Annotated in this window: 37 protein-coding genes (2 of these 37 only partly in view); 16 read left to right on the plus strand and 21 right to left on the minus strand. The window is 31.7% G+C overall.

What is annotated here, in order from left to right; translation table 11 throughout:
• The 16 genes from ACJJVK_RS03860 to ACJJVK_RS03935 form a co-directional block, all read left to right on the plus strand.
• On the plus strand, nt 1-1,453 hold the 3' portion of the coding sequence (locus tag ACJJVK_RS03860) for an arylsulfatase (RefSeq protein ID WP_405563362.1). 116 nt of this gene lie to the left of the window's left edge; only the last 1,453 of its 1,569 coding nucleotides appear in the window; the start codon falls outside the window, past its left edge; the stop codon is at nt 1,451-1,453.
• Between the two features lie 67 nt (nt 1,454-1,520).
• Nucleotides 1,521-3,110, plus strand: coding sequence for an alpha-L-fucosidase (locus ACJJVK_RS03865; RefSeq protein ID WP_405563365.1), 1,590 nt, complete (start codon nt 1,521-1,523; stop codon nt 3,108-3,110).
• 35 nt (nt 3,111-3,145) lie between these two features.
• Entirely contained in the window at nt 3,146-4,774 is a 1,629-nt protein-coding gene (locus ACJJVK_RS03870; protein ID WP_405563368.1) for a glycoside hydrolase family 172 protein, read from the plus strand.
• A 38-nt stretch (nt 4,775-4,812) separates the two neighbouring features.
• Nucleotides 4,813-6,297 carry an arylsulfatase gene (locus ACJJVK_RS03875; RefSeq protein WP_405563370.1) on the plus strand — a complete coding sequence of 495 codons (1,485 nt, stop codon included), beginning with the start codon at nt 4,813-4,815 and terminating at the stop codon, nt 6,295-6,297.
• A 10-nt stretch (nt 6,298-6,307) separates the two neighbouring features.
• Nucleotides 6,308-7,816, plus strand: coding sequence for a sulfatase-like hydrolase/transferase (locus ACJJVK_RS03880; RefSeq protein ID WP_215994376.1), 1,509 nt, complete (start codon nt 6,308-6,310; stop codon nt 7,814-7,816).
• Between the two features lie 2 nt (nt 7,817-7,818).
• On the plus strand, nt 7,819-10,188 hold the full coding sequence (locus ACJJVK_RS03885; RefSeq protein WP_405563373.1) for a right-handed parallel beta-helix repeat-containing protein: 2,370 nt from the start codon (nt 7,819-7,821) through the stop codon (nt 10,186-10,188).
• A gap of 27 nt (nt 10,189-10,215) precedes the next feature.
• Complete coding sequence (locus ACJJVK_RS03890; protein WP_405563375.1) at nt 10,216-11,841, plus strand: family 43 glycosylhydrolase; 1,626 nt, start codon at nt 10,216-10,218, stop codon at nt 11,839-11,841.
• A gap of 8 nt (nt 11,842-11,849) precedes the next feature.
• Nucleotides 11,850-13,481 (plus strand): family 43 glycosylhydrolase, encoded by a 1,632-nt coding sequence (locus ACJJVK_RS03895; protein WP_405563378.1) that lies wholly within the window; start codon nt 11,850-11,852, stop codon nt 13,479-13,481.
• A 1-nt stretch (nt 13,482) separates the two neighbouring features.
• A complete protein-coding gene (locus ACJJVK_RS03900; RefSeq protein ID WP_405563381.1) occupies nt 13,483-13,809 on the plus strand; it encodes a sulfatase-like hydrolase/transferase in 327 nt (108 codons plus the stop codon).
• Nucleotides 13,810-13,844: 35 nt separating this feature from the next.
• Nucleotides 13,845-15,764 carry a glycoside hydrolase family 97 catalytic domain-containing protein gene (locus ACJJVK_RS03905; RefSeq protein WP_405563384.1) on the plus strand — a complete coding sequence of 640 codons (1,920 nt, stop codon included), beginning with the start codon at nt 13,845-13,847 and terminating at the stop codon, nt 15,762-15,764.
• Between the two features lie 99 nt (nt 15,765-15,863).
• On the plus strand, nt 15,864-18,182 hold the full coding sequence (locus ACJJVK_RS03910; RefSeq protein ID WP_405563386.1) for a sialate O-acetylesterase: 2,319 nt from the start codon (nt 15,864-15,866) through the stop codon (nt 18,180-18,182).
• Nucleotides 18,183-18,308: 126 nt separating this feature from the next.
• Nucleotides 18,309-18,563 carry a DUF6786 family protein gene (locus ACJJVK_RS03915; RefSeq protein ID WP_405563389.1) on the plus strand — a complete coding sequence of 85 codons (255 nt, stop codon included), beginning with the start codon at nt 18,309-18,311 and terminating at the stop codon, nt 18,561-18,563.
• Nucleotides 18,564-18,569: 6 nt separating this feature from the next.
• The gene (locus ACJJVK_RS03920; RefSeq protein ID WP_405563392.1) at nt 18,570-20,075 is read left to right on the plus strand and encodes a sulfatase; all 1,506 of its coding nucleotides are present in this window, start codon (nt 18,570-18,572) and stop codon (nt 20,073-20,075) included.
• Between the two features lie 27 nt (nt 20,076-20,102).
• Complete coding sequence (locus ACJJVK_RS03925) at nt 20,103-21,665, plus strand: arylsulfatase (protein WP_405563394.1); 1,563 nt, start codon at nt 20,103-20,105, stop codon at nt 21,663-21,665.
• 176 nt (nt 21,666-21,841) lie between these two features.
• Nucleotides 21,842-24,001, plus strand: a complete 2,160-nt coding sequence (locus tag ACJJVK_RS03930) for a right-handed parallel beta-helix repeat-containing protein (protein WP_405563396.1) — start codon at nt 21,842-21,844, stop codon at nt 23,999-24,001.
• Between the two features lie 36 nt (nt 24,002-24,037).
• Nucleotides 24,038-26,248, plus strand: coding sequence for a right-handed parallel beta-helix repeat-containing protein (locus ACJJVK_RS03935; RefSeq protein WP_405563398.1), 2,211 nt, complete (start codon nt 24,038-24,040; stop codon nt 26,246-26,248).
• A 342-nt stretch (nt 26,249-26,590) separates the two neighbouring features.
• Here ACJJVK_RS03935 and ACJJVK_RS03940 read toward each other — a convergent pair whose 3' ends face one another.
• The 21 genes from ACJJVK_RS03940 to ACJJVK_RS04040 all read right to left on the minus strand — a co-directional run.
• Entirely contained in the window at nt 26,591-28,141 is a 1,551-nt protein-coding gene (locus ACJJVK_RS03940) for an arylsulfatase (RefSeq protein WP_405563400.1), read from the minus strand.
• A 171-nt stretch (nt 28,142-28,312) separates the two neighbouring features.
• A complete protein-coding gene (locus tag ACJJVK_RS03945) occupies nt 28,313-29,833 on the minus strand; it encodes a glycoside hydrolase (protein WP_405563402.1) in 1,521 nt (506 codons plus the stop codon).
• Nucleotides 29,834-29,836: 3 nt separating this feature from the next.
• Nucleotides 29,837-31,228: a sulfatase gene (locus ACJJVK_RS03950; protein WP_405563404.1), complete on the minus strand. Its 1,392-nt coding sequence runs from the start codon at nt 31,226-31,228 to the stop codon at nt 29,837-29,839.
• 56 nt (nt 31,229-31,284) lie between these two features.
• Entirely contained in the window at nt 31,285-32,733 is a 1,449-nt protein-coding gene (locus ACJJVK_RS03955; protein WP_215994358.1) for a sulfatase, read from the minus strand.
• A 105-nt stretch (nt 32,734-32,838) separates the two neighbouring features.
• Nucleotides 32,839-35,349 (minus strand): T9SS type A sorting domain-containing protein, encoded by a 2,511-nt coding sequence (locus ACJJVK_RS03960; protein ID WP_405563407.1) that lies wholly within the window; start codon nt 35,347-35,349, stop codon nt 32,839-32,841.
• Between the two features lie 237 nt (nt 35,350-35,586).
• Complete coding sequence (locus ACJJVK_RS03965) at nt 35,587-36,714, minus strand: T9SS type A sorting domain-containing protein (RefSeq protein WP_405563410.1); 1,128 nt, start codon at nt 36,712-36,714, stop codon at nt 35,587-35,589.
• Nucleotides 36,715-37,031: 317 nt separating this feature from the next.
• On the minus strand, nt 37,032-38,498 hold the full coding sequence (locus ACJJVK_RS03970) for an SGNH/GDSL hydrolase family protein (protein WP_405563413.1): 1,467 nt from the start codon (nt 38,496-38,498) through the stop codon (nt 37,032-37,034).
• A gap of 8 nt (nt 38,499-38,506) precedes the next feature.
• Nucleotides 38,507-40,141: a sulfatase gene (locus ACJJVK_RS03975; protein ID WP_405563415.1), complete on the minus strand. Its 1,635-nt coding sequence runs from the start codon at nt 40,139-40,141 to the stop codon at nt 38,507-38,509.
• Between the two features lie 158 nt (nt 40,142-40,299).
• On the minus strand, nt 40,300-41,799 hold the full coding sequence (locus ACJJVK_RS03980; protein ID WP_405563418.1) for a sulfatase: 1,500 nt from the start codon (nt 41,797-41,799) through the stop codon (nt 40,300-40,302).
• A gap of 12 nt (nt 41,800-41,811) precedes the next feature.
• Complete coding sequence (locus tag ACJJVK_RS03985; protein ID WP_405563420.1) at nt 41,812-43,101, minus strand: DUF6786 family protein; 1,290 nt, start codon at nt 43,099-43,101, stop codon at nt 41,812-41,814.
• A 24-nt stretch (nt 43,102-43,125) separates the two neighbouring features.
• Nucleotides 43,126-44,688 (minus strand): arylsulfatase, encoded by a 1,563-nt coding sequence (locus ACJJVK_RS03990; protein WP_405563422.1) that lies wholly within the window; start codon nt 44,686-44,688, stop codon nt 43,126-43,128.
• 70 nt (nt 44,689-44,758) lie between these two features.
• Entirely contained in the window at nt 44,759-46,171 is a 1,413-nt protein-coding gene (locus ACJJVK_RS03995) for a sialate O-acetylesterase (RefSeq protein WP_405563424.1), read from the minus strand.
• 8 nt (nt 46,172-46,179) lie between these two features.
• On the minus strand, nt 46,180-47,544 hold the full coding sequence (locus ACJJVK_RS04000) for a sulfatase (protein WP_405563427.1): 1,365 nt from the start codon (nt 47,542-47,544) through the stop codon (nt 46,180-46,182).
• A gap of 106 nt (nt 47,545-47,650) precedes the next feature.
• Nucleotides 47,651-49,183 (minus strand): sialate O-acetylesterase, encoded by a 1,533-nt coding sequence (locus ACJJVK_RS04005; protein WP_405563429.1) that lies wholly within the window; start codon nt 49,181-49,183, stop codon nt 47,651-47,653.
• A 7-nt stretch (nt 49,184-49,190) separates the two neighbouring features.
• Complete coding sequence (locus ACJJVK_RS04010) at nt 49,191-50,606, minus strand: sulfatase (protein WP_405563432.1); 1,416 nt, start codon at nt 50,604-50,606, stop codon at nt 49,191-49,193.
• 12 nt (nt 50,607-50,618) lie between these two features.
• Complete coding sequence (locus tag ACJJVK_RS04015) at nt 50,619-52,013, minus strand: sulfatase (RefSeq protein WP_405563435.1); 1,395 nt, start codon at nt 52,011-52,013, stop codon at nt 50,619-50,621.
• Nucleotides 52,000-52,326: a hypothetical protein gene (locus ACJJVK_RS04020; RefSeq protein ID WP_405563438.1), complete on the minus strand. Its 327-nt coding sequence runs from the start codon at nt 52,324-52,326 to the stop codon at nt 52,000-52,002. The genes ACJJVK_RS04015 and ACJJVK_RS04020 overlap by 14 nt, the downstream gene beginning before the upstream one ends.
• Complete coding sequence (locus ACJJVK_RS04025) at nt 52,302-52,664, minus strand: hypothetical protein (protein ID WP_405563441.1); 363 nt, start codon at nt 52,662-52,664, stop codon at nt 52,302-52,304. The genes ACJJVK_RS04020 and ACJJVK_RS04025 overlap by 25 nt, the downstream gene beginning before the upstream one ends.
• 5 nt (nt 52,665-52,669) lie before the next feature.
• Nucleotides 52,670-55,210 (minus strand): GH116 family glycosyl-hydrolase, encoded by a 2,541-nt coding sequence (locus tag ACJJVK_RS04030; RefSeq protein WP_405563444.1) that lies wholly within the window; start codon nt 55,208-55,210, stop codon nt 52,670-52,672.
• A complete protein-coding gene (locus tag ACJJVK_RS04035; protein ID WP_405563447.1) occupies nt 55,207-56,775 on the minus strand; it encodes a ThuA domain-containing protein in 1,569 nt (522 codons plus the stop codon). Before ACJJVK_RS04035 ends, ACJJVK_RS04030 begins: the two co-directional genes overlap by 4 nt.
• 30 nt (nt 56,776-56,805) lie before the next feature.
• Nucleotides 56,806-57,671: the 3' portion of a lactonase family protein gene (locus ACJJVK_RS04040; protein ID WP_405563450.1), read on the minus strand. Its footprint extends 274 nt past the window's final position; 866 of the gene's 1,140 nt are visible here — the last part of the coding sequence; its start codon lies beyond the right edge, outside the window; it ends in the stop codon at nt 56,806-56,808.

A 57,671-nucleotide genomic window follows, 5' to 3' on the forward strand; every position in this document is an offset into this window, starting at 1 on the left:
AATAGGAGATTTAAGTGTTTATAATGAAAACAGTAAAATACATACCCCACATTTAGACCAGTTAGCTGATGATGGAATGCGATTTACAGATGCCCATACTTCATCTTCAGTTTGTACACCAACCAGATATGGTATCATAACAGGAAGGTACAATTGGAGAACACCATTAAAACAATTTGTAACTTGGGGTACTTCACCAATGTTGATAAAAGATGATCGTTTCACTGTAGCCGATTTGTTACAACAAAATGGTTATAAAACTGCAAATATTGGTAAATGGCACTTGGGGTTAAATTGGGATCTAAAAGACACTAGCAAAGAATTAGAACATTACTCTAGTGTTAAAGATAAGTATCCAATGGAACAATTAGATTATACAAAACCCTTAAAAAAAGGAGCTTTAGATTTAGGTTTCGATTATTCCTATTTATTAGCAGCATCACTAAACATGCCTCCTTTTGTGTATGTAGAGAATGATAAAGTGGTGATGCAGCCAACAGGTATTTCCGAACAAAAAAGAAAATCAAATAAATATGCGTATTGGATAAAGGGACCAATTTCTAATGATTTTAAACATGAAGAAGTGTTACCTGTTTTTGTTGATAAAACAGTTTCTTATATCAAAGAAAACGCAAAAGACGATAAACCTTACTTTATCTACTTACCATTACCAGCACCACACAATCCAATTTTACCAACGGCACCTTGGAAAGGAAAAAGTAAAATAAATCCTTATGCAGATTTTGTTTTAATGATTGATGATTTAATGGGGCAAATATTTAAAGCAGTTAAAGAAAGTGGAGAAGAAGACAATACAATTGTAATTTTTACAAGTGATAATGGATGTGCAGCAAATGCCAATTATGGAGTATTAAAATCTAAAGGACACAATCCAAGTTATATTTATAGTGGAAATAAAGGGAGTTATTTAGAAGGTGGTCATCGAGTTCCTTTTATCGTAAAATGGCCAGAAAAAATTAAGCCTAATACTATTTCTGATGCAACCATTTGTACCACAGATTTTATGGCAACCACTGCCGATATTGTAAATTATAATTTAAAAGATAATGAAGCAGAAGACAGTTATAGTATGTTGCCTTTGTTGTTACAACAAAAAGGATATGAAAGAGAAGCAACTATTCACCATAGCAAAGAAGGTGTTTTTGCTATAAGAAAAGGAGATTGGAAATTAATTGTATCTGCAAACAAAGGGTTAAATGCTATGGGAAGACCTTTAAAAAAGTTAAAAGACTTGCCAGAAATTATATTGTATAACTTAAAAATTGATGTTGGAGAGCATGTGAATTTAGCAGAAAAACATCCTGAAAAAGTAAAGGAACTGAAGCAATTATTAATCAAACAAATTAATGATGGAAGAAGTACATCAGGAAAACCACAAAAGAATGATGAGATAGATTTTCCTTGGGTACAGGCAGCTTTTGCTATAAAATAAATTAGGAGTTTTTTACGGAAATAGGTTTTCAAGAAAATAAACAAAATTTAAACAACAATATATGTTTATGAAAAAGGTATTTATTGCATTGCTCGTTCATCTTTCAGTAATTCAAGGTAGTTTTTCACAAGAAAAAGTATGGAGTGAAACTGAGTTGGAAAAACAAGAAAGAATGGCTTGGTGGTCCAATGCCAAGTTTGGTATGTTTTTACATTGGGGTGTTTATTCTGCTTTTGGAGGAGAATGGAATGGCATTGATTATGGAAAAGAAATGGGAGCTGGAAGTGCAGAATGGATCTATCTTTTAGCTGATATCCCTAAGGAAGCTTATGAAAAAAAAGCACAACAATTTAATCCTGTAAATTACAAACCAGCAGAATGGGTAAAAATGGCCAAGGATGCAGGCATGAAATATATGGTGTTAACCACAAAGCATCATGATGGATTTGCCATGTTTGATACAAAAGCATCTGACTGGAATGTTGTAAAGTCGTCAGCTTATAAAAAAGATTTGTTGAAAGAATATATAGATGAATGCCATAAACAAGGTATGCGTGTTGGAATTTATTATTCACATGAAAAAGATTGGTATCATTATAAAAAAGTAAGAAGAAATGCTGCTGTAGTTCCAGAAGATTATAAAAAAATAGTAAAAACTCATTTAGAAGAATTATTAACTAATTATGGTCAAATCGATTTAATTTGGTTTGATATGGGCGTAAAAAGACATGCAGATTTAAATCAAATGTGTTATGATTTGGTTCGTAAATATCAACCTAATTGTGTTGTAAGTAGTCGAATTGGAAATAATCTTGGAGATTATGAAAACTTAGGAGATCGTGAGTTAGCTTCTCCTGGTGCTGAAGGATACCTAGAATCTATAATGACTTTAAGACATAATTGGGGCTATGACAAAAATGATTCAAACTGGAAACCTTCAGAAGAGGTAATTTCAATGTTGTCAAAGTGTGCTTGTAGAAACTCAAATTTTCTATTAAATATTGGCCCAGGACCTGATGGTTGTTTTACTCCTGAAGAAACAGCGCGTTTAAAAGATATCGCAAAATGGACAAAAGTAAATGGAAAATCTATTTATGAAACAAAAGGTTCTCCTTTTAAGGGAGAGTATAAATGGGGTTCTATAACAACAAAGGAGAAAAAAGTTTATTTACATCTTTTTGGTGATGAAAATAAAACCATCAATATAAACGGGATTAAAAGCAAAGTAAATAAGGCCTATGTTTTAGGCAATAATACACCTGTTCTTTTTACTCAAAATACAGACAAGGCAACAATAACAGCAACTATTCCAAAAGATACATTTAATCAAACATTACCTGTGGTTGTTTTAGAGTTGAATGGTGACTTAGAAATAGATTTAGCTAAAGGACCAACATGGATTCCTCCAAGTATACATCATACAAAACGCAAAGAAACTTCAGGAATATTAGTTGAATCTGATGGAGTAAATTTTATGCTAAATGATAATAAAAAACAGCATTCATTCAGTTTAAATGAACAAATACAATATCGTATTAATGATCATGGTAATATCCAAATAATTCCAGCTTTTATGCTTATAAAAGATAACAGATATAAGGTTGTTAGTACTAGAGGAAACATTTCTGTAGTAGAAATTATCACATTAATGAAATAGTTTTAATAGGGAGCTTCACTTCAAAAATAGAAACAATGCAAAAAAGCGTAATTAAACTAATTTTATTTTCATATTTAATTTTGATGACAGTTGTGCTGTTATCATCATTTAATGCCAAAAAAACAGAAATTAATATCACATCACTCTTAAATGAAATGATTGATAGAGATAGAGTTGCAAGTTTTCCAGAAAAAGATTTTCGTTTAAAACAAGAGAGCAGTTATAATCGTGCTTCTATAAGCCCAAAAGATTCAGTGGGTTGGTTTACAAACAAAGATTTAAATAATAATGATAAAGATCGCAACTTTATTAGAATTGAAGAAAATAATGGGCAAAAAGAATGGGTTTTAATGGATCATAAAAATCCTGGGGCAATTGTACGTACTTGGATGCCTTTTAGATCTACAAAAAGAGTAAACACAAATAGTATTATTAAGATTTATTTGGATGGAGCTACAGAACCAACACTACAAGGAAATATGCTCAATCTTTTAAACGGAACAGGTTTAATTCCTTTTCCTTTGGCACATAAATCTTTACGATCTGCAGTGTCTTTTTTTCCAATTCCTTATGCAAAAAGTTGCAAAATCACGGTTACAGAACGTCCTTTTTTCTATCAATTTACCTATAGAGAGTACTCAAAAAAAACAAAGATAAAAACGTTTACATTGGAGGATTTCAATAAAGCAGAAGATCAAATAAAACAGGTTTGTAAAACTTTAATGGCTCCAGAGAATACAGCAGAAGGAAAAACGGTAAGATTAAAAGAAACATTGAAGCCTAATGAAGAAAAATCTATTGCTTTGCAAAAAGGTAATGCAGCACTTCGTGTTCTTTCATTGAAGCTTGGAAGTTATAAAGATTCTTTAATAACACGTTCTGTTATTCTAAAAATGGAGTTTGATGGGCAACAAACGGTTTGGTGTCCAATAGGCGATTTTTTTGGTTCAGGAATTGGTTTAAACCCTTTTCAAGGTTGGTATAGAACTGTTTCAGAAGATGGAACAATGTCCAGTCGTTGGGTAATGCCTTATCAGAAATCAGCTAAAATCTCTGTACTTAATTTAAGTAGTCAACCAATTGATATCGAATTGAATACAATAATTGGAGATTGGAAATGGGATAAAAACAGTATGTATTTTAATGCTGCTTGGAGAGGGCAAAACCCTGTTCCTACACGTCCTTTTTCAGATTGGAATTATGTAACTCTTAAAGGACGAGGAGTTTATGTAGGTGATGCTTTAACTATAAAAAATCCAGTTGAAAAATGGTGGGGAGAAGGAGATGAAAAAATTTGGGTAGATGGAGAGGATTTCCCATCTATTTTCGGCACTGGTACAGAAGATTATTATGGATATTCTTGGGGAGGTATGAGCACCGATTTTTACGAACATCCATTTCACGCACAACCTTTTAGTTACAAGTATAATAAATTAAATAGAAAAACGAATATAGGAGAACGAAACACAAAAGGGTATAGTACAGAAACGCGTACACGTTCATTAGATGTGATGCCTTTTGGAAGTTCACTTCAACTAGATATGGAAGTTTGGAGTTGGACAGATTGTGATATGGCTTATGGTGTAGGTGTGTATTGGTATGGAGATGCTGCAACAACGTCAAATAGAGTTCCAGATCCAAAAGCAGTATTGTCTGCCAATTAAAATTACTATAAAAAATAATAAAACTAAAAAAATATAAAATGAAATCACTTAAATTTATTCAAATAGGATTATTGATCTTGATGGCGAATTGCACAGTAATCAGTCAAAATAAATCGCTTAAAAATACCAGACCTAATATTATTTTGGTGATGACAGACGACCAAGGAATGGGAGATTTGGCGTGTATGGGAAATCAAGTTTTAAAAACCCCAAATATTGATGCTTTTTATGCCAAATCAACGCGCTTTACAGATTTTCAAGTAAGTCCAACTTGTGCCCCAACAAGAGCTGCAATTATGAGTGGAAATCGTCCTTTTGAAGTTGGAGTAACCCATACAATTTTACAACGAGAAAGAATGTCTCAAGAAGTATTTACAATGCCACAAGCCTTGCAATCAGCAGGATATAAAACAGGTCTTTTTGGAAAATGGCATTTAGGAGATGAAGAAAAATATTTACCTACAAATAGAGGTTTTGACGAAGTTTTAATGCACGGAGGTGGAGGAATTGGACAAACTAGATATGGTGATTTTCCTGCAAATGAAGAAAATTTGTATTTCGATAATGTTTTGCTTCACAATGATACTATTGTTAAAACCAAAGGGTTCTGTACAGATGTGTTTTTTGATGCAGCTATGGCTTGGGTTAAAAAACAAAATGAAACAAACGAACCTTACTTTGCATACGTTTCTTTAAATGCACCACATGCACCATTGGTGGCACCAGAAAAATATAAAAAACGCTTTTTAGATTTAGGGTATGATAAAGGAACTGCTGGGCGTTATGGAATGATTGAAAACATTGATGATAATTTTGGAGCAATGATGCAAAAATTAGAATCTTGGAATGCCTTAGAAAATACACTAGTTATTTTTATGACAGATAATGGAGCTACACATTTAAGTGGTAAATTAAATGGAAAAAAATTAAGGCATTTTAATGCCAACCTAAGAGGAGGAAAGAATTCACCTTTTGAAGGTGGTACACACGTACCTGCGTTTTGGTATTGGAAAGGTAAATTAGGCAAAGGAGTAGATATCGATAAACTGGTTTCTCATATCGATTTATATAAAACGTTTACTGAAATTGCAGGAGTAGAACTGCCAAAAAAAATGCAAAAATTAAGCGGTCGTTCTTTATTACCACTTATTAAAAATCCAAATTCAGAATGGTCAGATAGAGAACTATTTATACACTGTGGTCGTTGGAAAGACGGTCAAAGAGAAGAATTTAAATTTAAAAAATCTGCGGTTAGAACACAACAATGGCGTTTTAGCAACAACAAAGAGCTTTTTGATATTTCTGTAGATCCTTTCGAAAAGAATAATGTAGCAGCAGAAAATCCTGAGGTAATTGCTGGGTTGCAAAAATCTTTCGATCAATGGTGGGAGAATGTAAAACCATTAATGGTTAATGAAGGTTTGCCAAAAGTAGCGCCCGAAGATCAACCTTTTGCAAAACGTTACATGAAACAACTAAAGGAATCTGGTATACCAGATTGGGCGCCAGAAAAAGTTGAATAAAACTTATAAAATGAAACAGTTTGTATTCGTATTTTGTTTAATGCTAGCTAAGATCGGTTTTGCTCAACAGCCAAATATTGTTTTTTTGATGACAGATGACCAACGTTGGGATAATTTTGGATGTTATGGAAGACCAGAGTTTAAAACGTTAAACATAGATAAATTAGCAGAAGAAGGAGTTGTTTTTGACAAAGCCTATTACCCTGTCGCAATTTGTATGCCTAGTAGAGCTACTATGATGTCTGGGCGTTATTTGTCTAATCATAGAGTAGGCTTTTCCTATCCAAATAACCTTACTTTTTCAAAGACAGATTTTAAGGATACATACCCAGCTAGATTGAAAAAATCTGGATACAGAACAGGATTTGTAGGTAAGTTTGGTTTTCCTGTCACAGATAAAGCTTATCATGCAAAAGGTGGTGTTTCTGGTTATGATTTACAAGAACATTTAGGAGAGTATTTTGATTTTTTTACAGGAAGAGGAGTACATTTTAGAGGAACTTTTAAAATGTGGCCAGAAGATGCAACTTTAAAGAAAATTTATGCTGAAGATAGACCTGTCAATGAAAGGACTTTAAAAACTGGAGATGCAATGATTCATTTTTTAGATACGCAACCAAAAGATGAACCTTTTTGTTTGTCAGTTAGTTTTTATGCAGTAAAAAACGACAAAGATAGAGACATGTACCCTCCTCATGTAAAGTTGTTTGAGAACCAGAATTTTAGTGTACCAGAAAATTGGGTTGAAGGCAAAAACACAAAACTACCGAAGTTACTTGACAATTGGAGAGGTGTTCCTCTTCATAAAAAAAGAACATCAACTCCTGAATTATATCAAAAATTAGTAAGAAGATTTGCAACACAAGGATATACCGTAGATCAGCAAGTAGGAAGGTTAGTTAAAAAATTAAAAGAAATGGGTATTCTTAATAATACCATAATTATTTATACCAGTGATAATGGACGTTTTCATGGTTCTCAAGGTTTATATGATAAGGCAATTCTTTATGAAGAATCTATAAAAGCACCATTAATAGTTTTTGATGGTCGTAAAACCAAAGAAAAAAGAGGTTATAGAGAAGCTGCATTTGTGTCTTCTGTAGACATAGCACCTACTATATTGTCTTTTGCAGGTATAGAAACACCAGATAAAATGCAAGGAAAAAGTTTTACGGGCATCTTAGATAAAACTCAAAATATGGAGAATTGGCAGAAATCGGTCTATTCAGAAAGTCTTTTTATTTCGAGCTTACATTCTAAAAGAAAATACCCAGATTTTGAAATAGCAAATCAAGAGATCATTAAAGCCAATAAATCATATAGATCAAGAGGTGTTAGGAATGATAAATATAAATACATCATTTATTACGAGCATACTCCTGTAATTGAAGAACTATATGATTTAGAAAATGATCCTTATGAGATGAATAATTTAGCAAATGATAAAAAGTTCGCTAAAGTAATAATCAAGCTCAGAAAAGAAACAAAAAACACACATCAAAGAATTCAACAAAATTAATTATGAGAAAATATATATTGAACTTTGTTTACATTTTAATAGTTTTTTTTATAACATCAACCTATGCTTTAGATATTTATGTGAGTCCAAATGGTTCAGATAAAAACAATGGTGACGCAAATAATCCTTTAGCAACATTCGGAGCAGCACAACAAAAAGCAAGAGCGTTTGCAGGTAAAGAAAGTGTTACTATTTATTTTGCTGATGGTGTTTATTATTTGCCAGAAACTATCGTTTTTAATCCAAAAGATTCAGGTTCAAAACAATTCCCAATTCTATATCGTGCTCAAAATGAAGGAAAAACAGTATTAAGTGGAGGGATAAAATTAGAACTGAATTGGAAACCCTTTCAAAACGGAATTTATCAAGCAAAAACACCAAAAGGAATAAAAATTGATCAGGTTTTTATTGATGGATTAAATCAACGTATGGCACGTTATCCTAATTATGATGCTAGTAAGAAAACAGCTCCTTATCAAGGTTTTGCTGCTGATGCTTTTTCAAAGGAAAGAGCTGCAGGATGGAAAAATCCTAAAGGAGGTTATATTCACGCAATGCATGCTAAAGAATGGGGAGGCTATCATTATATCATCACTGGTAAAAATAAAGAAGGAGAAGTTACCTATGAAGGAGGTTGGCAAAATAACCGACAAATGGGGATGCATCCAGAATATAGAATGGTTGAAAATATTTTCGAAGAACTAGATGCTGCTGGAGAATGGTTTCATAATGAAACAACACAAACTTTGTATTACAAACCAGAAGCCACTGCAGATTTAAAAAAGGCTAAAGTTGAGGTGGTGCAATTAGAGCAATTGATCAATTTTCAAGGGTCTATAAAAAATCCTATAAAACATATTAGCTTACAAGGTTTTGTCATAAAACACGCTGCCAGAACTTTTATGCAAACCAAAGAACCTATGGTGCGTTCAGATTGGACCATTTTTAGAGGAGGTGCATTTATGTTAACAGGTACAGAAAATATTCAGATTTTAGATTGTGAATTTGATCAAGTTGGCGGAAATGCCATTTTTGTAAATAACTACAATAGAAAGACTTTAATAAAAGGAAATTACATTCATCATACAGGAGCAAGTGGAGTTTGTTTTGTTGGTGATCCAAAAGCTTTACGTGATCCGTTGTTTGAATATGGACAGAAAAATGATATGAATACTGTTGATAAAACTCCTGGTCCTAAAACAGAAAATTATCCATCATTAGGTACTGTTGAAGATTGTCTAATTAATAATATTGGCACTGTAGAACGTCAACCTGCAGGAGTGCAGATTGAAATGGCGATGGAAATAACCGTCAGAGATTGTTCAATTTACGATTGTGCTCGTTCAGGAATTAATGTTGGAGATGGCGCTTTTGGTGGTCATTTAATTGAACGTTGTGATGTCTTCAACACTGTATTAGAAACCCACGATCATGGTTCGTTTAATTCTTGGGGAAGAGACCGTTTTTGGCGTCTTAAAAATGCAGATATGAGTAAATATCCAGAATTACCATTTGCAGATGCCATAAAAACTACTGTAATTCGTAATAGTCGCTGGAGATGTGATCATGGTTGGGATATTGATTTAGATGATGGTTCTACCAATTACGATATTTATAATAATTTGATGTTGTCTGGTGGTTTAAAACTTAGAGAAGGATACAGAAGACGTGCTTGGAATAATATTACTGTAAATAATACTTTTCATCCACATGTGTGGTTTGAAAATAGTGGAGATGAGGTGTTTTCTAATATTTTTATGTTTGTATATCAAGGTGTAAAAGTACCAACAGCAAAGAATCCAGGCAAGCGAGTTGATAGTAACCTTATTTTTAACTCAGAACTTACACAAAAGTTTGGATGGGATCAAAACTCAATCGTAGCTGATCCTCAATTTATAGACCCAGCAAATGGAGATTTTAGAGTAAAAGAAGGTTCTCCAGCCTTTAAAATTGGGTTTAAAAATTTCCCTATGGATCAATTTGGTGTTAAAAAGCCAAGTTTAAAAGCAATTGCAAGAACTCCAATAATACCTGTCTTAGGAGTCTCAGAAGAACTTAAGAATAAAAGAGCAGCAAAAAAAGGAAGAAAACCTACTTGGTTAGGAGCTGCTGTTAGTGGGTTATCAGGTATGGAGTTTTCTGCTTATGGAGTTACTAAAGAAGATGGAGGTATTGCCTTAATTAAAGTGCCCAAAAAATCTAAAGCAGCAAAATCTGGATTATTAGAAGGTGATTTAATTTTAACTATAAAAGGAAAAAAAGTGGCTAATTTGAAACAATTTTTTCGATTGATAAAAAAAGTTAGAACTTCAGAAATTGCTTTAAAAGTTGTTAGAGAACAGAAAGAAATTGAAATCAATATTTCTTTATAAAAAACGCTTCAACTTAAAAAATATATAATGATGAAAATAAAAATAGTAATCTTCTTTTTATTACTTGGGTTACAAATGAATGCTCAAAAACGTCGTTCAAACCCAATTGTAAGCCATATGTTTACTGCAGATGCATCTGCTCATGTTTGGAATGATGGTCGTTTGTATGTGTATCCATCAACAGATGTTGCGCCTTCCAAAGGATATAAAACTATGGATGGTTATCACGTATTTTCTACAGATGATATGATTACTTGGAAAGATCATGGAGAGATACTTCATTCTAGAGATGTAGATTGGGGAATTGAAAAAGGAGGATTTATGTGGGCGCCAGATTGTGTTTTTAAAAATGGTACGTATTATTTTTATTTTCCACATAAAAACAAAAAAGGTGCTTGGGAAATAGGTGTAGCAACTAGCAAAAAACCAGCATCAGATTTTAAACTGCAGGGATATGTAAAAGGCCTGAATAAATTTTGTGATCCAGGTGTTTTTCTAGATGATGATGGGCAAGTTTATATTTATGCGGTAGTAGATACAAAACCTTATGCTGCAAAATTAAAGGAAAATATGATGGAGATTGAAGGAGAAATGACCGAACAAATCGGTGCTACAGGTCATAGAGAAGGTCCTTTTGTTATCAAACGAAAAGGCATGTATTACTTAATATATCCAGATCATTTTCCAAAAACGAATAAAATGGGCTATGCAATGAGCAAAAACCCATTAGGACCTTGGGAGTTTAAGGGAGTATTTTTAGACAATACAGATGTAATTACAATGCATGGTTCTTTGGTTGAGTTTAAAGACCAATGGTATGTGTTTTATCATAATGGAAATTTATCAGGAAGTATAGGTACTAATAGGTCTATATGTTTTGATCCTGTTTATTTTAATGAAGATGGAACTATCCAAATGGTAAAGCAAAGTTTAGGTGTTACATTACCAACTTTTCATCAAGACATCAACTTTAATGAAATGTTTGGAACATTAGATTTTGGTGAATACACAAAATCAGATTTAGAGAAAAATGGAATCCAAATCAACGTAATTTCATCTATTCAAATTCCTAAAGGATATGAAGTTACCTGTTTTGAAAAAGACCATTTTAAAGGAAAATCATGGACGTTTCAAGAAGATAGAATCGATTTAAACGCAATTGGCGCGAACAATCAAATTTCTTCTATAAAAATATCAAAAATAAAAATTGAAAATTTGGTACAGAATCCTTCTTTTGAATTGGCTACTCAAGGTTTGGTAAAACATTGGTTCAATAAAAGACCTAAACCTTATGTTCGATATAGAGATGAAACAGCAAAAGGATATTATTCATTAAAATACGAAGGTAAAGGAACTCCAAAACCTTTAATTCAAAAATTAGAGATTGAACCTAATATTAAATATGAATTAAGTGTTCAGTTAAAAGTAAAATCGGGTACAAAAGGGAAGGTCATTTTTGATACTAATGGAGCTTTTGATAAAACTTGCAAGTTTGAGTTAGATGCTAAAAACAAATCCGAAGAATGGATAACTTTCAAAGCTGAATTCAATAGTGGAAAAACAACCAAATTACAATTACGTTCTATCATTTCTAAAGATTTTGATGGTGTTGGTTATTGGGATAATGTATCACTTATAAAAATTAAAGAATAATTTCTAATATGAAAACAAAAATAATTTTCGTCGCTTTATTGTTGGTTTCTTTCGTAAAGATTGAAGCTCAAGATCGTCGTTCAAATCCTATCGTGAGTCATATGTTTACTGCAGACCCATCTGCACACGTTTGGCAAGATGGTCGTTTGTATGTATATCCATCTTCAGATCCAGCTCCTTCAAAAGGATATAAAACTATGGACGGTTATCACGTATTTTCTACAGATGATATGATTACTTGGAAAGACCATGGTGAAATATTACATTCTAGTCAAGTACCATGGGGAAGAAAAGAAGGCGGATTTATGTGGGCACCTGACGCTGCCTATAAAAACGGAACGTATTACTATTATTTTCCTCATAGATCAGGGCAAGGTAGAGATACTTGGAAAATAGGGGTTGCAACCAGTAAAAGCCCTACTTCTGGTTTTAAAGAACAAGGTTATATTAAAGGTTTAAAGTCGTTAATAGATCCATGTGTTTTTACCGATGATGATGGTCAGTCTTATTTGTTTATTGGTGGTGAAGGAGATCCTACAGGATATAAACTGAAAGATAATATGATGGAGATTGAAGGGAAACCTCATTCAATTAAAGGTTTAGATGGTTTTAGAGAAGGTTTGTGGATGTTTAAACGTAAGGGGAAATATTACATTATTTACCCTGATGATTTTCCAAAACGAAATAAAATGCGATATGCCATCAGTGATAATATTTATGGTCCTTATGAATGTAAAGGTGTATTTGTAGATAGCACAGATATTATTACCATGCATGGTTCTGTTGTCGAGTATAAAGACCAATGGTATGTATTTTATCATAATGGAAACTTGTCTGGAGGTATAGCAACCAACCGTTCAGTTTGTTTTGATCTTATTTATTTTAATGAAGATGGCACCATAAATATGGTAAAACAAACATTAGGTGTAGCATTGCCAACTTTTCATAAAGACATCAATTTTAATGAAATGATGGGTGCATTATCAGAAGGAAATTACAATCAGGAAAAATTGAAAAAACAAGGTATTCTACCAAATGAAATATTGTCAATAGAAATTCCAAAAGGATATATAGTTGAAGGTTTTGAAGAAGATAATTTCAAAGGAAAATCTTGGGTTTTGGAAGAAAATAGAATCGATTTAAATGTTATTAAAGCAAATAACAAAATTACATCTATTAAAGTATCAAAATCAAATATTGAAAATTTGGTAGAAAACCCTTCCTTTGAATTGATTACTCAAGGTCAAGTAAAAAACTGGTATAACAGAAATTCTAAAGGATTTTCTCCTTTTAAAGACAACACAGCAAAAGGATATTTTGCACTTCAATACCAAGGAAATGGAAAAATGAAACCTTTAATTCAAAAAGTAGTATTAAAACCAAATACGAATTACGAATTAAGTATTCAGCTAAAAGTAAAATCGGGTACAAAAGGGAAACTTATTTTTGATACCAATGGAAGTTTTGATGAAACGTGTAAGTTTGAATTAGAAGCAACAAACAAAACAGATGAATGGGTTCAGTTTAAAGGCACTTTTAATAGTGGTGATATGACTAATTTACAATTAAGATGTATCACTTCTAACGATTTTAATGGTGTTGGCTATTGGGATGATGTAGTTTTAACAAAACGCAAATAAAATGAAAAAACTACCTAAATTATTGACAGTGTTTTTTTTACTATTTACGTTAATAATCACTGCTCAAAAAAAAGAAACCAAACCGAATATACTTTTCATTTTAGCAGATGATTTAGGATATGCAGATTTGAGTGCAACAGGAAGTACATTTTACGAAACGCCCAATATTGATAAAATTGTAAACGAAGGAACAGTATTTACAAATGGATATGCCAATAGCCGAGTTTGTAGCCAATCCAGAGCAAGACACTATATTACTATACATGTTGGTCTCCTACTTGTGAAGCTTGGCTCAAAAAAAATAAATTTACAAAAATGCCTTCTTTAGAGAAGCAAAGATTAATAATATTATAGCAAACATCAATGAAAATCAAGTTTCTTATAGTTTTTTTAGCCCTTTTTATTTCATCATTTGCCATGCAAGGAGCGCAAGATAATTTTCAAGTAAAATCACCAGATGGAAAAGTAACACTAACAATTTCTTTAAAAAATAATAAGCTCAATTACTCAATAGTTTGGTTTGGCACAAAAATGATGGAAACATCTACTCTAGAGTATTTTAATGGTGATAAAGTAACTATAGAAGATCACAAAATTTCTAATGAAGATAAACATTGGGAAGCAGTTTGGGGGCAACAAAAACAAATGAGAGATTATTACCAAGAATTAGAGCTTTCTATTTCTGCTGATAATTCAAAATCAAAGTTTTTAGCAAGAGTTTATAATGATGGACTTGCATTTCGTTTTATTTTGGATAAGGCAACTAATCCTAAAGATATTTTATGGCAATGTACTTATTCGCCTCAAAAGAAAAGTAAATTTTATTTACCTAATGGAGAAAAAGAACCTTTAGGACCTTTAACCATAGAAGAATTATACGCAGAACAATTAAAACCTGGAAAAAGAGGTAAGAAAAAACATTTACATATTCCTTTAGTTGTTGAGACTCCAGATAAAATGTTTATGGCGATTTTTGAATCTGATTTGTACGCAGCAAAAGGGTTTAATACAATGAAGATAGAAGCTGATGTTAAAGCAAATGCAATTGTATCAAAAAATAGTGCTGTTTCAATATCAACAAGACTTTCCTCTCCTTGGCGAGTTGTTTTATTAGGAAAAACTATGGGTGATCTTGTGGTAAATAATGTTGCAATTAATTTAGCAACACCTAATAAATTAGAAAATTCAGACTGGGTAAAACCTGGTAAATCACTTTGGGATTGGAGAGTGCATGGTTACACTGCAAAAGACGGTTTTACCTATGGAATTAATAACGAAAGTTATTACAGATTTATAGATTTTGCAGCAGCAAATAATATTGAATATTTTTTGATTGATGATGCTTGGTACACAGATGTAGAACCAGGAAATATTGAAATGTCTAAAGAATTAGATTTAGCAAAAGTAATTGCATATGCTAAAAAGAAAGACGTTGAAATATTTTTGTATTATGATAGAAGAAAAGGAGATTATGGTGATGAAAAACTATTTGAGTATTATAAATCAATAGGCGTTAAAGGAATTAAATATGGTTTTATGGGCAATAAAACTGATTTTACTAGAGATGCAATTCAATTAAGTGCAGAAAGTAATTTACTCATCAATTTTCACGATGGCCCAGTTCCTTTAGCAGGAATTACAAGAACATACCCTAATGCAATTACAAGAGAATATTGCCATGCACAACAAGATTCTAAAAAAGCTTTTACGCCTAAAGCATTTGTAAGAATGGCATTAATTAATGCTATACAAGGTCCTTTAGATATGAATAATGGAATTTTTGATATTTCTGGTGTCAATGCAAAAGAAAGATTAAAAGGACCTAGAAAACCAAACTCATTACATACCACAGTTACTGCAGAAGCTGCAAGAACTTTAATAATTTTTAGTGGATTAGTTGTGCTTCCAGATGCTCCTGAAGCCTATGAAACAAAACAAGACTTGTTTGAATTTATCAAAAAAATGCCAGTTGATAAATGGGATGAGAGCAAAGTATTACACGCAAAAATAGATGGCTATTTATCAACTGCAAGAAGATCTGGAAAAGAATGGTTTATAGGTTCAGTACATGTAAATGGTGGCGTTTTAGAAATTCCTTTAGACTTTTTAGAAGAAGATAAAAATTATACAATTACCTATTACGAAGATAAAGAACAAACAAATAGCAAAACCAATCCAGAAGCATATCAAATAAGAACCGAAACTGTAAAAAAAGATGCTATTATAAAAGCAAAAATGGTAGCTGGTGGAGGTCATTGTATGTGGATCAAACCAATTGATTAGTGAAAATGAAGTATTCTTAACTTATAAACCAAAAACATTATTTTAGAATCGAGCAATTTATTTTAATTCTAGTTTTTTTTAAATATTAATATTCAACTTATGAAAATATATATAACAACATTATTTCTGTTAATTTTAAATATGGCAACTAGTGCAAAATCTGTTACTGTTAAAGGTTCAATTGAACCAGATTCAACAGTTGTTTACAAAACCATAAATAACACCAAGTTGTCTCTCCATATTTTTAATCCTAAAGGACATAAAATAACGGATAAAGTTCCTGTCATTGTGTTTTTCTTTGGTGGTGGTTGGACTAGTGGTAACCCTAAACAGTTTTATGAACAATCAAGCTATTTTGCAAAAAAAGGGATTGTTGCCATTTCAGCAGAATATAGAGTTAAGAATAAGCATAATACAACACCATTCGATGCTGTAAGTGATGCAAAATCGGCAATTAGATGGGTGCGTAAAAACGCAAAAAAGCTGGGAATTAATCCTGATAAAATAGTGGCTTCAGGAGGTTCTGCTGGTGGTCATGTAGCAGCATGTACAGGTGCTATTGAAGGGTATGAAGATGACAACGAGGATTTGTCTTTCAGTTCTAAACCTAATCTTATGATACTGTACAATCCTGTATTAGATACTACCGAAAAAGGGTATGGAATGGCGAAAGTAGGTGAAGAACGAAAAACAGATATTTCACCAAATCATCAAATAAAAAAAGGAATTGTACCCACTTTAGTGTTTCATGGAAAAGCAGACAAAACAGTACCTTTTGAAAATGCAGAACGTTTCAATGTGTTAATGAATGAAGCTGGAAATGTTTGTCAATTAGAATCTTATGTAGGAAAAGACCATGGTTTTTTTAACAGTCCTTTTTTTCGCAAAAAAAAGGCTGATAAAGTAATTTATGATGAATTAATGGAAAAAAGCTATGCCTTTGTAAAAGCTCGATTTAATAATTCTGAATTAAAACTATCTAATATTTTTAACAACCATATGATATTACAACGTGGTATGAAAGTTCCTGTTTGGGGAACTGCAACACCAGGTCAAAAAGTTTTAGTTGAGTTTGCAGGGCAACAAAAAAGTACAACTGCAGATGAATCTGGAAAATGGAAAATTGAATTAGATACCTTAAAAACTTCTAAAAAAGGAAAAAATTTAATAGTAAAAGGAAAAAACGAAATTGTTATTTCCGATGTTTTGGTAGGTGAAGTTTGGATTTGTTCTGGTCAATCGAATATGCAAATGAAAGTAAGGGCAGTCCCCGAAGTTCAAGCATTGGTATCCAAAGCAAAAAATATTCGAAGCTTTGAAGTTAATAGAACAGTTTCATTACAGGAAGAAGATGAGGTTGTAGGTATATGGTCAACACAAACGCCAACAAGTGCGGTTTCACTTGCTTTTGCTTATTATTTAGAGAAAGCTGCAGATGTACCTATTGGCATAATTCATACTTCTTGGGGAAGTTCTTCATTAGAAGCTTGGATGCCTAGAGATATGGCACAAGATTTTGATTATTTTAAAACCATAATGCAAGATTTTGATGCGGATACAGAAACTCAAAATAACATTAAAAGCATCATTGCAAAAAAAGAAAATCGAACTAAAAAAGAAGATGTTTTTCTACGCAGGCAACCAAATGTTTTATACAATGCAATGATGAAACCTTTAGCACCTTTTGCTGTAAGAGGTCTAGTTTGGTATCAAGGTGAGCGAAATGCAAGATATCTTTCTGGTGTTCCAGAAGTTACTGAAGCCAATTGGTTCCATAAGGTTTCTGGTATGAAAGAATATGGAGATATCTTGAATGCTTGGATAAAACGTTATAGAAAAGAATGGGATAAAGAAAATATGCATTTTATGGTGGTTATGTTGCCAGGTTATGGCAAAGGAACAGAAAAAAAACAAATCATAGATCCTCAAGATCCAACTGAAGAATCTTGGGCTTGGATTCGAGAATCACAACTTAAAGTTTTAAAAATTCCACATACAAATGTTATCAATACTATTGATTTGGGAGCTTTAAAAAATATTCATCCAAAAGATAAACTCCCAATTGGGAAACGTTTAGCGTTAGCAGCAACTAAAGAAAATTTTAAGAAAAATATAATTTCGGAAGGACCAAAAATGAAATCTGTAGCGATTAAAAAAAGACAATTGATGGTGTCTTTTGATAATGCTGAAGGTTTAAAAACATTAAATGGAAAACCACCAACTGCATTTTGGATCGCCGACAAAACTATGAATTGGCAAATGGCAAATGCAAAAATTGAAGGAAATACAGTCATTTTAACCTCTAAAGCAATTAAAAACCCACAATATATTAGATATGCTTTTTCTGGAAAGCCAGATGTAAATTTGGTAAACGAGGCTAATTTACCTGCATATCCATTCAGAACAGATTCAGAATAATTAAAAGAATGGTCTATTACAGCAAATAATTTGAATATATGAGACAAAACAAATCATCTACCTTTATTATCATTGCATACACTTTTTTTGTTATTGCTTTCGTGTAATTCAAAAAAAAACTCAAAAATGGAGAATCAAAATAAAGTAAAGAACGCAACAACTGACACTCATAAAAATGATAGCATAAATACCTATGCAGATGATGTAAGTTTTATGGAGGATTATATCAAAATAATTCAACTTACAGACGCATCAAACAACTCTAAAGTAGCAATTTCAGCAGCGTTACAAGGTAGAATTATGACAAGTAGTGCTTATGGTGATAAAGGAAGAAGTTACGGGTGGATAAACAAAGAATTATTGAAATTAAATCTGCTTTAAAATAATATGATAAAACTTTCTAAAACAGTTTGTATTGCAATGGTTCTTTTGATAGTTTTGGCTTGTAGTAGTCAAGAAAAAGAACAAACCAAACCCAATATTATTTTTATTCTGGCAGACGATTTAGGTTGGCAAGATGTTGGTTTTATGGGAAGTCAATGGTTTGAAACGCCAAATTTAGATGCGTTTGCAAAGGAAAGTTTGGTGTTTAGTGATGCTTATATGTATCCAACGTGTTCACCATCAAGAGCAGCTTTGTTAACAGGTAAACAGTCTTTTAGAACAGGCGTTTATAATGTACCTGTGTTAGAAAGAGGAAATAATCAAGACAATATATTTTCACGTTGGACAGTCGGTTTAGAACATAAAATGTATGCAGAACCGTTAAAAAAGGCAGGTTACACATCCATTCATTTAGGAAAATGGCATGTTGTTGGACCAAATCCTCAAGAAGAAAAAAATTATCCTTTTCAAAAGCATTTAAAACAACCAGCAAACGGAACGTTAGATTGGCTGGCAAATCATCAATCAGCAGAAATTCAACAATATTATCCCATAGGAAAAGGATTTGATAAAAATATTGGAGGCACTTGGTGGGGAGATCCTGCAAGAGGTTATACAAAAGGATATAAATCTGAAAGTGGAGGTTATAAAGCACCTTTTAAAAATCCGTTTATTGAAGATAAAAAAGATGATGAATGGCTAACGGATAGATTAACTACTGATGCAATTGATTTTATCAAACAAAATAAAAAACAACCATTTTTTGTAAATCTTCATTATTATGCGCCTCATCGTCCAATTGTAGCAAGGACTGATGAAGCATATCAAAAATTTATGAACAAACAAGCTGATACCATTACAGGTCAAGGTATTAAAAATAAAAGCGAAGCTGCAGGTTACGCAAGTATGATAGCTTCTATTGATGAGAATGTAAAACGAATTTTTGATTATCTAGATAAAGAAGGTTTGCGCGAAAATACCATTGTAATATTTACATCAGACAATGGTTTTAATGGATTAACAAGTAAGTCAAATGCTTTAAGGGGTGCAAAAGGAATGGTATATGAAGGCGGAATTAGAGTACCTGCTTTTGTAAATTGGAAAGGGCAAATTAATGCTGGAATTTCCAAAACACCTATTTCTGGTATGGATTATTTTCCAACTTTTTTAGACTTGGCTAAAGTTAAAAACTACAATGGTGTTTTAGATGGCAAAAGTATAGTTCCTCTATTAAAAAACAAACTTTTTAAAGAACGACCACTTTTTTGGCATTTGGCTAGTAGATATAAAAATCCGCCTTGTTCTGTCATCAGAAAAGGGAAATGGAAATTGATTCAGTTTATAAATGATGGAAAAGTTGAATTATACAATTTAGAAGAGGATTTAAAGGAAAGTCAAAATTTAATTGATAAAAATCCTGAAAAAGGTTCAGAATTATTGGCAGAACTTGTTAGTTGGAGGAAAAATAATAAAGTACCACTTCCACTGGCATCTGTATTACCATTTTAAAAAATAATTTAAATTTTAAAAAATAAAATGAAATTAAAAATTAGCATACTAGTATTAGTAGTCATTGCAGTTGCTTGCAAAACTACCTCAAATCAAACATCGTCCATAAAACAACAACCAAATATTATTTATATTTTGGCAGATGATTTAGGTTATGGTGATGTCCAAAATTACAATCCAAATGGAAAAATTGCAACGCCCAATTTAGATCAAATGGCTATAAATGGAGTGAAATTTACAGATGCGCATACTTCATCAGCAGTTTGTACACCAACTCGTTATGGAATTTTAACAGGCAGATATAATTGGAGATCAAAGTTAAAAAGTAGTGTAATAGGGGGCTATTCTAAATCATTAATAAAACAAGAACGTGTTACGGTTGCAGAAATGCTAAAAACACAAGGTTATAATACAGCATACATTGGAAAATGGCATTTAGGATGGGATTGGGCACTTCAAGATGGTCAAACATCTATTAATCTAAAAAAAATAAAGGTAGAACCTAAGATAGATTTTAAGAAACCAGTTACAAATGGACCTACTACTCACGGTTTTGAATATACTTTTGGTTTTTGCGGTTCCTTAGATATGGCACCTTATGTATACATAGAAAATGATATGCCTACTATGGTACCCACAACATATACAGCTTCAAAAGGGCAAAAATTTTGGAGAAAAGGACTTACTTCTGAAGACTTTGTACATCAAACAGTATTACAAGATTTAACAGATAAAGCAGTTCAATATATAGACTCAAAAGCTAAAGATAACAAGCCTTTCTTTTTGTATTTCCCTTTACCTGCCCCTCATACTCCCATTTTACCTTCGGAAGCGTTTTTAGGAAAAAGCAATACAAATATGTATGGAGATTTTGTAATGCAAGTAGATGATGTTGTTGGTCAAATAAGAAAAGAGTTGAAACGTCAAGGAATTTCAGAGAATACACTTTTGGTCTTTACAAGTGATAATGGGTGTTCTCCCAAAGCAGATTTTGAAACATTGGCGAAATTTAACCATAACCCAAGTGGGGTATACAGAGGTCATAAAGCTGACATTTTTGAGGGTGGACATAGAGTGCCTTTTATTATAGAATGGCCAGCTAAAGCACAAAAAAACAAGAGTACAGATAAAACAATTTGCACAACTGATTTTTTTGCAACTTGTGCTGAATTGACGGGTCATAGAATAAAAGATGATGAAGGTGTAGATAGCAATAGTATGTTACCACTAATTACAAAAGCAAAAGATATTGATATTAGAGAGTATATTGTTAGTCATTCAATTAGTGGAGATTTTGCAATCAGAAAAGGAGACTGGAAATTAATTACTTGTCCAGGTTCTGGTGGTTGGAGCTACCCTAGTCCTAAAGATATAAGAAAGCAAAAATTGGATTTACCTAAGATGCAATTGTACAATTTGAAAGATGATATTGGAGAAACAAAAAACTTAATTGCAGTATATCCTAAAAAAGCAGAGGAGTTAAAAGCAGCACTAAAAAAGATAATTTTAGACGGCAGAAGTACACTAGGAACTACACAAACGAATGAAGGAATGGATAATTGGCCTCAAATTGAAGCCATTATAAACTAAACCTTTGTAATGATCTTGCTGTTTTTTACGCGTTATTAAAACCAGTATGGGTGAATTGGGTAATAAAAAGCACGAAAAGAGCAACCCCTTTTTTTAATTTGGATAGATATTTGTAATAATCAATTGTATAGATTTAGATAACAGTTTTATTTGAGTAGAAGAAACAATAGAAAATTATGAAAAAAATAATATTTTTAGCTATCACTTTAATTATGGGATGTTTTAGTGGTATATCTCAAACAAATACAGAAAATACAACAGCAGATTTTTTTGTTTCTACACAAGGTTCAGATAATTGGTCTGGTACCTTAGCTACACCTAATGCAACTAAAACAGATGGTCCTTTTGCAACTTTAGAACAGGCTAAAAACACGGTTCGAAAACTCAAAAAAAAGAAATCAACAGACATTACTGTTCTAATCAGAGAAGGAAATTATCAACTTAAAAAAACAGTAGTTTTCGATTTAAAAGATTCTGGAAATGATAATCAGAATATCATTTATCAAGCATATCCAAATGAAAAACCAGTGTTTAGTTCTGGAAAAGGAATTTCGGATTGGAAAAAAGTAACTAATACACTGCCAAACTTACCAAAAGAAGCAGTTGGTAATATTTGGGTTGCCAATGTTTCTGATAAATTTCTAACGCTTTATGATGAGGAAGGGATGTTGCCACGTGCACAATCAGAACGTTATATGCCTTTAAAAGGAAGTAAAAAGAACAAACTCCTTTTTCCTAAAGGAACTTTAAAAAATTGGTCGAATGTAGAAGATGTAGAGATTTTGGTGCGCCCAACAAGAGATTGGATTGTAAATATGTTACCACTAAAATCTGTTGATGAAAAAAAGGGAGTTGCACTTACCTCTGTTGATGCTACTTATGCTATTACAAAAAAAGGTTTTTGGGTAGAAAATGTGTTAGAAGAATTAGACAAACAAGGAGAATGGGTGTTAAATACAAAAGAGAAAAAAGTATATCTCTGGCCCAGAAATAACAATTTTTCTATTGTTGCTCCTACTTTATTAGAATTGATTAAAGTAGAAGGTAAAATAGATTTTAAAGGTGCAACAGATATTCCTGTGAAAAACCTTCATTTTCGTGGACTTACTTTTAAACATGGAGAGCGTTATACGTTAACCAAAGATGATGCTGGTTTACAACACGATTGGGATATGTTAGACAAGGATAATGCAATGGTTCGTTTTAGAGGTACAGAAAATTGTTCTATAGAAAATTCTCATTTTTTACATAGTGGAAGTGGTGCAATAAGAGTTGATTTATATGGTAAGAATAATAACATTTCTAACAACCATATAGAACAAATGGGTGGAGGTGGAATTCTACTTTGTGGTTATGGTCCAGGTACTAAAGATGTAAATAAAAACAATACAGTTTACAATAATAATATTCATCATATAGGTGAAATTTATTGGCAATCTCCAGGTATTTTTCTTTGGAATAGTGGAGATAATAGAGTAGCCAACAATTTAATTCATAATACAAATTATTGTGGTTTAATAGTTTCAGGTTGTGTTATTCGATTTTTTAAACCCTCTAACAGAAGAGAACAACATAGAGCCATTCGTTGGCATGAAATAGGGAAATTACCTAAAAAATTAACACCAAATGATGTTCGTCCATATTGGCATAGTAAAAATAATATCATAGAAAATAATGAAATTCACCATGTAATGAAAAAGTTAGGTGATGGAAATGGTATTTACATACGTGCAGCTGGAGCTGGAAATATAATTCGTAGAAATTATATACATCATTTAGTCGCAAAAACGGGTAAACAAAGTGCTATTAGAACAGATGGAGGACAAATGGACGTGCTAATTTCAGAAAACCTGATTTACAAATGTAATTCACAAGGCATGACCTTAAAACTCAATAATCGTTTTGAAAATAACATTATTGCAGATGTTGGTCCACCTAGAGGTGGTCTTTATTTAAAATTGGTAGAAGGTCCATCAACAGGAGCAACTTTGAAACGAAATATTTTTTACTCAACTACAGATATGTGTATTTTTCTTTCTGAACCAAAAGCAGGAAAAGGTTTGGTAGGTGAAGATAGCAGAGGTAGAGTGCCAGCAAGAATTAGAGATGTTGACTCTGATTATAATATTTTTTATAGTAAAGCAGATAATACTATTGCAGAAAAGAGGTTAGCTAAATCACAAAAAGATGGAGTTGATAAAAATAGTAAAGCAATAGATCCAATGTTTATGGATCCTGAAAATGGGGACTTTAGATTTAAACCAGATTCACCTGCTTTAAAAATGGGTATTTTACCTATTGATGTTACAAAAATTGGTTTACAAATTAATAAATAATACCATTAGATTCTATTAAAATATATATTGATAAAGATGAAAATTACACATAAGATTAAAAATAAATGGATTCTAATACTAACCTTAATTATTGGTTTTGGATGTAGTTCTGCACAAGTAAATACAACTCTTAAAGCAGACTTTTTTGTATCCACACAAGGTTCAGATAATTGGTCAGGAACATTGGCAGAACCAAATGCAACTAAAACAGATGGTCCTTTTGCTACTTTAGAGCACGCTAAAAACGCCGTTAGAGATTTTAAAAAAGGAAAATCAAAAGATATTTTAGTGTACATAAAAGGTGGTGTATATCAATTAAATAAAACTGTAGTTTTCGATTTAAAAGATTCTGCTGAAGATAATTACACAATTACTTATGCTGCATATCCAGGAGAAAAACCTGTTTTTAGTTCAGGAAAAGAAATTAAAGGATGGGAAAAAGTAACCACAAAACTTCCAGGACTTCCAAAAGAAGCAGAAGGAAAAGTTTGGGTGGCAAATGTGTCTGATAAATTCTTAACGCTTTATGATGATGAAGGAATGCTACCTAGAGCACAATCAAAAGGAATTATCACTGGCGAAAAACAAAATGGAAGAAATCGTCTTAAATTTCCTAACGGATTTTTAAAAAATTGGGACAATGTAAAGGATGTCGAAATTAAAGTAAGACCTCATCATGCTTGGATAACAAATATGCTACCTGTAGTTTCTGTAAATGAAAAAACAAATACAGCTAATACTTCTATTGATGCAACTTATGCTATGAATGTACTTCATTTTCTAAAAAAAACAGAGAACTGTTGGATAGAAAATGTAATAGATGTTTTAGATAAAGAAGGAGAATGGGCATTAAACACAAAAGAAGGTAAAGTGTATCTATGGCCAAGAAACGATTCTCCAGTATTTGCGCCAACATTAATGGAATTAATTCGTGTAGAAGGAAAGATTAGAGAATCTAAACAAGAAGACATTCCTGTTCGTAATTTACATTTTAATGGTTTAACATTTAAACATGGAGAAAGATATACTTTAACTTCAGATGATAAAGGTTTACAACACGATTGGGATATGATGGATAAAGACAATGCTTTGGTTCGTTTTAGAGGAACAGAAAATTGTAGTATCGAAAATTCTCATTTTTTACATAGTGGAAGTGGCGCAATTAGAGTAGACTTACATGGTATTGGTAATAAAATTTCTAACAACCATATAGAACATATGGGGGGAGGTGGAATTCTCCTTGCAGGATATGGACCAGGAACTAAAGATGTAAATAAAAAGAATACAGTTTACAATAACAATATTCATCATGTAGGAGAAATTTATTGGCACTCACCAGGAATTTTTGTGTGGCAAAGTGGAGAAAATTACGTGGCAAACAACTTAATTCATCATTTAGATTATACAGCAATTATTTTATCTGGTTGTATGACTCAATTTCTTGCTAAAAAAGGAAATGGAAGAGAGCTTTTAAGAACATTTAGAAAGGACGAAATGCCAGCGTTTACAAAAGATGTAACTTTAGATGAAGTATTGCCTTATTTACATACACATGATAATATTGTAGAAAACAATGAAATTCACCATGGAATGCAAAGACTTGGAGATGGTAATGCAATTTACATTCGTGGTTCTGGTAAAGGAAATATCATTCGTAGAAATTATATTCATGATATGGTAGCAGATATGATTATGCAAGCTGCAATTAGAACAGATGGTGGGCAAACAGGAACGTTAATTACCGAGAATATTATTTTCAATGCTACATCTCAAGGTATCCTTACCAAGTTAGATAATAAAGTAGAAAACAATATTGTTGTAAATATTATTGCTCCACCAAGAGGATACTATTTGTCTGTAAGAGAAGGTCCTTTAACTGGGGCAACTATTAAAAATAATATCTTTTATGCATTTACAAACGAATCTAGATTTATTGATGAATTACCTCCAGGAAAAGCAGGAAGTTCGGAAGACAGAAGAGGTAGAGCATTGGCTAGAGCCATGGATGCAGATACAGATAACAACATTTATTTCTGTAAAACAAATCCTGAAAAAGGGAAAGAATTGATTGCAAAGAATCAAAAAAACGGAATAGACAAAAACAGTAAAGCAGTAGATCCACTATTTGTAGATGCCGAAAATGGCGATTTTAGATTTAAACCAGATTCACCAGCATTAAAAATGGGAATTAAACCTATTGATTTTTCTAAAATAGGTTTACGTAAAACAAATAATATAAAGGAATAAGGATGTACAAACAAAATGTAAAATAGTTTTATCAACAATTGTTTGCTTTAAGTTTTTACTTGATTTAAATACTTAGTAAAATAAAGCTAGTCTTAGCTATCTATTAAAATTTCTTTGACAATTATAAATGCTCTGACAAACATTAAAATTATTTATCTATTCTGATATAGAAACTGTCATAGAAATTTTTATAAAATCAGATAATGAAACTATTTTACATTTAATTATAAAAAACGTTTAATACAACTTCTTCTTTTTTGGTAATTAATTTTACTTTTTCTTTAATATTGCATGCATCTATATTTTAAAAAAAATCTGATACGTTAAAAAAATATTTTAACTTTAATTCTGTTCTACTTCATTTATTTTTTGACCTCTCAACATTTCAAAAACTTCAATCATTTCTAATAACTTCTCAGATTTTTTTTCTGCTAAATTTTGTTTTTGACTAACATCATCCTTTAAATTATACAATTGAAATTCAGGTAAAACACCTACATCAATATTTACTTTTTTATTAAACCTCCAACCTTTGTATGGTGGAATCATTAGCCAATCTCCACTTCTTAAAGCTGTTCTAGAATTTGCTTCAATTATTAAATGACCTCTTCCCTTATCTGTTTTTCCTAAAAATGTATTTATTAATTCTTTACTATCTGTAGAATTTTCTGTAGTTCCTGTTAAGTTTGCTAAAGAAGCTAGTAAATCCATCTGGCAAACAATAGCATTTGAAATTGAAGGTTTAATTGTTCCTTTCCAATATGTTATAAAAGGGACTCTTGTACCCCCTTCTAACAAACTGTATTTACCACCTCTTAAACCTCCTTTAGGGTCGTGTTTTCCCAATTTTTCTACAGCATCATCATAATATCCATCATTTAAAACGGGTCCATTATCACTAGAAAAAACAATTAAAGTATTTTCTAAAACACCTTCTTTGTCTAAAGTTTTTATAAACTCTCCAATCACCCAATCTGCTTCTAAAATAACATCTCCTCTTGGTCCCATTCCAGATTTACCCACAAATCTTGGATGAGGAGTTCTTGGCACATGTGGTTGTTGCATAGCATAATATAAAAAGAACGGATTTTCTTTATGAGTTTTTACATAGTTTTGTGCTTTATCTAAAAAATGATCTGCCATATCAATATCAGACCATTTTGCAGCATCTCCACCTTTCATATAACCAATTCTAGGAATTCCGTTTACAATACTATTATTATGTCCATGATGCCATTTCATTGTTGTCATTTCTGGATTAGATTTAGCTGTTGGTTCTCCTTCAAAATTCTTTTTATAATTTACTTCAATAGGATCGTTTTTATCTAAACCAACTACATAACCATTATCTATATAAACTGTTGGAACCCTATCTTGTGTAGCTGCTAAAATATACGATTCATCAAAACCTACTTCGTTAGGACCTGGAGTAATTTTCTCATTCCAATTTACATTACCACTTCCTAAACCTAAATGCCACTTACCAACAATTGCTGTTTGATAGCCTTGTGTTTTAAGTATTTTTGGTAAAGTTTGTTGCTCTTCATTAATAATTAAAGGAGCAGAACCCGATAAAATTCTTGCCTTTTTATTTCGCCAAGGATACACACCTGTTAATAACGCATATCTACTTGGTGTACAAGTTGCAGAAGATGCATAACCGTTTGTAAATTTAATTCCTCCATTGGCTAAAGCATCAATATTTGGCGTTTGTAATTCTGTTGCACCATAGGCACTTAAATCACCATAACCTAAATCATCTAAATAAATAACAACTATATTTGGTTTTCTATTTTTCGTAATTGTTTTTGTTTCTTTTTTTTCTGATTTGCAACTTAACATTGCAAAAAAAGACAAAAGAGAAATTTTAAAAATGATTTTATTTAAATACATCAGAATAAATTAAGTATTGATTGATTTTATAATCAAAAATAAGAATACGGCTTTGATACATTGGGGTAATAATCATACTAAAAAGGTAAACAAATGTCTCTTATTTCTATTTTATGAATTTTTAAACACTTAGTTTTCAAATATTAACTGATTTACAAATTTTTAATCGTTCTACTCTAAAATTAAAGTATTAATTGATTTACCCGATATTTTGACACTTTTTTGATTAATATTTTCTTTTAAAGGTTTTAAATCGGAATCTTTATTAGTTACATATATTTCTTTTATGTTACTATTAAAACTTACTTTAACTGCTGCTGATTTTTGATTAACCAATACAATAGCTATAGAGTTATCTAAATTTTTATATCCTGAAATTAAAACTCCTTTTTCTAAATTTTCAAGAGAATTTTGATCTTTATAATCTAGTTTAATTCGTTTTGCTTCTGGTCTTATAAATCTTGAATAATTACCTAATCCCCATAATAATTTGGAAGTTTTAAAAACACCATCTTGTTTATTTTTATCATGATAAATCAACCCGTCTTTATAATTGTATGGAGATATTGCCAACCACCAATGCCATGCACTTGCATTTGCAATCGTTAAATCTGCATGAATTAATCGTGCTACATATAAAGCCGTTTTCATTGTTAAGCCCTTGCCCTTGCCTCTTATTTCTGCATTATTTTCTAGAATACAATACTCTGTCATCCAATATTCTAAATTCGGATATTTGGTTAACTTGTTACTTATTTCTTCTCTCTTTCTTTTTAATTTTGAGATATTCCAAGTGGTAAAATAACTATGACCTGCAAACTTTGGTGCCACAGATTGTAAATTTCCTATATAAAGTTCGTTTTTTGGATTAAAAAATACTTCTATTTGATTACTTCTATTTTTCTTTCTTTTTATTTCTGACGTTAAATAATCTATTTGTCCTGCTTCAGAGACTTCTAATTTAGCATCTAATTGATGCATTATAAAAACAGAATCAATTATTTTTGTTGCTTTTGATAACTCATCATTATTCCAGGGAGAACCTTCTTGCTTTCCGTTTTTCCAATCCCATTGTGGTTCATTAAACGGACTGATATAACTAAATTTTAGATCTAAGCTATCCTTAAAATGTCTTACTACATCTTTTAAAAATAACGCATAATTTGCATAATTACTTCTTTTTAAATTTGTTGATAATCCATCATCAGAAAATGCTTTATGATTCTTTGTAAATTGCACTGGTGGACTATTTACAAATCCAATAAAAGAGGAAACACCTCTTTCTTTTGCTGCTTTTAAAAACCATTGTTGACCCGATTGTCGATTCCAATTATAAGAACCATCATTATTTAGAAAGCCTTCTGCCCTTCTCCATTCATCTTTAATTTTACTACTCTCTTTTTGTTCTGTACTTCCTGCACCAATGTTAAATCTCCAAGTAGTAAGACCAATTCCTTTAAACGTTCCGTCATTATTTTTTTCTGTACTAAATAATAAATCGGCTATTGCTTCTTTTTTCTGTAAAGGCCATTCCCCTACAAACTGCGCAGACCAAGCATCAGATGCTCCAAAATTATGAACCGTTTGAAACTCCACATTTGGGTAAACTTTAATATTTAGATTTTCAATTTTATTTTGTGAAAGTAAAAAAGCATTAAAAAATAAGAATATGATGAATGCTTTATATTTCATTTTTTAATGATTTTTCTTAAATTTATTAGGCACAAAATCAGCATCATATTTTGGGTTTAATTCAGTTGGGATTGGCGCATTTATTTCTGTTCTCCAAGCATTTAATTTCTCTAATAATTCTGATGCTTTTTTAGGATAAACCTCAACTATATTGTTTTTCTCGCCTAAATCTGATTTTAAATTATACAATTCAATTTCGTTATTTTCAAAATATTGATGTAATTTCCAATCTCCATCAATAATAACAGAACCTGGTCTTGTTCTAAAAAAAGGATCTCTTGCTTGATCTGTTTTAGCATTATAAGCTTGTAAGTAAATAGGAAAATGATAATATAAACTTCTGTCTTTTATTATTTTCCCTTTTAAAATTGGCAAAATAGATATTCCATCTAATACTTTTTTAGGCATATTTACATTTAAAATATCCATAAAAGTTGGATAAAAATCTAAATTGGTAATAGGAATTTTAGAAACTGTATTTGGTTTTACAACTCCATCCCAAGAAATAATATATGGCACTCTAATGCCACCTTCGTAGTAAGAACCTTTACCTGCTCTTAAAGGATCTTGATTAGAAATAGCTCTTATTCCACCATTATCAGAAGTAAAAACAATTAATGTGTTCTTTAAATTTAAAGCTTTAATTTCATCTAAAATTAAACCGATATTTCTATCAACAGTTTCTATCATACCTGCATAAATTGCCTTCTTTTTAGATGAATTACCTTCCTTTTCTGAATATTTTTTTTCTAATGCAGAAGTAGTTGACAAAGGTGTATGAACCGCATAAAAAGGCAAATACACAAAAAACGGCTTCTCTTTATTATCTTTTATAAACGAAATGGCTTCTTGCGTTAATCTATCTGTTAAATTTTCACCTTTTTTATGATCAATAATATTCTTGATATTATATGGGCTAAAATATCCATTCTTTCCTGGATTTCCATTATGACTTCCGCCAACATTTACATCAAAACCCTGTGTTTTAGCATCTTCCCCTAAATGCCATTTACCAAAAGTACCTGTTGTATAACCTGCTCTTTTTAACATTTCTGCAAGTGTTACATTTTTATCAGCTAAAACTACTGTATTTTTAATCGGAATTATTTTTCTAGTTTTTGTGTTTCCTCTATCAGAATTACTAACTGTATAAATACCATGTCTAGGCGTATTTTGCCCACTAATTAAACATGCTCTACTTGGTGCACAATTTGCAGCAGATGCATATCCATTTGTAAACTTTAAACCACTTTCTGCCAGTTTATTAATGTTAGGAGTTTCGAAAAATGTACTTCCATAAGTTTCAGTATCCATCCAACCTAAATCATCTACATTTATATAAATAATATTGGGTTTTTTTTTTGAATCTACAAAACTCTGAGCGTTAACAGACAAGTATCCAATTAAAAAAAAGATATAAAAACACTTTATTTTACACATCATTTTAATTTCTAATTATTTCTGTTAAATCGTTTTAATCTTTGTTTTTTATTTGTATCGCCTCTTAAAACTCTTTTCATTTTATTGGGGTTAGTATACAATATTTCTTTATTTTCCATCAATCTTTGATGAATATGATGCGTAACCTGCATCCAATCTTGTTCTTCTTGCCAAAGTGGAGCTTTCATTTTAGCTTCCCAATTTGTAAGCTCTTTTTGTAATAATTGATATTGATCAGGGTCTTGTTTTTCTAAATTTATAGTTTCTCCTAAATCTTCTTTTAAATTGTATAAAACAGATCCATAATTTTTTAAACGAATCATTTTATAATCTCCTATTCTTGCACCTGCTTCCTCTAATTTTCTCCAAAATAATTTATCATGAGGGTTTCCTGTTTTATCGCCCTTTAAAAAAGGTAATAGATTTACACCATCTAAAATTAGACTATCATCATTTTTAATATTTGCAGCGGCTATAGAAGTAGTAAAAATATCTAGAGAAGAAGACAATCCTTTAAAAGTTTGCCCTCCTTTAATTTGTGCTGGCCAACTTACTACAAATGGTACTCTATGGCCCCCTTCAAACTTATTACCTTTCCATCCTTTTAAAGGACCTCCACTAGAATCATTATTTGCGGCTCCACCATTATCACTTAAAAAATAAATTAAAGTATTATCGGCAATTCCTAATTCTTCTAACTTCTGTTGTAGTTTACCAATATTTTGGTCTAAAGACCAAGTCATGGCTGCTAAATATTGTCTTGGATGGTCTTTAAATTTTTCTAAATCCTCTTTTTTAGCCTCCATAGGTGTGTGTACTGCATTATATGCTAAGTACATAAAAAATGGATTTTCTTTGTTATCTTCAATATATTTTACAGATTGATCTCCTAAAACATCTGTTAGATAACCATCAAACACCACTCTTTTTCCGTTATTTTGTAGCATTTTTCCTTTTCTAGGATTTTGTATTGGAAAATATGATCTACTTCCAGTTTCAAAACCATAAAACTCATCAAAACCCCTTTGATTTGGGTGATCAGATTCGTCTTTTCCTAAATGCCATTTACCCAATGCCATTGTTTTATAACCATTGTTTTTAAACACATCTGCCATTGTAGTTACATCGTCAGAAAGTCCTATTTCTCCAGAATCGCCATAACCTGTTCCATTAGCTTCAAAACCAAAACGCTGCTGATATTTACCTGTAATTAAGCCTGCTCTACTTGGTGCGCAAACGGTTGCACTTACATGTGCATCTGTAAAAATAACTCCACTTTTTGCTAATTTATCTATGTTAGGGGTTTCTAAATCTTTAGACCCCATAAAACCAAAATCTGCATAACCAGCATCATCAATTAAGATGACAATTACATTGGGTTTATTTTCTTTTTTGGTAATGTACTGTCTATTTCCTGATAGAAAAAAAGCACAAAATATAGTGATAAAAAAATTTTTCATATTAAAAATTTATAATTCTATTATAATGAGAAATCTTTAGTAAAAAATAAACTTTTCATTAAAAAAAAGAGGCTATTTTTAGATAGCCTCAACTTTTTAATGAACTTAATTTTTAATTATTTTAAATATTTTATTATTAGTTTTACCTTTAAGTTCAACAAAATATAAGCCACTGTTTAAATTACTAAAATCTATTTCTAATTTAGAGTTACTTTGGCTGATTTTGTTTTCTAAGATCTTTTTTCCTGTATAACTAAAAACAGTAACTATTTGATATAAACTATAATCCTCTGAACTTATGGTAAGTTTATTAATAACAGGATTAGGGTACGCAATTATTTTGGAGAACTCATTCTTTTGGATACTAAGAGCACCATCAACATACACAGTAAAACTATAACTAGATTCACAACCGTTGTTATTTATTCTAGTAACAGTATAAATTCCTGCTTGTGCTGATGTTATGTTATCAATAATAATTTCTCTTGTAAATAGTGCTTCATAACCATTAGGACCAGACCAATACCAAATACCATCTCCACTTGAGTTAGGTCCAAATGTAACTTTGTCTCCAGATGCAACATATAATTCACTTTTTTTATTGGTCCAAGCTTCAGTATTTATTCTTGAATAAGGGTTAATACTAGGTAAAGAACTACAAACCGCAGTAACATTATACACTATATCTGTACTACATCCTCCTGAACTAGTATATGTAGCTACATAACTACCCTCCATATCTGCATAAAAGTTTTCAAATTCAATTTCTCTTGTAGAAGCACTATAATTATTTGGTCCTTTCCATGTCCATGTGCCTTCTGTAGCAGGTTCTGGTGATAATTTTAAATACTCTGCTACATCAATTGAAATATTATTACCTGTTGTTAATGAATTACTTCCTATTTGATAATAAGGCGTTGTTGCAGGAGTTGAATTACAAATTACATTAACAGACATTGTTAAAGTGCTTGTTTCTCCACTTGAACCTGTGTACGTTGCCACATAATCTCCTGCCATACTTGAATTTACACTTGAAATAGATATATCTCTTGAGGTAGCAGTAAATCCATTTGGACCATCCCAAGTCCAACTACCATTAATTCTAGATTGAGGCCCAAAATCTATATTGTCTCCTTCGTTTACAGTAATTGAAGTAATATTATCTCCAACCCAAGAGTTTGCATTGATACGATGAAAAGGATTTAATTTATAATCTATTTTAATAACAAAACAAGTAAGACTTTTAGCTTTTACATTTGCTAAAAATTGATTATTATTTGTTGCTTCAAAAGTATTTTTTACACCTTCAATTTCTGAAGATTCATCCCAATAAGTTGTTTCGACAATCATGCCTTCTTTAAGCCCTAAGTTGTTGATATCGATTAACAAATTATTGTATTCAGTGTCACTTTTATTAATAACCCATAAAGCTATTTGATTATCATCTCCAAAAGCCATAGTACTAACATCTGACATGTTAGTAATTGACGAATTAATGTAGTTTTTATTGACAGCCTCTGCTGCAAACTTTTGCATTATATAATAGGATCTCATTCTAACAGCCTTAGATCCATTGTTAAAAAATATAGGTTTTCCATAAAATCCATTCTTTTGAACTTCTTGATAACCTCTTGGCCAGATTTCAAAAATTAATTCTCCTTGTAACCCACCTTTATACATTTCACTTTTTTCTGTGTAGATGCTTAATGGATAATCTATACTTACATCAGAAGTTATAAAACCACCACCAGCATGCCCTGTTTCATCAGCAAAAGCATACTTACCTGCATTTTGAGCAGCAGTAATAAATTGTTGCCATGTTTTGTTTTCTCCAGACCATAAATTATGAGAACTAAAACCATACACATACTGGGCAACATCATTGTTTACATAATTATTTACCACATTTATACCTTGAGAAATAGACCAAGTACCAGAATCTACAATAAGAGGCATGTCTATATTTCTTTGTTGTAAAATAATTATTAAGGCCTCTATAGTTGCCTTAGCTCTACTTACCGTTAAAACTTGTACCCATTCTTTAGAAGTAGATAAATAAGTAATTGGTACTCCTGAGTTTTTCATAAACTCTAGATAATCTGCTAAAAATAAAGCATATTTTTCTGCATTAAAAGTTTTGGTACCTGTAGCACTACCATTAACATATGCATAATCGTAAATAAATGTTGGTAAATTATTTCTATCACCCTGACTGTAACCATGATAATCTGATTTCATCGTTGCAAAAAATTGAATATTAGGATTCACTTCCTTCATCATTTTCATTGCAGTGACATCTCCATCATAAGTTGAAAAATCCTTTTGCCCTTCAGTCATCTCTTGTAATTTATCATACCTTACACGAAAAGCATTAAAAGGAATGTCTTTTGTTACCCAATCAATAATTTCTTTTTGATTTCTAGATTTTAAAAAATTTGGTCCACTTCTTTCCATATCTCCTCCCATTAATGAAATGAATTGTTCCTTATCATTTGCGTTTATAAATATCGATTGAGCGTACCCTTTTAAGGTAAACAAGAATAAAGTAAATACCATAATGATATTTACAAAAACAACGTTGTTATGTATGATTTTTTTAGAGTATTTTTTTTTCATAATTAGTGTATTTAGTTAAGAGATGACAATCTATAGAACTTGATAAATATACATGGCCTATTAATGTTTCACATTAAGGGTATTTTTCGCTATATTTAATAAAATCAGTTATAATACCAATTTAACCATAGAATGACTTATTGTTATTTGGTATAATTAGAATATTTAAACTGATTTGTTTTATAAAAAAATGAGAGATATTATCTCTCATTTTACATACTAAATTAAAATAACTTGCTATTTTTTTATAATTCTAATTGTCTTAACAACATTTTCTATATCATTAATACATTTTACAAAATAAATACCACCAATAGATAATTGACTAGTATTCACTTGACCGTTAACAACTTTAGAAACTTGTATTTTAGATCCTAATACATTATAAATCTCAACAGAACTTACTTTTTCTGAAGTAAAATTTAATTGATTTTTAACTGGATTTGGATATGCTTCAAAATCTTTTTCTGTAGTTATTGATTTTGTAGATAATACCCCTCCATTGTTACTTAGAGTTAAAACTTCAGCATCAGACAATGCTGTGTTAAAAATTGCAATATTGTCATATCTTTTCTGAATATCTTGAGTTCTTCCATTATTACTAACTGAATTTTCATCAAATAAACCAGTTGTTTGGTTTAAGCTAGATCCCATATATCCTAAAAATATTTTTCTATTATCCCACTCCCCACTTTCTTGTGCAGTTTGTGAAGTTGATAATAACACACCATCTTTATACAATTTATATTTTTGATCAGAAGATGTGTATGTTAATGTAACATAGTCATAAAGAGGAAGAGCGTTCGTATTTGCAAATTTTATAGACCCTCCAGGAGTACCATTACCTCCAGACCCATCACCAATGTGTAGGTCAAGACCATATACCCAACCCCCTGATTTTTGTAAAAGTCTATCTTCTTTCCATATATTTCCGTCAGATGAATCTTGTCCAACTATGGTTAATATTGATGCTGCTGACCCCATACGATGACCAAAAGCTGAATATTTCATAGAAATAGAAAAATCTCCTTCGCCTATAACATTTTCATCAATCATTAAATGACCTGTGTAATCTAACTGTATTACCTTACTTCCTAATTCAGAATCTGTAATAATTATATTAGGAGATTGGCTAAGTCCAGTTTGTTCTTCAGTATTGGTTTCTAATGCTAATGTGGTTGTTCCATCATAATAGTATAGATTTGGAGCCCTATATATGGTTATGGTACCTGTAGGTTCAACATTAGTAATACCAGTAGGTAAATTATTTAATGGATCTGTACCTTCAAAATCTAAATAAGCAGTTTGTGAGAACCCAAGAGTCCCTACAAGCATCAACCCTAAGAATAAGTATTTTTTTTTCATTTTAAAATAGTTTTAGTTAAATTATTAACCAAAACTAGTTAATTACATTAGTAATCAATGGGCTATATTGTTTCAATATAGGTTGGGGAATGTTGCATTTAACATTTTTTAGGTGAGTATAACAACTTCTATAAAACTATTATTAGAAGTCCTAAATTGATTTTGTCTCAATTAGAGGTAGCGTATATAAAAACAGATAACAATTCCAATACTGTTAATTGCCATTAGCCTTTATAAAAAGGAATTATATTATGTAATTGAAATTAATCTAATGAGATATTCTTTAAATTTACATTGTTAAACATAAAAGATAGATTTTACTTTATTTCTTTACCTATCTTTTTAGCCAAAACTTTATATCCATCTTTGGTAAGGTGTACACCATCTTTAGAAAATTTAAAACTCTTTTTCATTAACTGATGAACATCTATTAACGTTACATCTTGCTCTAAGGAAATTTCTTTAACAATAGGAATTACCCAATTATTAAGAGCTTCTTTACGTTCTTTAATAAATTCCTTTTTTGGGTTTTTCTCTACCCAAATAGGCATAGGTGTTAATACATAAATCTGAGTATTTTTATTCTTTTTCTTATAACTTTTTATCAATTTTAGGTATTCACTTTTAAACTCTTCTTTTGCAGAACCATTAAATTTTGTTGGACGTTTAGGGTCTAAAAACCATTTTGGATTTGCATCATTTGTACCAAACATAATTAAAACAATATCTGAACCAAATTTTATAGATTTCTTATACTCATTTATTTTAGCATACGGAAAATTGCTACCATCAATTAAAGTTGCACCTCCTTTTCCAAAGTTTTTCACTTGGTATTCTTTGCCTAAAAAACCTTGTAAAAACTGTGGATATTGCGCTTTTGTATTACTATCACCTACACATGCTACTTGTATTAGCTCCCTAAAAAGTGTTGGCTTACCTTTTACATATCCTAACTTTTTTAAGAAAACATCTGTATCATAAGTGGTTAAATTATAATATTTATTTCCTCCTCCTTTTCTAAAAAAATCGCCATTAAAGAATCCATGACCAACATTTTCTACTGAAACTAATTTACAATCATTTCCTAACTCATTTGCTATTTTAGTAAATCGAGATGCATTTTCAAAAGGAACTGTTTTGTCTTTTGTTCCATGAAATAATAACATTGGTGGTAAGCCTTTTTTAAGTTGATGAACTGGTGATATTTCTTTTTCTCTACCTACAAGTTTATTGGCTCCATACCCTTTTTTTGTAGTGTCTGAAACAGGATTGTAAGCAACAACTGCATTAGGTATAGCACTTATTGATAAATTTTCGTTCTTATTTTCAAAACCTTCAATTACTGATGTAGACAAAGCCACATGCCCACCAGCAGAACCACCTGCAGCAACTATTTTATTAGGATCAATATTAAATTCTTTTGCGTGTTCTCTAACCCAACGTATGGCAGATTTACCATCCTCTACACATTCCAAAGGAGTTGTTCCGTGTGTATTTTTTATTCTATATTCTGCAGAAATTGCTAACATTCCTCTTGATGCAAAATATTTACTTTGTTGATAAAATTGTTTCGGATTTCCACTAACCCAACCTCCACCAAAAAAGAACACAATTGCAGCAGTTGGTTTTTTAGACACTTTAGGTTGAAAGATATGTAAATACAAACTATCCCCATCAATTACTTTGTACAATAGTTTTTTATCTAGTTGTATATTTTGTGCTCTCATTGTAAAAACTGAGCATATAAATAGCAAGAAAACAATTACCTTCTTTTTTGATTTCATTTTATAATTTATTTAGTTTCTACTTCACTTCCCCACCAATCTTTATTTGGTTGCCAATCTGGAGAAAGCATTTCTTTACGTTGTTTTTCTAAACTTGGTAATCTTTTTGTTTTCTGATTTTCTAACCATTTTTTACGTGCTTCTTTATTCCATAAAGGATCTTCTGTAGCATAATGTGTACCCATAGATTTTAACCAAGTTAACAGCTGTATCTTCATTTGATTTGCAATTTCTGACTGACTTTCTGCAATATTATGAGCCTCTTTTAAATCGGTTTCTAAGTTGTACAATTCAATATGTAAATCTTCCCAATAATAAATCAATTTCCATTTTCCTTTTCTAATGATAGAGCTTGGTTCTCCTCCTTGGTTTCCATAATGAGGATAATGCCAATAAAGTGGTCTCTCATCAATTTTTTCTCCAACTAAAAGAGGTTTTAAACTTACTCCGTCTTTATGATTTTCTGGTTTAAGAGGCAAGCCAGATAAATCTAACAACGTTGGAAATAAATCTGTACCAGAAACAGGAACATTAATATTACTACCATTTTGTTGTAACCAAGGCACATCAATAAAATATGGTATTCTTATACCACCTTCCCATTGATATCCTTTTCCTCCTCTTAAACTCAATTGGTTGGTAGAAAAATTATCTCCAGAAGTAACCCCACCATTATCTGATGTAAAAACTACAATAGTATTTTTATCTAAACCTAAGTCTTTTAAGGTTTTCATTACTATACCAATAGCATCATCTACTTGTTCTATTAAACCAGCATAAACAGGGTTATCTTGGTATTTTCTGGCGGGTAAAACGCGCTCCATTTCAAATCCATTTTCATGAATTCCCATTTTTTCTGCTTTGTTTCTATACTTTTCCCATTTTTCTTTTGTAGTTTGTATAGGTCCGTGAACCGCATAAAAAGAAAGGTAAGCTAAAAAATGTTGATCTTTGTTTTTAGTAATAAAATTACTTGTTTCTTTAGCCAATTTAATTGATAAGTTTTGACCTTTTTCTTCTGGTAAATTTGGCAAATTTGGGTTTTTATATGGCGAAAAATAACCTCCACTTGGGCTTCCTGATTGAAACCCGCCAATATTTATATCAAACCCATGATCTGTAGGCAACGATTTTTGCTCTTTGCTACCTAAATGCCATTTACCTGCAAAAAAAGTAGCATATCCTTCTTCTTTAAAAGCTTCTGCTAACGTTAAAGCATTAGGGTCTAAATGTTCACTAAAATTTGGTGGTAATAATTTAGTATATCTTTTTTTTGTTTTCCAGGCTTTCCCGCTTAAATTTTTTCCTTCAAACTGAGTAATTCCATGTCTCGCAGGCGATTGACCTGTTAATAAACTTGCTCTTGAAGGACTACAAACTGTGCAAGCTGCATATCCATTAGTAAAAACGGCTCCTGAATTTGCAATTTTATCTATGTTTGGGGTTTCGTAATATTTACTACCCATTACGCTTAAATCTGAGTAGCCTAAATCATCAACCAAAATAAATAGAACATTTGGTTTTGTTGGTGTTTTAATAGCTAACTCTTTTACCTTTTCTGAATTAGTTTTACATCCTAATAAACTAAAAACCAGTAAAAATGTAAAAGACATTTTTTGTATAGATTTAATCTTTTTTTTCATTATATTTTATGTTTAATCAATATTAAATTTCTCTATTATAAAAACTATTTTTGTATACCTGTAACATTATAATAAATAGATTGTCTAGTTATTTTTTTGTTATTTAAAAGCAAAAACAGTTTTATATAATTGGTTTTGATTCTTTATTCTTTACTTTCTTAATAACTCAATACAGAAGCTGATGGTAATGGCACATTATTTACCTTTCTCCATTCTGTAAGTTCTTTTAATAATTCAGTAGCTTTATTACTGTTTTTATCTGCAATATTTTCTGCTTCTTTTAAATCTTCTTTAAGGTTGTACAACTCTACTTTTCCACTATTTAAAAACTGAATGAGTTTCCAATCTCCTTTTCTGATAACAGAACATGGGGGATTTTTATAGGTACTAGCAAGATGCCAAAAGAGAGGACGTTCTTTCAATTTTTCATTTTTCAACAAAGGCACTATAGAAGTTCCATCCAAAATACCTTTATAATTTTTTACTTGCCCCAACTCTAAAAATGTTGGAAAATAATCCATTCCACTTATAGGTGTTTTAGAAATTCCTACATCCACTTTTCCTTTCCAATTGACAAAAGCAGGTACTCTTATTCCACCTTCGTAAACCTGACCTTTTGCACCACGCAATGTGTTTGTGTTACTTGTTATTCCATTAAACCCATTATCTGACGTGAAAATTACAATGGTATTTTCTCGCAAACCTTCTTTATCTAAATAATCAAAAATACGTTTTACATTCTCATCAACAGAGGCAATCATACTTGCGTAACCTGCTGCTTGCACTTTATTTCTAATTCCTTGCCCAGTAATTGTATCTGCTTGTTTTTCCATAAACTTCTCAAGCCACGCTTCATTCCTTGGCACAATAGGCCTATGTGGTGCATAATAATGAAGATTGATAAAAAAAGGTGCTTCTTTATTTTTTTTGATAAAAGAAATCGCTTCATTTGTCAATCGATCTGTTAACCATTCGTCCTCTTTTTTATCTTGTATAAATGGATTTTTAAACGGAGCTTGATAACCTCCACTTTCAGATTTATATCCTTTATCGTAACCTCTTGCTGGGTCTCCCCACCAAGTACCTCCAACATTTTCATCAAATCCTTTTCCTATTGGATAATATTGTTGAATTTCTGCTGATTGATGTTGTTGTAACCAATCTAAAGTTCCATTTTTAGGCTGGGTTAAATGCTTATCAAAGGGATAGTTTTTTTCTTCTTTAGGATTGGGCCCTACCACATGCCATTTTCCTATATGAATAGATTTATAACCTACTTCTTTAAGCGGTTGTGCATACATGGTGTGTTTTAAATCTACTGTCCAACGTGAAAAAATATTGTGTTCACTATCCCCCCTTTCTAATACAGGAACATTGTACACCCCTGTTCTAAAAGATTGTTTTCCAGTTAACAAAGCTGCTCTAGATGGCGAACACATTGGATACATGTAAGCATCTGTAAACACTAAACTTTCTTTGGCTAGCGCATCTAAATTTGGTGTTTCAAACCATTTACTGCCCATAAAACCAACATCTTGCCAACCCAAATCATCTGCCATAATAAAGATAATATTAGGCTTTATTTCTTGAATTTGTTGAGCTTTACAAGCTGTTATTCCCAAAAGACAAAAAACGAATACTTTAAAAAATCGTATCATTTTAAACGTTTTTTAGTTAAAAACTGTTTTAATATCTTTAATACTAACTCCAAAAAGTTCTTTCACTATAGGGTTTAAGGTATCTTCATCTGCTTCAATATGGCAAGTTAACGATACATGTGTTCCGCTTTCACCAGCTTTTAATGCCAATGCTTTTGATGAAGTTTCTAACTCATAAAAAGGGCCTAATGGTTTTGTACCAGGTTCTGGTTCTCCATCATTATAAGCATTAATTACATCTCCCTTAAATGGATCTTCTTGAATTTCCCACATAGAATTTACATAATCTGTAACATTTTTAGGTTTATTGTATTTTACAATGGTTAAAATACCATTTTTAGAATCGTAAGAACCAGCAATGTTTTTTGCTCTCATAGGAGTTAAACCTATTTTACTTCTGTATTCTCCATCTCCTTTAAAGAAAATTGCATTTTCCTTAACCACTAATCTATCTGCAGGTACTTTTCCAAAGTAAGTATCATTTACAATAGTTCCAAGATCGCTGTTATCTCCCTGAACATAAGGAATTACTATGGTAGTATTTGGCGAATGATTAAACATTCCTAGTAACCAAATAGAAAGCAACCCTGTTTCTTTTTCCCAATTAGCTTTTCCTAAATTTGTAAGTGTATTGGTCGTTTGATATGCAACCGTTTTTAACTCTTCTGAAAGAGTCTTTAAACCTAATTCTTGTTGAATTTCTTCTTTTGATAAAACAGCAACTTCACGTTCAATACCTAAATCAAATTCAAATCCAGAATAATTTTTTAAAGTTGCCTTTTTGGTGAAAACTGCTTTGTTTGATGAAACACTTTTCACATCAAAATGTTCTAAATCTATTAATTTAGGTGTATACCAATCATCTAGAGTAAACTCGTCTCCTTTTTTAAAGAAGATAGAATATTGTCCTCCTTCTGGCCCTAACCAAAAACGTTCTTCTCCTCCAAATACGTTGATATGCTCTAAAGTATCTTTTGATTTGAATAACTCTTTGTTAATCCATCCATAGCTTCTTCCCTTTTCTCCATATGCACTACTGGTCATCACTCTTCCTTGTAATGCTGCTGAAACTGCTACTTTAGAATTGTTAGATTCATCTGAAAGTTCAATTAATTCGATATAATTTTTCATAAAAGATACATCATCACCATAACTATTTCCATCTACATTACTTTCTTGTTCTTTTTCTGTTGTCTGCTTTTCTGATTCAGTCTTCTTCTCAGTATTACAAGATGTGATTGTTAGGCTTAACAATAGTAAAATTGCAATGTTTTGAACGCATTTAAAAAGTGTGTTTTTCATTCTTTAATAATTTAGTTTTGATTCCTATTTAGCTTTTGGTCTATAAGTATCTAAAATAGCTTCCATTTCTTTTACAATTTCTGGATACTGATTGTACACATTAGTAGTTTGATTTTTATCTATTTCTAAATTATATAATTGTGCTGGTTGTGCATCTGGCTTTAACTTTCCATTTTCCATGTCACTATTTTTTCCGCCCACCAAATTTACACCTGCTGGTCCACCCCAAGCATGATGATGTGGCTTAGAACCATTAAATCCACCACTACCTTTAGCAGGAATGTACATCCATTTTCCTTTTCTTAAAGACAAGTTCTTTTCTTTTCTTGGAGCCAACAACAATTCTTTACGAAACTCTCCTTCTTGTCCCATAAAAGCAGGTAGTACATTTATACTATTTTTATCTGTTAAGTCGATTGTTTTTTCTTGCTTTGTAAGTGCTGTAAAAGTCGCCAACATATCTATGGTAGAAATTAATTGATCTGATGTGGTATTTTCTGGAACCTTTCCTGGCCATTTTACAATAAAAGGTACACGATGTCCACCTTCCCAAACACCAAACTTAAAACCTAGTAAATCTCCGTTAACCTTATGTCCTTTTTCTACTGCAATTCTACCACCCAAATTTAACATTGCTCCATTATCACTGGTAAAAACAATCATGGTATTTTCTGTTAATCCATTTTCTTCCAAACTTTTTACAATTTCTCCTACCATCCAATCTAACTCATGTATATAATCTCCATAAAGACCAGCTTGACTTGTTCCTTTAAATCTTGGTGCTGGTGTAAATGGGTGATGGATATTGGTTGTAGCAAAATATAGGAAAAACGGATTTTCTTTATTTTTTGAAATCCATTCTGTAGCTTTTTCGGTTAAATACGTTCCTGTTTTTTCATCATCATAAATTTGATGTGCTTTTAATCCACCTGCAAAAAGGTTATCACTTTTTTTAGAAGCTTCTTTAGGAAATGTTGGAGTTGGTGAAGGTTTTAAATCGCCTTTATAATTTCTACCCAAATACACCAAAGGATCGTCTTCATTATACCCCACAATGGTTTTATTTTCTACATACACGTAAGGACTTCCACTATTCACAAAAGGAACTCCCCAATAATAATCAAAACCTACTTCGTTTGGTCCTTGTCCTAAAGGAACTTGCCAATCGTTTTTATCATCTCCAAATCCTAAATGCCATTTTCCAAGACAGGCTGTTTTATATCCCTTATTTTGAAATACTTTACCCAATGTTAATGTAGCAGGGTCAATAATCAACTTAGAAAGTGTAGGTAAAGGTCCCCAACTATCTACTTTGATAGGATATTCTCCAGTCATTAACGCATATCTAGAAGGTGTACAAACTGCTGATGCTGTATGTGCATCTGTAAACATTCTCCCATCCGTGGCCAATTTATCAATATTGGGTGTTTGCACTTTTGTAGCGCCATAACATCCTACATCTCCATAACCTAAATCATCCACAAAAATAAAAACCACATTTGGATTTTCTTGTGCTTGTATTTTTACCAAACCTAAAAAAAACAAAAACACACTATTTATTATTAATACTAAAACTCTTTTTTTCATATTATTCTATTTTAAACTTATAAGACAACACCCTTAACTACTATTTTATATAATTATAAAATCAAAATACTTATTCTGCATCTGCATAAAGTACTTGATCCCAATTATCTGTTCTAAAAGGAAGTGCAGGCAAACCGTGTTTGTTGTATATAGTTCCGTTTGCATTGTTTTTCCAATTGTATCTTACTGCTACCGGGTTTTTAACTTTAGAAGAACTTACTATAATTTTATTTCCATCTTGTTTTACCTGTGCCTTATGGAAAGTTTTATTTTCTCCTGCAATATAAAATGCAGGAATTTTACCCATTGCAGCACCAACAGAGTGTAATTGAGAACCAGGTGTTTCGAATTGAATAATTAATTTTTCAGCTTCTATTTTATAAGATTTTAAGAAAGGACCAGTGTACACAACCTCTTTTTTTCCGTAAATGTTATTTAATGCGATTAAACTTAACCTACGTCCTACTTCTTTTTTTTGCGGAGGATGAATATCATAAAAAGCCCCAATATCTTGTGTAGCTGCAACTCCTGTATTTGGCAATTTTAACGCTTCTAACTGTGCTTCTACAATCCTTGGAACACCAAATTTATCTGGATAATTATAAGGTGCTATTTGTACAAAATAAAAAGGAAAGCTGCCAATATTCCATTGATTTCTCCAACTAGTTATCATATTAGGAAAAAGTGTTTTGTATTGTTTCCAGTTTAAAACATTTGATTCTCCTTGATACCAAATTGCGCCTTTTATCTTATAATTTGTTAAAGGAGCAATCATACCATTATATAAATTAGAAAACTTATTCTGCTTCCCTTTTTTTAACATTGTTTTTTCTATACCTTCTATAGGTGTCCAAGGTTCTACCTTAGTTCCTCCCCAAGCTGATTGAATTAAACCTATGGGTGTATTTAATTTATCTGATAATTGTTTTCCGAAGAAATAACCTACTGCTGAAAATTTTAATACTGTTTCTGGTGTGCATTCTACCCATTTTCCAACACAATCTTCTAAAGTGGTATCTGATTTTTTTCTTTGTACTACAAACATTCGAATTGACGAAGAAGTAGCTTTTTGCGATTCTTCCCAGAAATTTACAATTGGTTTTTGACCATTTCTAAAACCTAACTCTCTTTCCATATTGGACTGCCCAGAACACAACCAAACCTCTCCAAATAAAATATTAGAAATAGAGAGCTTTGTAGAGCCACTTATTTTCATCTTCCCTATTTTTCCTGCTTTAGGTGTACTAACAAATAATTCCCATTTACCTGATTCATCTGTTATTGTTTTTATTGATTTAGACCAAGATAGATTAACAATTATATTTTGTCCAGGATTATCCCATCCCCATATTTTTACTTCTGATGATTGCTGTAACAACATATTATCAGACAAAATTGAAGGTAATTTCGTTTGAGCTGTTAATGTTTTAAACCCTACAAAAAGTAAAAAACAACATAAAATTCTATTTAATAATAGTTTCATAAATATATTTAATTTTTTTCTTGAATATTCTTAAAAGAAGGTACTCTTTGGTCTATTCCAACTACATCAATATCTCCTAGTTCTTTTCTTGCTCTTTCAGCTTCTTTTAATAATTCTTGTACAATTTCTGGGTGTTTGTGTGCAATATCTGTCAACTCTCCCATATCTCTATCTAAATTAAATAATAGTGGACGTTTTAAAGCGATTAATCCTTTACATCCAATATTTTTTAGATTTTTTCCTCCAAAAGGTTTTTCATCTTTATTTTTAGACCAAAAAGGCTGATCTTCAGAAGTTCTTGGTAAATGTAATTTCCACTTTCCTTTTCTGATCGCTTGTAGATTGATACCATTGTAATAATACACATAGTCATGAGGCGTATCACCCTTCCCTGTTTTTAAAATTTTGGTGATGTTTTTCCCATCAATCACTCTGTCTTGTGGGATTTCTGCACCTGCTAAGGAGGCTAAAGTTGGCAATAAATCCATAGAAGATAAAAATGTATTATTTACACCTATAGCAAAATGATCTTTCCATTTGATAATGGCAGGAATTCTAAAACCACCTTCCATAGTTGTATATTTTCCTCCATTTAACGCTCCTGCTGATCCTCCAAAATGACAAATAGCAGGTCCATTATCTGATAAGAAAACCACAATGGTATTTTCATCCAAACCTTTTTCAGAAAGTGCTTTGGTTAATCTCCCTACATGATGATCTAACTCCTGAACATAATCGCCATACAAACTCCCTTTTGAGGTTCCTATAAATTCTTTACTTGGTTTTATTGGAGAATGTACTGAATGATAAGCTAAATACAGAAAAAATGGATTCTCTTTATTTTCTTCTACATATTCAATGGCCTTGTTGGTATAGTCTCCAATTAGTGTTTCAAAAGCTATATTTTCTTTTACTACTTTATTATCGAAATAGATATCATCTAAGTCTGGGTGACTTTTATGCCAATTAGATTGTAATCCATAAAAATGTTGAAATCCATGGTCTATTGGTTGAGCTCCTTTATGAAATCCTAAATGCCATTTTCCTATGGCAAGTGTTGCATAATCTTTTTTTACAAGTAAATCTGCAATGGTAATTTCTTCTTTATCTAAACCATAGTTTTTGTGTTTTTCACCTGTCTGTTGAGCTACAGGAAATCCATTTCGTATAGGATAACGTCCTGTTAACAAAGCTGCTCTTGATGGGCTACAAACAGAAGAAGCTACCTGAAAGTCTGTAAATCTTAATCCTTCATTAGCCAAAGCATCAATATTGGGTGTTTGCACATCTTGTGCTCCATAACAACTTAAATCACCATAACCTAAATCATCTGCAAATAAAATAATGATGTTGGGTTTATCTTGAGCAAGCATTTTTGTATTACTCACCAAACAAAGCAGTATTGTAAATAAACTTATCCTTAACATTTTCGACACATTTCGATTTGACAATTCAATTTTTTTCATGTTTTATTTTTTATTACTCCTCCCAAATATCCGTTCTAAAAGGATATGCTGGAAGCTCACTTTTGTTAACTAAATTAACCGTTGGTTTCCCAGAAAAAGCATAACGAATATATTTTGGATTTTTAACTTCTGGAGAACTTAAAAGAACTGTTTCTCCTTCTAATTTGGCAGTAGCTTTTACCCATTTTTGAGAATTGTCTGTAATCCAAAATCCAGATGGTGCTTTTCCATTCGTAGTTTTTAAGCCTTCTGCATGGTTAAAATGGACCAATAATTTTCCTTGTAAAACCTCAACTTTTTTAAATATAGGTCCTTGAGCTTCTCCCTTTACGTTTAACGTTTTTTTAGCAGCTAGTAATGCTGTTCTTTGCCCAATAGGTAATTTGTCTGTAGGATGAATATTTTTAACATCACCTAAATCAATGGTATTTACAACAGATACATTTGAAAGTTCTGTAGCAGATAATTGAGATTCTCGCATCCAAGCCCAAGATTCTTCTGTAGGACTTTCAACATCAATTTGTTGTTTTGCTTGTGTTCCTTTTCCATAACCTGGAAGCATCACTATCATAAAATGCATTTCATCATCGTTCCAATTTTTACGATATGTTTGAATCCATTTTTTTAAAACTTCATCATAATCTTTCATACCACAAACTCTATGGAACCAATTGGCTCCTTCTACCTCTGGTAAACCTTCTATATAACGCGTATTTCTTTCTCCTTGGTACCATATCAATCCTCTGTTAGCAAAAGGAATTAAAGGATGCATCATTGCATTGTAAATAATATTAGAATTGCGTCTTAAAAAGATATTCTCACCTCTTGTCCAATTTTCTTTATGGATGAGTTTTTGAATTCTTGCAACTCTTTCTTTATCAGCATCAAACTCTTGCATAATGGTTTTAAAGTGAGGTAATTCTTTAGTCATAAATCTTGGCATCCAAGCTTCTATAGAAGAGCTTCCCCAAGAGGCTTGAATAATTCCCACAGGAACATTTCCTAAATTGTTTAAAAAGTAAGCAAAAGAAAAAGCTACTGCACTTTTAGGATGTGATATTTCCCATTTACCTGGTGCTTCATTTTGTTCTTCAAGCGCTACCTTATTTTCAACAAAAAAACTACGAATGTTTTTAGCCAAAGGAACCAATCCTCTAACTTCTGCTGAAGAATTATAACTCATTACCATGTTAGATTGTCCTGCACAAATCCAAACTTCTCCTACCAAAATATCTTTAATGACCAATTTTTTATCTCCTTCAATCATCATATCTTTTCCCTCAAAAGAGGTTTCCAATGGATCTAAATAGATCATCCATTTTCCATTATTGCCTGAAGTTGTCCTTTTTGTTTGACCATCAAACTTCACCGTAATTTTTTCATTTGGAGTACTAGTTCCCCAAACAGGTAATTTTTTTTCTCTTTGCAATACCATATGATCTCCAAAAATATTAGCTAACTTTAAAGATTGTGCATTTAACGTAAAGCAAGTAATGCTTAAAAATAGTACGACTACAGTTTTTATTATATATAAGTTTTTATTCATAATTATTTTATTTTTTCTCTTTTAATGGCACAATATTATTAGGTGTAAAATAAGGCTCGTTACCTAATGGTCTGGCATTTTTTCCTCTATTTTTATAGACTCCAATATCTTCCTTTGCCCAAGCTAACAACTCCATCAATTCTGATACAACTTCTGGGTTTTCGTTGGCAACATCAGTAGTTTCGGCAATGTCCTTTTCTAAATTATACAACATTGGTTTAAAGAATAATACACGATCTTTTGGTGCACTATGAACAGGCCATTTTTTATAAACAATAGAAGTTGGATCTGGCTCATGTGCCAAATGTAATTTCCATTTTCCTTTTCTAACCGCACGTAAAATATGGTGTTGATAATAGAAAAATGGTCGGTCTAATGCTGTTGATTTTCCGTGAATAATATTTGAAATATCCAAACCATCAATCACTCTATCTTTTGGTACTTCTGCTCTAGCAATTTTTGCAATGGTTGGCAATAAATCTATGGTTGCTACAATATTTTCTGATGTTTTTCCTGCAGGTACTTTTCCAGGTGCACGTATAATGGCAGGAACTCTAAAACCACCTTCCCAAGCTGAAGTTTTTGCACCTCTTAATGGTTCTGCATGTCCACCATGATCTTTTTTAATCCACCAAGGACCATTATCACTAGTAAAAATTACATAAGTGTTTTCATCTAATCCTTTTTGTTTTAAATGCTCTAAAATTCGTCCTACATTATCATCAATTTCCTCAATCACATCTCCATACAAACCACCTTCTGATTTTCCTCTATAAGCATCAGAAACCGCCAATTTAGTATGTGGCATAGTGTGCGCTAAATACAAGAAAAAAGGTTCTTTTTTGTTTTTTTCTATAAAACGAATAGCTTCATCTGTATAACGTTTGGTAAGTGTTGACATATCAGCATTTCTTTCTACCAAATGATTACCTCTTATCAAATGAACTCTAGCATCATTACTTCCTGGCGTAAAAAAAGATTCGTCAAAACCTTGATGCATTGGCAGTAAATCTGGATTGAATTTTTCAGGATTATGACCTGCCAAATCCCATTTACCAATCATTCCTGTTTTATAACCCACAGGTTTTAATACTTCAGCTATGGTTACTTCACTTAAAGCTAATTTAGGATGCGGTGTATCACCATTATCATTACGAGCATTTCTCATTGGATAAGAACCCGTCAATAAAGCGGCTCTTGATGGACCACAAACGGTTTGAGCGTAGAAATTAGTGAACTTAATCCCCTCAGATGCCATTTGATCTATATTGGGTGTTTTTATGTTTGGAGAACCAAAACAGCCCAAATCTTGATACCCTTGATCATCTGTAAAAATGATGATAAAGTTAGGTTTTTTATTTTTCTGAGCACTACACGAATTAAAGCATAACAATACTAAACTCCATAAAATTAATTGCTTCATTCTTTTAAGTTTTTATTTTGTTAATGGCTTATGATTTTTTACAAAAGCTGCGGGTCTACTATTTTTATTTAACTCCTGCTCAAACACTTGCATTTGTATCTTAAGCTTTTCTACTATTTCTTGATGTTCTGTTGCTACATTTTTTGTTTCTCCAATATCTTTTTCTAAATTGTAAAGTTCTGGCAATCTTTTTTTAGACACTCGTAATTTCCATTGTCCAACTCTAACTGCTTCTAACTTTTCTTTGCTATAGTAAAAAAAAGATTTGTGTGGACTTTTACTTTTTTCTTGTAATGTAAGCGTTATATTTTTACCATCAATAACACGATCTTTAGGCAATTCTACTCCTGCTAAATGAGCAAACGTAGGTAATAAATCCATGGCAGACATCAATTCATTATTTACAGTTCCTCTCTTAATTTTAGCTGGCCATTTAACCACTGTTGGCATTCTCATACCTCCTTCATAAGTACTTCCTTTTTTTCCTTTTAATGGTTTTGCACTTCCTATGGTTGGACCATTGTCTGATGTAAAAATGACAAAGGTATTTTCTTCAAGTCCATTTTTTTTCAATGCATCTAATATTTGACCTACAGACCAATCAATTTCTGCTATGGTTTGTGGATATATTTTATCTCTAATTTTATAGTCAATTCCTTTTTCATTTTTTAACGCTTCCCTTATTTCTTTAGGAGCGCTTTCCATAAATTTTGGTGATGCCAACAAAGGACGATGTGGACTCGTATGAGGTACATAAACAAAGAAAGGATTCTCTTTATTTTGTTCAATAAATTTTACAGCTCTTTCTGTAATTCTTTTATTTAAATAATCCGGATCTGGATCTAACTCAACAACCTTTTCGTTATCTAATACTGGTAAGGATGGAAAATTAAATTTCTTTTGATTTTGATGAAGTGGAAAAATATCATGACTATAAGGCAGTCCAAAAAACTCATCAAAACCTTGCTTATTTGGCATAAATTCTGGCTGATCTCCTAAATGCCACTTTCCAAACATTCCTGTTTTATAACCAGCTTGTTTTAATACCTCTGCAATGGTAATCTCTTCTGGATTTAATCCTTTTGAATCTGATGCTAAAAGTACAGGAAAATTATTCCCTGTTGCCAATCCAACTCTTTTAGGATAACTTCCTGTCATTAATGCTGCTCTTGATGGAGTGCACAAAGGTGCTGCTACATAAAAGCTAGTAAGCTTCACTCCTTCTTTGGCCATTTGATCAATGTTGGGTGTTTGAACATGAGCACCTCCAAAACAACCCAAATCTGCATAACCTTGATCGTCCGTAAATATGATGACAAAATTAGGTTTGTTACTCTTGTTTTCTTGACTAAAAGCATTACATGCGAACAATGCTAAAATCAACCATATTTTACTATTTATTTCCATATATGACTTTTTTTAAAAATGATGAAATGTATCCTCCTAATTCTTGATACCCTTTTTCATGGTAATGCACATCATCCTCTCCTTTTCCATTTTTTTGATGGATTTTTTTTGAAATTTCGTAAATATCATTCATCACAATATCATTTTCTTCCATCACACGACGTGCAACCTTATTATATTTAATCTCATCTTCTGTATACCTTCCTGCTTCTTGAGTGGGCACATAAGAAGTGGTTACAAATATTAGTTTGGCATCTGTTTTTTGTTTGATTTTTTTTACAATCGCTCTTAAATTACTTTCATAATCTGCCAAAGAGAATGTAATCGTCCCCTGTTTTTATCTCTTTTTCCTTGAGTTTTAGACTCTGGATGTCTGTAACGCAAATCCCACAATCCCCAATTGAATTGAATGACATCCCAATGCTCATTTCCAATCCACTTTTCTATATTTTTTAATCCTTTTCCTGTGTGTTGAGCATTTCCTGGATTGTGTTTTACTAAGGCAATATCTTTTAAATTTTCTTGCACAAAAGATGTATATCCTATAGAAATAGAATCTCCAATAATTAATACTTTTTGCTGTTTCTTGTTAAACGCAAGAGCAATGATGACAAAGAAAGTTACTAAGAGTATGCTTGTTATTTTTTTCATATTTCTTATAATTTTATCGTGTAACTTTGGCTAGCACCTATTACTTTTTTTCTTAATTTCTTAGTTCCCATTCCTTTCAAAGTAAAACGTTTTAAGGTTATTTCTCCTGATAGAACTTTTAATACTGCTTCTTTATCTTTCACTTCACAAGTTCCCCAGCTATAACCGTTACTCCAAAAATAAGTCCCTGGATTTGAGGTAAATTCCATTGATTTTTCTACTCCTGAATAATGAAAACCTGAAGTAGCCAAAACACCTGCCCAAGCCATCATACTACGTGCATAATGGTGACCATATTCTGCTTCATTAAAAGGATTTCTTTTTTTACCATCATAACGATTTCTAATGTCTTGAATGGTTTTTAAACCTTCTTTTTCTTGACCTTCGTAAAGCATGGCTACAGCAGCTGTATGCTCAAAACCAGTCATCACTTCTGTAAAATAAGGAAAAGGTTGTTTGGGCCTTTTATTAGGATAAGCGGCCATTAACAATGCAGATTCATCTCCGTATGCATACGATCTCATAAAATTAGGATGCTTTAATAAGCTTTCACGATAGTTGTATTTTAAGATTGATTCATTTGTCTTTTTCACATTCCCCTTATCTACCAAGTATCCCAAATCTAAAATATGTGCCATGACTTGTCCTACCAACTGATCTACCAACACTCCTTCTCCTAATTGATATTGTGGATCATCGTCAACCAAACGTCTTTTTACACGAATCAATCCTTTGGCAATACTGTCTAAATGCATAGGTGGTACAATTTCTTGTACATAATATTCTCCATTAAAAAGGTTTTTATCCAAATATTTAGAACCGTTTTCATATAAGGATTTACACGTTTTAGCAAACGTTTTTTCTCCTAAATAATTGGCCATTTCTTCTGTAGCACGCAAAGCACCCAAATACCATAATCCCATTTGAGGATTAGGTCCATAATATTCTACATCCATAGTATTGTGCTGACTCCCTTCCATCACTCCATCTTTATCAGGATCCCATCCGTTAGGTATCCAACAAAACTCCAAGGCTTTTTTTACATTGTCCCAGTTTTCTTTTAAAAAGTCATCATCACCAGACAATTGCCATTCACGGTAATATTTCATAATACTTCCCATTTGTCCATCGGCAGCTGCCAATCCAAAACTTGTTGCTTTAGTTTTTAGTGGTAGATTAATACGATAATTCATCATTCCTCTTTTATCAATGGCATAACCAAACTCAACATTACGCATATTTTTTGCCACATCTCCAAACAAAAAGGGAATGGTTTGCTCATAATTCCAAACATGGGTACAAGTACCTGTTCCACTTCCATCATTATCTTTAATTCCTTCCCAACCTAAGTAATATCCAGATTTGGTTTTAAATGCCAATTGTGTTCTAAAGTGTGCCAAGTTAAAAAGTGCTGCTTCTTTAATAATTGCTGGAGCATCACTATGAATAAAAGCATTGACAAATGCTTTAGTTTCTTGTTCTAACTTTGGGATTCTAGCAACGTGTTTTTGAGCTACTTCCCAAGAATCTTTGTATTGATTTGCATAAAAATTACCCACATTTGCTTTGTCATTTCCCCAAGCCGGACGGTTTGGAAAATTCCATGTAATGAAAAAACGAATGACTTTTTCTTCATTAGGAGCTAAAATTGTTTTCACAGCTAAAGATCCCATATTATTTTTTTGATCTGATGTTCTTTCTTCCAAAAGTCCATCATCTGTATAATCATCCCAAAATTCTAAAGTACTATTTCCCCATTCTCCAGGTTTCCATGCTGTACGATAAGAAATTTCTTCTTGGCTATTGGTTACCATACTAAAAGTACCCCATTGCATACTTTCTTTATCAATTTCTTTATTAGCGGTGTAATGAATTCCTTTGAATTCATTTTCTTCTTTGTAAGTATTAATATTTTGATAGGATTTTCCTTCTTTACCATCAAAACCTATAAAGTTAGGAATGTTTCCTGCCAAAGAAATAGTAATGGATTGGTTACTTGTATTTTTTACCTTATAACTTAACACAACCATTGGTAAACTACTATCTTCTGTATTTCCAGGAATTAACGGATTGAATGCTCCAACTGTTACTTCTAAAGGGACTTCCTTGTCTGTTAATAAAACTTCTCCAAAAGGATATGCTGTTTGAAAAGTAGCATTTGAAAATCTTGGCAATCCATGGTTTGGAGCTCTAGAACCATAATATCCTTCATCATATTTAACAGGTACAGGCCCTTCTAAAAGCAAAGCCTTTCCCTTTTTTTGTGCTTCTTTATAATAAATAGAAAAAAACGGTGCTCTATTAATCACAGCAACTCCTGCGTATTTTGGAGTAAATCCCTTAGCTGGGCGACTCATAATTTCCCAATCTTCTAGCGCACCTCTCCCCGTTAATGAAATAGTTCCAGTTCCAATCCCCCCTACTGGCATGGCTATTCTATCTGTATGGTTTTGATCATAAGACTTTAAAACAGGCCATGTATTTTCCTGAGCATTTGATTGAACTAACACAAAAAGTAATACGACCAAAAGATGCATCTTTTTCATTTTATTATATTATATGTATTCATTAAATATTTTTTTACGCTTTTAAACTCATCGTTTAACAATGGCTTTTCATAAATTAAAAACCTTGCAATTTCTCCATCAAAAGATTCATGTCCTGGATGGTTGGTCGCATTTCTCTCCTGACCAATGGCCATTTTAGATGGATTTGCTTTTGTATTTACCGGAAAAACATCTTCTGCTATAGGAGTTACTGAATTTATAAACAATTCCATTTTTGATTTGTCAGTACCAGCTTCCATTCTTCCCATAACCAAATAATATCTTGATGTTTCTAATTCTTCTAGACTTATTACATGCGGACTATTTTGATGCCACAAACCTTTACCCAAAGCATTTCTAGCTCCCATCCAAACTTGATTTGTATCGCTCAATCCTGCCCAAAAACCTTCATAACTTCCTTGCTTATCAACATTGGTGTTTCGTAGGTTTCCAAAAAAAGAATTAACTCCAGGTTTTCCTAGTACTTGTTCATAAACCGATATTACCGCAAACCATGTATAACCACTTCCGGTAGTTAAATGATCAAAAGCATCTTCTTGATGATTTACCAATTCCTGACGATGAAACACAACACTATTGTGCCCATTTAGTTCAGCAACATTCATTTTTAATCTTGGCATACCAGAACCTGGTATTTTTCTTCCTTTATTCTGTTTGTCAAAAGATTGAACAACATTGTTTTTAACACTATTTTTCCATGAACTCACTCTATTTCCTTTTTCTAGAGTAATCCCTTCATCTGGATTTAAATCAACCATCAGCCCATTTTTAACGGGAAGCACTAACTCCTTTTCTCTTTTTCCTGATGCCCAAATAATTCCACCCTCTACTAGCTTTTGATAGTTTGGATTTCTATAAATCTCAATTGTATGACCTAAAGATGTAAAAAATGAACGACCTCCATCATAATATTGGTACCAAGTAAAAGGGTGATCTCCTCTCATTTTTGCATTTCCTTCATAAGAATTCTCATCTAAAGACAATAATACATTCACTTTTCCCCTAGGATTGTAAGAAAATGTATGCCACTCATCTTTAACCAACCATTCCTTAGGTAAATGACTAGTGGCTAAGTGATTGTGATTTTCCACCAATAATTTGGCCTTTTGTACTTTAGGATGTTTTTCTAATCGTGTTCCTATCAAGTTTTCATACCAATCTTGAAACTCTTTGTTTTCTTTCCAAATAGCTCCTGCGCAATGAATTCCTACAAAACCTCCTCCTCTTTTTATATAATTTTGAAGCGCTTCGTATTGCACTTTTGAAAAAATAGCTCCTTTATTTCCACAATTATTATTAAAAACAATGACATCAAAAGACTCTAAATTTTTAGTTGTGATGTACGCAGTATCTTTAGATGTTACTACTTGCCAATGATTGATTTTTCCTATATCCTCAATCATTTGCAGGCCTACTTCTTTAGACTTGTGTTGAAACCCGTTATCTGCCTGAAAATTAAGCACCCTTATTTTATGTTGTGCACTAAAATTTTGTACACAACATAGATATAAAAGTAAAAGACAAATGATTTTTTTAGATTTCATTATTTAATTTTCTATAAACTTTATTTTTTCTTAAAACTTTAAACAAGCAGGCATACTTATTTCTACTCGATACTCTGTTAATGACAACATACCATCCTTATCTACTTTAAAAACAATAATATCCTTCCCATACTGATTGGCAACTAATAAAAATTGACCATCAGGTGACAAAGTGAAATTTCTAGGTTGATTGATTCCTTCAGTTAAGTGTCCTTTGAGTTCCAATTTTCCAAAGGGTAAAACCTTAAACACAGAAATACAATGATATCCTTTTTGATGTCCTCTATTAGAAGTGTATAAGTATTTTCCATCTGGAGATACATGAATATCCGCAGCTGTACTTCTTCCTTCTATTCCATCAGGTAATAAATTTTGTTTGTCTACTACACTAAAAGTTCCATCCTCTTTAGGCGTTAAAGCCCAAACAACACTACTGATTTCTCCCACTACATACCATAAATTCTTGTTAGGATGTTTTGCCATATGTCTTGGTCCATCTCCAGGATTCATTTTTAAGGCTATCTTACCAGCAGTTGGCAATCCTTCTTTTATTGGATATGAAATAATTTCATCTGTTCCTAAATCTGGCACATAAATATATTTCTCATCTTTTGAAAAATAAGTACTGTGTGGATGTGGCACTTTTTGTCTAAAATGCACACTAGAACCTTGATGTTTGAATGATGATAACTTTGTTAAACGATTATTCTCTACTTTATAAACTACAATACTTCCCTGCCTATAATTGGCAACTGAAACCAATGTTTCATCATTATTTAAAGTGACATGGCAAGTAGTAGATCCTTCGGTTTCAATTTCTTGTTGTAATTGATAACGACCATTGTTCTCTTTATTAAAAACACTTAATTTACCAGTATCAATTTCACTTACGGCAT

The sequence above is a fragment of the Polaribacter sp. Asnod6-C07 genome (assembly GCF_045063625.1).
Lineage (GTDB): Bacteria > Bacteroidota > Bacteroidia > Flavobacteriales > Flavobacteriaceae > Polaribacter > Polaribacter vadi_A.

Bases quoted from the DNA above. Each gene is read 5' to 3' on its own strand.
- ACJJVK_RS03955 (WP_215994358.1), bottom strand. From the start codon at position 32,733: ATGAAAAATTTTTTTATCACTATATTTTGTGCTTTTTTTCTATCAGGA.
- ACJJVK_RS03875 (WP_405563370.1), top strand. From the start codon at position 4,813: ATGAAATCACTTAAATTTATTCAAATAGGATTATTGATCTTGATGGCG.
- ACJJVK_RS04015 (WP_405563435.1), bottom strand. From the start codon at position 52,013: ATGGAAATAAATAGTAAAATATGGTTGATTTTAGCATTGTTCGCATGT.
- ACJJVK_RS04035 (WP_405563447.1), bottom strand. From the start codon at position 56,775: ATGAAATCTAAAAAAATCATTTGTCTTTTACTTTTATATCTATGTTGT.
- ACJJVK_RS03965 (WP_405563410.1), bottom strand. From the start codon at position 36,714: ATGAAAAAAAAATACTTATTCTTAGGGTTGATGCTTGTAGGGACTCTT.
- ACJJVK_RS03925 (WP_405563394.1), top strand. From the start codon at position 20,103: ATGAAATTAAAAATTAGCATACTAGTATTAGTAGTCATTGCAGTTGCT.
- ACJJVK_RS03865 (WP_405563365.1), top strand. From the start codon at position 1,521: ATGAAAAAGGTATTTATTGCATTGCTCGTTCATCTTTCAGTAATTCAA.
- ACJJVK_RS03910 (WP_405563386.1), top strand. From the start codon at position 15,864: ATGAAAATATATATAACAACATTATTTCTGTTAATTTTAAATATGGCA.
- ACJJVK_RS04005 (WP_405563429.1), bottom strand. From the start codon at position 49,183: ATGAATAAAAACTTATATATAATAAAAACTGTAGTCGTACTATTTTTA.
- ACJJVK_RS03880 (WP_215994376.1), top strand. From the start codon at position 6,308: ATGAAACAGTTTGTATTCGTATTTTGTTTAATGCTAGCTAAGATCGGT.
- ACJJVK_RS03900 (WP_405563381.1), top strand. From the start codon at position 13,483: ATGAAAAAACTACCTAAATTATTGACAGTGTTTTTTTTACTATTTACG.
- ACJJVK_RS04025 (WP_405563441.1), bottom strand. From the start codon at position 52,664: ATGAAAAAAATAACAAGCATACTCTTAGTAACTTTCTTTGTCATCATT.
- ACJJVK_RS04030 (WP_405563444.1), bottom strand. From the start codon at position 55,210: ATGAAAAAGATGCATCTTTTGGTCGTATTACTTTTTGTGTTAGTTCAA.
- ACJJVK_RS03940 (WP_405563400.1), bottom strand. From the start codon at position 28,141: ATGTATTTAAATAAAATCATTTTTAAAATTTCTCTTTTGTCTTTTTTT.
- ACJJVK_RS03975 (WP_405563415.1), bottom strand. From the start codon at position 40,141: ATGAAAAAAAAGATTAAATCTATACAAAAAATGTCTTTTACATTTTTA.
- ACJJVK_RS03935 (WP_405563398.1), top strand. From the start codon at position 24,038: ATGAAAATTACACATAAGATTAAAAATAAATGGATTCTAATACTAACC.
- ACJJVK_RS03930 (WP_405563396.1), top strand. From the start codon at position 21,842: ATGAAAAAAATAATATTTTTAGCTATCACTTTAATTATGGGATGTTTT.
- ACJJVK_RS03905 (WP_405563384.1), top strand. From the start codon at position 13,845: ATGAAAATCAAGTTTCTTATAGTTTTTTTAGCCCTTTTTATTTCATCA.
- ACJJVK_RS03890 (WP_405563375.1), top strand. From the start codon at position 10,216: ATGATGAAAATAAAAATAGTAATCTTCTTTTTATTACTTGGGTTACAA.
- ACJJVK_RS03995 (WP_405563424.1), bottom strand. From the start codon at position 46,171: ATGAAACTATTATTAAATAGAATTTTATGTTGTTTTTTACTTTTTGTA.
- ACJJVK_RS03990 (WP_405563422.1), bottom strand. From the start codon at position 44,688: ATGAAAAAAAGAGTTTTAGTATTAATAATAAATAGTGTGTTTTTGTTT.
- ACJJVK_RS03915 (WP_405563389.1), top strand. From the start codon at position 18,309: ATGGAGAATCAAAATAAAGTAAAGAACGCAACAACTGACACTCATAAA.
- ACJJVK_RS04010 (WP_405563432.1), bottom strand. From the start codon at position 50,606: ATGAAGCAATTAATTTTATGGAGTTTAGTATTGTTATGCTTTAATTCG.
- ACJJVK_RS03970 (WP_405563413.1), bottom strand. From the start codon at position 38,498: ATGAAATCAAAAAAGAAGGTAATTGTTTTCTTGCTATTTATATGCTCA.
- ACJJVK_RS03895 (WP_405563378.1), top strand. From the start codon at position 11,850: ATGAAAACAAAAATAATTTTCGTCGCTTTATTGTTGGTTTCTTTCGTA.
- ACJJVK_RS03985 (WP_405563420.1), bottom strand. From the start codon at position 43,101: ATGAAAAACACACTTTTTAAATGCGTTCAAAACATTGCAATTTTACTA.
- ACJJVK_RS03885 (WP_405563373.1), top strand. From the start codon at position 7,819: ATGAGAAAATATATATTGAACTTTGTTTACATTTTAATAGTTTTTTTT.
- ACJJVK_RS03980 (WP_405563418.1), bottom strand. From the start codon at position 41,799: ATGATACGATTTTTTAAAGTATTCGTTTTTTGTCTTTTGGGAATAACA.
- ACJJVK_RS03960 (WP_405563407.1), bottom strand. From the start codon at position 35,349: ATGAAAAAAAAATACTCTAAAAAAATCATACATAACAACGTTGTTTTT.
- ACJJVK_RS03945 (WP_405563402.1), bottom strand. From the start codon at position 29,833: ATGAAATATAAAGCATTCATCATATTCTTATTTTTTAATGCTTTTTTA.
- ACJJVK_RS03920 (WP_405563392.1), top strand. From the start codon at position 18,570: ATGATAAAACTTTCTAAAACAGTTTGTATTGCAATGGTTCTTTTGATA.
- ACJJVK_RS04000 (WP_405563427.1), bottom strand. From the start codon at position 47,544: ATGCTTGCTCAAGATAAACCCAACATCATTATTTTATTTGCAGATGAT.
- ACJJVK_RS03870 (WP_405563368.1), top strand. From the start codon at position 3,146: ATGCAAAAAAGCGTAATTAAACTAATTTTATTTTCATATTTAATTTTG.